This is a genomic window from Spirosoma humi, assembly GCF_054776575.1.
This window is the reverse complement of sequence record NZ_BAAHBR010000008.1, coordinates 574,639-632,309: the sequence shown is the minus strand read 5'-3', so window position 1 is coordinate 632,309 and position 57,671 is coordinate 574,639. Positions and strand designations below refer to the sequence as shown.

The window sequence follows — 57,671 nt, the reverse complement described above, 5'->3', positions numbered from 1 at the left end:
GTGGCTGGCAACATAATCGGCCACACGCTTGTTTGTTTCCAGCGCTTTGATCAATTGCCCTTTTGTATCACGCAGTTCCACCTGTGTGGGGGTCGACACGTTCGAATATTTGTCGATAAAGTATTGGCCGTTGGGCGAAAAATTGACCGTATGCCGACCCGGAATGGTTGTGAGCCGACGTTTATTCTTACCATCGACATCCGTTACAAACAACTGCCGTTCCAGGGGCGATGCTTCCGTCGATGTGAAATAAACTTTTTTGGCTTTTGGGTCAATGTGGTGAACATAGCTGACCTCCCACTTACCACTGGTCACCGCATTGAGCAGTTTCCCTCTATAATCATAGCGGTACAGGTGGGCGTGGCCATCCCGATCCGACACCCAGTAAAACTCCTGAACGCCCGCCGGAAAATAGATCAGGTGATTGATTCCCGCGAAAAAGTCGAACACATCAACCCAGGTCGTCGACTTTTCTTCCAGTATCTGTTTGGCTTCTCCTGTGCGGGCGTTGGCCATAAACAAACGTAAGTGATTCTGCTTGCGGTTCAGGTGCACCAGGGCTAACTGGCCTTCCTGCGAAGTCCAGTAAATCCGTGGAATGTAGCCATCAGCTAAATCTACCTTCATCCATTGCTTTGCCCCGCTTGGATTGGCCTTGTTGGCAATCTCAATGACACCAATACGAACTGTCGGATTTTTGTCACCAACACGCGGGTAGGGTAAGGAATCGAACTTCTCGTCGAAGCCTTTGTAATCCGTCAGTTTATAAATCGGGACCTGGCGTTCGTCAGACTGCCAGAAGGCAATGAACTTACTATCGGGCGACCAGTCCCAGGCCTGCGCCAACCCGAATTCTTCTTCATATGCCCAGCCAAACCGTCCGTTGTAGAAAGCCGCTTTAGCATCGTCGGTAAGTTGAGTTTCTTTTTGCGTGGCGAAATCAAAAACAAACAGGTTGCCGCCCCGCTCGTAGCCGACTTTGCTACCATCCGGAGCGAGTTCTGCCGTCTGGGCATCTTTAGCGACCAGCTTCAGACTCTTATCGGCTACGGAGTAAACGTAGTAATCGGACACGCCTGACCGCCGGTACACAGGCCTGAAATTGGCCTGAAATAAGATGTTTTTCGAGTCCTTCGACCACTGAAAAGAACCGTACAAAAACGGCTTATCGGTGCCCGGAAATTTTAGTTGGCTCCCATCAAAAATGGTTTCCTCTTTCTGGTCTTTCGGGGATAACGTCTTAATGGTGTTCTGGCCATCGATGAACGAGAATTTAGTCCCGCCTTCAATCCAGTTTACGCTGCGCGGCCCTGATGATCCGGCCAGTTGCCCACCAGAAAATACGGCTTGTTGAAGGTTTGTGTAACGCTGTTTAGTCTGTTGCGCAGTTGCCAGATGAGCAAAGAGCAAGGCAACGCTAAACAGCCAGCTAACTTGATTTCGGTTGATCATGAAGTATATATAGAACTTATCAAAGAGTCAAAGCTACTAAAAAAATGAATGTCCGTTTTTTAGTAGCTGATCCCCGATTCTACTCAGGCCGAATTCCTTTTTTAAGTATATTTCCCGGTAAAACCTATTCAGTTTTATTCACCAACCAACTACTTTACCTATGATAAACAGGTACTCTATCGTTGGCCAACGTATTCCGTTTGTATGGATACTCTGGTTAACCATGCTGTTTTGTACAAGCACATTCGCACAAAACGCACGCTTCACGATCAAAGGCCGCGTTACCGACGCAGACAAACTAGCGCTCCCCGGCACCACCGTGGTGATTGTTGGCACGACCCTTGGCACCACAACCGATGCTGATGGTAATTATACGTTCCCCGTAACCCTCAAACCTGGCCCGATAACGCTTGCGTTCACCGCTATCGGCTACGAAACGCTCCGGCAAAACACAACGCTCGGCAATGCGGAGCAGATCACGGTCAATGCTGAACTGGTAGCTGCTACCACCAACCTCGACGAAGTTGTCGTTACGGGTTCTACGCTCTCGGCCCCCAAGCGCGAATTAGGCAACGCGATCAGTACCATCAACGGTTCGGCTTTACAACAGAGCGGCTCGGCCAACCTGATCAATGCGTTACAGGGCAAAGTACCGGGTGCTCAGATCACTCAGAACTCCGGCGACCCGGCGGGTGGCATCAGCATTCGTTTGCGGGGGATCAAGTCGCTGGTCGGTTCATCAGATCCGTTGTACGTTGTGGATGGGGTGATCGTAAGCAATGCCAGCACCAACGTTTCGCAATTGGCGCTTTCCAATGATGTAGGCAATGCCAACGTAGGCCAGAACCGCCTTTCGGATATCAACCCCGACGATATTGCCACGTTAAACGTTATTAATGGCGCTGCCGCAGCCGCTCAGTATGGTTCGCGGGCGGCCAATGGCGTAGTTATTATTACCACCAAGCGCGGGCAGACGGGGAAGGCACAGGTTTCGTTTTCGACGTCCTTCAACATCAATGAATTGCGTAAAAGCGTACCGGTCAATACGTATGGCAAACAGTTTGGCTTTGCGGCCTTGCGGCTGTACCCAATCGGCGGTATTTCGGCAGCTCAGATTGCAGCTAACCCCGGCACAACGACGACCAACATTTACCGCGATGGGGCTTACACACCCCTGGCTACGAATCTGGTTGATGTACAGCGGTACAACTACTTCGACCAGATTTTTCGGACAGGCTATGGCACCGATAATAACCTCTCCGTTTCGGGAGGCCGCGATAATACCCAGTATTATGTATCCTTTGGCTATCTGAAAAACGAGGGGATTATTAAAGGCACTGACTTCACACGCTACAACCTCCGGGCCCGTATCGATCAGCGGCTCGCCAGCTGGGCCAAACTATCAGTGGGGCTGAGCTACATCAACAGCCTCTCCAACGAGAAAGCCAACGGCAATGTGTTCTATAGCCCGATCAATTCGGTGAATATCACGAACAACATTTATGACATCACCAAGCGTGATGCCGCTGGCAACTTACAGGCCGTTGAGCCTTCGCGCGTAAACCCGCTGTCGACAATCGAAGACATGAAGTTTTCGCAGTCAGTGAGCCGCACGATCAACAGCGTCCAGCTGAATCTAACTCCACTGAAAGGTTTGAGCGTCGATTACATTGTGGGGGTTGATGCCTATTCGCAGTTCGGCAAAAATTACATCCGCCCGTATCCCTATCAGGCAGTTGCCCAATTACCCGCAGCCCGCTATCCGTTTGGCTTTGCGGCAACAGCAACCAATCAGTCGCTCCAGTTTAACAATGACCTGAATGCTACTTATGAGCGGCAATTCAACGATAAGTTCAAACTGAATGCCGCCGTCGGGTATAGCTACCAGTACTTTCAGGCTGACTACTCGATCAATAGTGGCCAAAATCTGGCTCCCTTCATCGAGACGGTTAGTGGTGCCAGCAACACAACGTATCAGGTGGCCTACAACCTGGACCGCTTTAGTTTGAGTGGCTTATTTGCGCAGGCGACGTTTGGCTACAAAAACCTGGCCTTCATTACGGGAGCCGTCCGCCGGGATCAGTCGTCGAAATTCTCTCCCACACAAACCAACCAGTACTATCCAAAAGTGAGCGGTTCGTTTATTGTATCGGACCTTGACTTCTGGAAAAACATCTCGGCCAATAACGTATTCAACAGCCTGAAACTACGGGCCAGTTATGGCGAAGCGGGTAACCTGTCGGGTATTGGTTCTTATGCTCGTTTTTATCAGTTCAATCCGGTCGGTTTCCTGGGTAAGAACACCATTGTGCCAGGCACGCAGTTGGCCAACCCTGATGTACAGCCGGAACGGATGAGCGAACTCGAAGGGGGCGCCGATCTGTCGTTCCTGAGTGGTCGGATTGGGTTGGGCATCACCGCTTACCATCAGAAAATCACGAACCTGGTGGTTAACCGGACCCTGGCCCCAACAACGGGCGGAACAAGCATCGTTAACAATGTTGGCGAAATGGAAAACAAAGGGTTTGAAATTGTTCTGGATGCAACGCCCATTAAGACCAATAATCTGAACTGGGACGTCACCTTCATTTACAACCACAACCGGAATAAAGTCCTGAGCCTGGGCGGCCTGCCCATCATCAACCCCGATGCCTCTTCGGCTTCAGGATCACCGGTCAATTTAATCGTTGGCCAGCCGGTGGGCGTTTTCTACGGCAGTGCCTACGCCCGCAATACTGATGGCACTCTCCTGCTTTCGCCTTCGGGCTTTCCGCAGTCCGAACGGGCCAATGGCCAGGGCAATGGTGCCATTGACTACACACCCGCCCGCAACTCCGATGGTTCTGTTGATGTGTCCAAGCCAACAGCCAACGTCATTATTGGCAACCCAAATCCAAAATGGACGGGCTCGTTCAGCACCAATTTATCTTACAAAAAGCTGACATTGCATGTGCTGCTGGACATGGTTCAGGGTGTCAACGTGTTCAACGCCGATAAACGCACGCGTCAGGGCGTAGGTCTGGGCGACTATGCCGAACAGGAACTTCGCGGTTCGCTCCCACGCGGTTACATCTTTGGCATCTACAACACGCAGGAATTTCGGGTCGATCCGGGTTCATACACCAAACTACGTGAGGTATCACTCAGCTATACATTGCCTACGTTTATCAAGAGTATCAGCCGACTCAATCTCGCATTCGTTGGCCGCAACCTGTATTCCTGGGATAAGTACACGGGATTCGATCCGGAAACCAACGCGGGTGGCAACAATGATCTGCTCCGGGGTATCGACTTCGGAAACGTCCCCATTCCACGCACCTATCAACTTAAACTGTCGGCGACATTTTAATCATGAAAAAAACACTGATACCAGCTCTCCTTGCGAGTCTTCTGCTCACGCAGAGCGCCTGCAATAAGGAATATTTGAACCCTAGCTCCATCAGCCAGACGCAGGCCGTTAGCTCGCCGGACGGATTGATGACGCTTTGCAACGGCCTACAGTACCGATACACAACGGGTGGGGCGTTGAGCGTTTTGTATGCCAGCACCGCTGGTGGCGGCTTGACAACCCGGGAAGACTTCGTCTTAAACGTAGGAAATGCCGATGAAGCGAATCTGGCGCTGGGTGCCAGCAACGTTAGTAACATCAACAGTGTGGTCCGTAACCTCTGGACACAAAGCCACCTCGTACGCTCAAACGCCGAACTGATTCTGGCCAATACGGGTGTGGTGGCGGATGCCGGGACGAAAAGCGGCATTGTTGGGTATGCGTCGATCTTCCGGGCCTTATCATTGGGCACACTGGGCTTATTTTTCGAACAGTCACCAGTCACAACGGGAAATAACGTTCCATTTGTGCCCCGGGCGCAGGTCTTCAAAGAAGCGATCACCACACTCGAAGCAGCGGCCACGCAGGTAGCCAGTGCACCCGTATCGACTGACTTTTCGGGAAAAATCGTGACCGGTATTGACATTGCCAACACCATTCAGGCACTGATTGCCCGGTATGCCCTGTTTTCCGGTGATTATGACAAAGCGCTGGCGGCAGCGGCAAAAGTTGATCTGAGTAAAAAATCGGTATTCAACTTTGACGACAATACCCGCAACCCATTGTTCGAATACACCTTTGGCAACCTGAACGTGTTTCAGCCAACCAATGCCAACCTTGGCCTGACGGGTGCCCTAACGCCCGATGCAGCCGACAAACGGATCGGTTTCTTAACGAAGGTAAGTGCTAATCCGGCGGTTGCGCCCGTTATTGCAACGGCATTCTATACCGCCAACAATGCGGCCGTTCCAGTTTATGTGCCCGGTGAAATTTTGCTGATTCAGGCCGAAGCGTATGCACGTAAAGGTGATCTGACGAATGCGGTAGCCTCGCTGAACAAAGTGCTGACGAAAACAGCGGCTCAGGATGCATTCGGATTAGGAGCCGCCTTGCCCGCTTATTCGGGTGCCCAAACGGCCGACGCTATCCTGACGGAGATTTATCGGAATCGCCAGATTGAGTTGGCCTATCAGGGTTTTCGTCTGGAAGACAGCCGCCGGTTTAATCGTCCGGGACCCGGCGCAACCGGTGCGGAACGGAACCGTAATTTCTTTCCGTATCCGCTAACGGAGCGTAATAATAACTCGAATACGCCCGACGATCCGGCAAATTAAAACAAAGTAGAACGCGGATTTTTATGCTTGGTATGGCAGGTCATGATCGATCATACCAAGCATAAAAATCCGCGTTCCGTCATTTATTCTTTATAGCTTAACCGGCATCCCCGTTCGGGTTGATTCATAAATAGCCTGGAAAAGAGCGACTACCCTGCGCCCGTCCTCCCCCGTTACGGATGGCGCCCGACCGGCCCGGATAGCGTCGCAGAACTCAGCGATCTGAATACCGAAATAATGGACGGTTGCATCAATCGTATTGAAGAAGGCGGTATCATCGGCAATGAACTGGGCCAGTAAATTTTCCTCACCCGGCACCGTCCAGAGGTCATTGACAGGTGGATCGGTAATAGTCGACATACCGGCTATAAACAAGGCTCCCCCATCCGTCTGCACACCCACCGATGCGCCGTTTTGCCCATGCACATGGACTTTCCCAAAAATACCCGGCTTCTGCGAATTGCTAACGATGATATTACCCAGGCCGCCATTCTTGAATTTCACAATGGCCAGCGCTGTATCATCCACCTCAATGTAGGGATGGTTCAGGTTACGCCAGACCCCGTATACTTCGTCGATTTCACCCATGTACCAGAGCAGTAAATCCAGTTGGTGGGGCGATTGATTGACCAGAACGCCCCCGCCCTCTTCGGCCCAGGTTCCACGCCAGGCATCACTTTGGTAGTAGGCTTCACTACGCCATCCCAGCATCTGAATCGTTCCAAGCACAGGTGCCCCTATCTTACCGGCATCGATGGCTTGCCGAATGCGTTGACTAGGCTCATAAAACCGGCGTTGACTAATGACGCCTAGCTGACGGTTGTTGCGTTTGGCCGCGTCGATCATGGCATCACAGTCTTCGAGCGTTGATGCCAGTGGCTTCTCGACCAACACGTGCGATCCGGCATTAAGGGCCGCCACAGTGGGTTCGCGGTGAGCCGGGTGCGTTGTGCAAACAAGGCATAGATCGACGTTTTCCCGGTCGATCATGTCATACACGTCGCTATAGGCACGAATACCGTATTGATTGGCGAAGTCTTCCGCCTTCTGATAAGTCCGGCCGTAAACGGCAACGAGTTTGGCATCAGGCGTTTCTAAAACGGCTTTCGCGTGAAGGTGGGCCACTTTACCAGGGCCGAGAATAGCAATGCGTAAGGGATCGGGCATAGTTTTAAAACGTATGCCAATGAAATGCGTTTTCTGAAGGTCTTCTACTCAAAAGAGCAGAAAAGTATATAAAACGGGCTTGTTAGGCTTAGCATTGACGCCTGTTGTTCGCCTGGGTGATTCTGGCCGTGAATGATACGTTGGCAGAACGGCAAACCAGCACCGGAATTATACCGTATGAACCAGTCCGATACGTTTCTTTCTTTACGGTTTCAGGACTACTTTAATCAATCCTTTTTCTTTCGCGTAAAGTCGTTTGAACCAGTCAGCCCCTTCTTCGAGCGGCACTTCGGCACTCAGGATAGCCTCAACATTAATACGACCGGATGAGATCAGGGCGAGCGCCGGTTCGTATTCGCCATTGATGGCGCAGGAACCCTGCAACCGTAATTGCCGGGTTACGACAGCCTGCAATGGAATTTCGACCATTGGCGCCAGATTACCGACCAAAGTAACGGCGGCTCCTTTCCGAACGCAATCGATGGCCGTTTTTACGCTTGACTCAGCCCCTACGACTTCGAAGGAAACATCGGCCCCACGTCCGTACGTAAGATTTTGAACCTGCCTGAGCACATCACCCGGTTGAGCGTTTGTTGCGCCGGCATTGATCGTATGCGTAGCGCCGAGTTTCTGCGCCAGCGCAAGCCGATCGTCATCCAGATCAATGGCAATGATGGTACCACAGCCCGCGAGTTTAAGCGCCTGGATCACGAAAAGTCCGATCATACCCGCCCCAACAACAACGGCCGAATCATTGACCTGAATGGGCGTCAAGCTAACCGCATGAAGCGCTACGGCTACCGGTTCAACGAGCGCGGCCTGGGTAAAGCTGACGTTATCGGGAATGGCATACAGGATATGCTGTGGAACCGTGACAAACTCGGCAAAAGCGCCGTTGCGCTTAAAATCCGGCGTCGATACGCCCACTACTTCGCGGCCATCGCTGAGGTTATACTGTCCCCGCCGGCTATACCAATCATCAAGGGCATACACCGTTGAGTCGAAAGTAACGCGGTCGCCGGTGGCCCAGTGGCGAACATCACTGCCCACTTCGGCAATGATCCCGCTGGCCTCATGTCCCATGACAATGGGCGGAATGCGTCGGCCGCTGCTACCGTCCATGCCATGCACATCGGAGCCGCAAATGCCAACAGCCTTTACCCGCACCAATACTTCATTAGGCCGAACTGTTGGCAACGGTAAATCCTGTAAATCGAACTGATTATATTGAGTAAGAACGAGCGCTTTCATAACGAGGGCGGACAGGACGTCCGCCGGAAAATGACTTTTTGATGATACGGCCAGGATGTCGGAATGCCGCATCACCGCGTTACGGCTTCTGGTAGATTTTAACGAACGCGTCAGCCGGGACTTGTTCGTAATCGTTACTCTGTAGACTTGGATTAATTTCGTAGGTAACAATTTCGTCAACTGAATCCGGCGTTTCCCCAAACAATTTGTTGGCTGAGACGGAGGTATATTTCTTTTTGATGCGAATCAGGCGCAGATCAGGGTCTTTTCCCCAGGCAGGATTGTCGCCCAGTATTAACTGAATTTTTGCCCAATCGTTAAAAAAGTATTCCTGTAGTAAGGGAATAATCCGGTCACGAAACACGTCGCACAGGTCAGCGTGGGTTTCGACACGGGTTAAATAGGCGTGGCCGATTTGATGATCACGATCCAGGAGATACTCAATCCGTTCGTTGATCGTCCGCAGCAACTGACTTAAGTCGACGTCATCAACGACGCCCAAAATAGATGGATCGGGTAACACCTCGCGAAACGAGAACCGGCGTCGCAGGGCAATATCGAGCAAGGCAATTGAGCGGTCGGTGGTATTCATGGTGGCCACCACAAACAAATTCAACGGAACACCAAATCGCTCCTGCGAGTAGGGTAATGTCAACAAAAGTTCGTTTTCCGCACCAAGTCGTTTGTCTGTTTCCAGAAGCGTAATCAACTCCCCGAACACGCTGGCGACGTTAGCGCGGTTGACCTCATCGATCAGCAAATAATAGGCAGGTGCTTTTTTCAGCTTCCGGCTTCGGTTCTCCGGTGAGTCGTGCAGGCAATCGGCCAGTGTACCATACCCTGCCTGCTGAACAGCGGTGACACAGGCTTTGTGGAAAATGCCTTTACGAATCCGATAACTCATTTGCCCGCTGAACACTTCGGGGCGAATACCTTCTACAAACTCTTCGTAACTGTAGGATGGATGGAAGGTAATAAACGAGTTGTTCTCCCGCAGATACGGCTGTAACGCAAATGTTTTTCCGGTACCGGGAGGCCCAAACAGAATCAGATTGTGCGGCTGAGCAGGCTTTCCTGGCTCAACCGCATACTCCGCTTCCGGTTCCTCGACAGTATGGTCATCCAGCAACCGGTCGTTCAGTGTTGGGTCGTCGGCAAGCCGGATCAACTCCGTTAAGAAAGCCTCATCTTCGGCCGCCCGATAGACGTCAGCGTTGTGGCGGGCCGAATGCGGGCCCCGCTTGCTGCTTTCGACCAATTCGAGCAGGCAGTCTTCCCAGCACGTTCGCAGAGCAGGCTGATACAGAAGATGGACGTTGGATTGACCAATGATGACAGCCAGATAATCGGATTTTTCGGTTAGTGGCTCGAAAACGAGTTCTTCTATGCTACTCAGCCGATCCTGACAGGCCTTTTTAACCGTCAGATGATATTCTACTTCAGCCCCGCGTGGCGCCACACGGCGTGGCCGCTGAATACGAAGCGCCTGAAAATAATTGATGTTGGCAATGATGGCCGTTTTTTCCTGTCGCACGGTAAACGTCAGCCGGGCATCGCCGTTGGGCAGGTTAACAATGTCGATCAACTCCTTCAGCAACCCAAAGAACCGCCGGACAGCTTCGGGATGACCAATATCGCGAATGTGTTCGATAAGTGTTTGTTGAGGGGTATCAGCTGGCACAGGAAAGAGGAATTGTCGTTTACGAATTTACGAATTTTGGGCGTTCTACAGCTAATTGACAAGGGCTCTCCCCATACTCATAACTACATTCACACCTAACGGACTGCCAATACTCACCACATCGGCAAAGACTACTCGTGAATAATATAGTCGTGGTTATCTAGTTCGATGAAGGTGTGCAGTTCAAATAACTCACTGATTACAGCAATATTGCCTCGGAATATATCCATCAACTGACGATTCTTAATGTTACCAGTCGTCAACAGTAATAGTCTTGGTGGCTGCCCAAATAACAGATAACTATCCTGAAAGTCAGAGTCTTTGGTAACCACTACACGGCCTTCAGCAGTAGCTATCTGCCGAATAGCTGTATCAGTTGTTCCATCTTTATCCGGCAAATCATCTGTATGAACTACATCATGTCCTTTTTCCCGAAGCACCTCAGCAAGCAGATAAGGTAACTGAGCATCTACCAGATACTTCATACCAGGACACGATGAATACTCTTCACACGCGTCAGTCGACTGGCAAATACCAGGCACGCCCTGATGTCATCTTCTTCGAGCGATGGGTAATCAGACAGTATCTCCTGATGCGTCATTCCAGCCGCCAATAAATCAAGAACTAATTCGACCGGATAGCGCCGATTGCGAATAGTTGGCTTACCATGGCAAATATCCAAATTCAGCGTAATGCGTTGAAGCAGTGAAGTTTCCATATATTATGTTTGCACACTAACGTACTGCAATTTACGCCAAATAACTGCCAATACTCACTACATCGGCGAAGACTCCGGATGCGGTTACCTCGGCACCGGCACCAGGCCCTTTTATCACAAGCGGCCGATCTTTGTAGCGTTCCGTGGTGAAAGAAACAATGTTATCGGCACCGGTTAGCTGATAAAATGGGTGATCCGCGTCGACCGGCCGGAGACCGATTGTGGCTTTGTTGTTCTCGAAACTGGCCACGAAGCGCAGCTTTTCGCCCCGTTCGTACGCTTCACTAAGCAAGTTCTCAAAGTAATCGTTATTGCGTTCCAGTTCGGTAAAGAAAGCCGGAATCGTGGGCGCATCCAGACACGACTGCGGCAGCAAGTTGTTAATCGTTACGTCTTCCGGCTCCAGAGGAAAACCTGCTTCACGCGCCAGAATCAGAATTTTTCGTGCTACGTCCTGACCATTCAAATCATCGCGGGGATCGGGTTCGGTATAACCCTTTTCTTTTGCTTCCCGCACCACATCGGCAAACGAAAGGCCAGGCCGGAAGGTGTTGAAAATAAACGATAACGTACCCGACAGGATCGCTTCGATTTTCAGGAAGCGATCGCCTGAGGTCATCAGCCCCTGTACAGTATTGATGATGGGCAGACCAGCGCCAACGTTCGTTTCATAGAGAAACTTGACGCCCCGGTTCAGGGCTGTGCGCTGCAACCGCCGGTACTCACTGTAAGACCCGGAATTGGCTACTTTATTGGGCGTTACGACCGAGATATTGGCATCCAGTAGGGATTCGTAGAACTGCACAATGTCTTTGTCCGATGTGCAGTCGATGAACACCGAGTTAGGCAGGTTATAATCTTTTATTTTCTCGACAAATGCGGGTAGTGAGGTCGTTACACCATCCGTTAGTAGACGTTCCTGCCAGCCGTCCAGGGCAACGCCTTTCGTATCGAGCACCATCTTTTTGGTATTCGTCATGCCCACCACACAAACCTTCAGCAGCTTCTCTGTGCGTAAATAGTCCGACTGATCGAAAATCTGTTTCAGCAACGTTTTACCAATCAGCCCTGTGCCCACCAGATACAGGTTCAGTACCCTGGCTTCTGACTGGAAGAAGATGTTATGCAGTGAGTTGAGGGCTTTGGAGAGGTTGTTTTTGTTGATTACCACGGAGATGTTGATCTCCGACGAACCCTGCGCGACGGCAACAATATTGACCCCGTTTTTACCCAGCACCGAAAACAGTTTCCCGGCGATACCGGAGCTTTTCTTCATACCCTCACCAACCGTAGCAATGACGGACAAATCGCGTTCGATGGCAATGTTGTCAATATGCCCATGGGCAATCTCGGTGGCAAATTGAGCGTCTAGAATAGCCTTTACGTTTTCAGCTCCGCGCGGGTCGATGGCAAAGCAGATCGAGTGCTCCGACGAGGCCTGCGAGATCAGGATAACGCTGATTTTATGCGCAGCCAGCACCCCAAATAATTTGGCCGATACACCCGCCACGCCAATCATCCCGGAACCCTGCACGTTTACGAGTGCGATGTCATCGATGCTCGAGATACCGGTTATGGTATACTGACGACGTTCTGCCGTACGGCTGACGATCGTGCCCTCGTGCGTTGGATTAAAGGTATTCAGCACCCGAACCGGGATATTTCGGGCAAAAGCCGGTTGCAAACTTGGCGGATAGATGACCTTGGCCCCAAAATGCGAAAGCTCCATCGCTTCGGCGTAGGTAATGGTCGGAATGTTGAACGCATTGGGTACTTTGCGAGGGTCGGCTGTCATCATACCATCCACGTCCGTCCAGATGTCGATGACGGTCGCATTCAGCGCTGCTCCCAGAATGGATGCGGTATAATCGGACCCACCGCGCCCCAGGGTTGTCGTTTCGTTTTTCTCGGTTGAGCCGATAAATCCCGTTACCATTTGCAGGTCAGTAGCCTTGGCAAAATGGTCCTGGATGAGTTGATTGGTAAGCGTATAATTTACCTCAGCCTGGCCAAATTGGGCGTCGGTTCTGATGAGCTGGCGCGCATCACAAAATTGGGCCGGGATACCCCGACTTTTTACACATTCGGTAATGACCGTTGTCGACAGGCGTTCACCGAAACTGGTAATCAAATCGTGCGTACGTAGCGATAGCTCCCGAATGAGCGAGACGCCCCGCAGCAAGTCTTCCAGTTCGTTAATAATGCCCCGAACATGGGCAAATACTTTACTCTGCTCTTTCACCGGAATCAGTGCCTTGACAACCGTAAAGTGTCGATCTTCCATCCGACGCACCAGTTCCATGTAGTCGGTTTTTCCGGTTGTGGCCATGCGGCCTATTTCGATAAGCTGGTTGGTAATGCCGCCCATCGCCGAAAACACGACGGCTATTTGATCACCCTGCTGCCGATGATTTTCAATGATCTGGATAACCTGCTTTATACTTTCTACGGACCCTACCGAGGTACCGCCAAACTTAAGAACCTGCATTACTACGAAAGCGAAAGAGTGAGAGAGCGAACGAGTAGGCCGTCGATCAGACAGCGACCCGATTAGCGCAAGTTAATGATGACGATGTTGATGAGGGCAATTTTGGCAGGCAAAGATAACATGGCAGGCAGATTTTCGAGTGTTTGCCATCCACGAAAGTCATGTTGGGCGGTGTACCGATGGCTAATCATGCCCAAAAACAGCGGATGTGTCATTCAAATCGAACTCCCTTAACAGCAAAGGTGCCCAATGTCCGAGCGCCTTTGCTGTTGGTATAATAAATAAACTCGTTTGCGGCTAAGAGGCCGCACGTATTGAGTCAGGTTCTTTTATAAGAAGCAGGCCAGCGCCGAAGGCCAGTGTATCTTCGGCCAGCGCAACCAGCGGATCGGGCAATTCTTTTTCGTGTGTCAACCAATGACGAAGGTGAAAGAAAGCAAATGAACCCGCCCATGCGCCCAGCGCCCCGGCAAGGCCACCATACTCTGGTAACTGACCATCGGCCTGAGCGAGCGCGGCACCCGATAAAGCGCCCGAGGCAAGGCGCCCCGCCAGTTGCGGCCAGCCCGTCCGATCAGGCGCGTTGGGCAGCTTATCGCCAATCAATTCGCCACCTGCCAGAACGGCCAGTGTTGTCGCGGTCTTCGAAGAGGTCATGAACTGTAATACCGAATCAGACAGCGGCTCCGGCTTCATGTTCGATAATTTATGGCTCACCAGCGCGGGAGCCATCACGCTACGCATTCCAGCAACAACACCAATCTGAAAGGCAGTCAAATAAGCTTGAATCATGGTTGTTTCTCATTGGGTACAGGAAGCAAACAGGAACCGAACTTCTTTGTTTTCGGCAGCCGTTTACGATCCTGCCAGTTCAAATGCCTTACCAACCGTTTACAAAATCACCGTGTTGACCACTCTTATCTTATACCAAGGCGACAGGCTGGGAGTGGACGCGATCCGACCCGGAGCAAATGCATCCAGCCAGTTTCTCCTTTAAAATAAATCCAAATTAGCTATAACACCGTAAGTGTCTCGAACTGTCTGGTCAAATAGCAGTTGTATTGACACACTTAGATTATACTACGTTATGAGCAAGCAACAGAATGAATCGGGCCTGACCATGCTTCCAGGCCAGTTGGAGCCGGTGATGGTCGGCCGTCGGTTATTCCTACGTTATGCGGGCGCTTTTGCGGCAGGGGGAGTTATTCTGGCATCCTGTAAGGAAGGCGAAGAAAATCCAACAACGGTGATGGCACCCGTTGATCTGGGAACGGGCGATGTCGGTATTTTAAACTATGCGTTTGCGCTGGAACAGTTGGAAGCCGCTTTTTATACCCAAGTTATTGCCACCCCTTACAGCGGCATGACGGATGCCGAAAAAGCCGTTCTGACCGACATCCGCGACCACGAAATTATTCACCGGGAGTTCTTTAAGGCAGCCATTCCGGCCGCCAATCGCATTGCTGATCTGGTACCGAATTTCACCAGCATCAATTTTGGTGACCGGGCTAGCGTACTGGGAACGGCCAAAGCGTTTGAAGATCTGGGTGTGTCAGCCTACAACGGGGCAGGGCCCTTAATTTCAGACGTGAATTATCTGGCTCTGGCCGGTAAGATTGTATCGGTAGAAGCGCGTCACGCAGCCGCTATCCGCGATTTGCTGAATCCTAAATCAGCTGATTTCGCTGGCGACGATGTGGTAACGCCAAGCAACGGACTTGATGTGTCGAACTCGCCATCCGTTGTACTGCCTACCGCGCAGAAGTACGTGAAAACACAAATCACGGCCACCAATCTTCCCAAATAAACCTGACCAAACGCCATGAATCTATTTAAGTTAATCTCCGATATCGAAAAGGTTGATCCCGAAATCAGTGAGCGTTACAGCTTTTACTCCCGCCGGAACCTTCTCAAATTTGGGTCTAAACTGGCAGCAGCCGGTATTCCAACGTTAGTGGCAGCCAGTTTGAATAAAGCCCTGGCTCAATCGACAGCCCCTTCGCAGGCAGCAATCGACGTGCTACAGTTTGCCCTTACGCTCGAATACCTTGAGGACGAATTTTACCGCACGGGGCTATCGACGGCGGGCCTGGTTCCGGCCTCTGATCAGACCGTTATCAACCAGATCAGCAAGCATGAAGCAGCACACGTTGCGCTACTGAAAACGGCTTTGGGTGCAGCGGCTCCCGCAAAACCTACGTTTAAATACCCAGCGGGTACATTTGCGACCTACGCTACTTTCCTGGCGACAGCCCGCGTTCTGGAAGACACAGGTGTTCAAGCCTATAAAGGTCAGGCCGGTAACCTGATCAACGATAAAGCCATTTTAAAAACAGCCCTTCAGATTCACTCCGTGGAGGCCCGGCACGCGTCGGAAATTCGCCGGATCCTGTTGATGAAAGGCTGGGTTTCTGACCCAACACAGACGACGTTCACACAGGGGGGTGTTAGTTTGAAGACGCTGCCGAACGTGACGGGCATTACTGACGACAATTTCCGCGGAGCATTCGACGAGCCATTGACCAAAGCACAGGTTCTGGCGGCTGCGGCACCGTTCTTGGGGTAAAACTCATATATAGGGAGGCCGGGAAACCGGCAGGGTGACGGAAGGCATCGGAGATTTTCTCTGGTGCCTTTTTTTGTGCTTCTTTCCCTTCTAGGCTGTTTCTTCAGTTATAAACGGCCTGAAAGAATTCATCTACCTTGTGTTGATCTTCCGGAAAGTTGTATACCTCTATTATTTTACCTTCCTTAATTTTCCAGAGCAAGCACGACATCCCGTTGAAATTAGCTAGTTCAGAGCGTGTCGTCCAGTTCTCATGGCAGTCAATCACATATTGACCATTGACACCCATCACAATAGGACTGGCTTGAAAAGCAGCCTTGCCTAATTGAGAAAAATAAGCCATAACCTCAGCAACGCCTACTTTCACACCACTCAACGGATGTTTGCCTGGGATGATCCACCGAATGTCGGGGGAGAGAATTTCTTTGATTGACACCTGATCATTTGTCGCGTAAGCTTGAAAAAAACGGTTAACAAGGTCAAGGTTGGGATGAGACTGTATCATAAATTTTGTGAGAATATAAACTTGAGGACAAAATTATATAGACCAACTTTGGAGAAATTACGAGAAAAGGACAAACTTTTGTTCATATCGGCCATGTCCAGACAATTTGTAAGCTGCGCTTCCATCACCGATCAGAATTCCGATTCTTTTATCAGCTATCATCAACAACTTGGTTGCTTTTACTCAGATTGGCACCAGCATCCATTAGGCCAACTTGTTTATGCCGAGAATGGCTGTATTCATGTGAATAGTGAAGGCAAACAGATACTTTTACCTGGCTGGTATGGGGCCTGGATTCCACCCGGCACAGACCATGAAATATGGTCTGATAGCCCATTATTACATATGCGAGCCTTATGCTTTCCAATAGCACAAAACGAGGTTTCTCTAGGTCATCAGCTGGCGGTATTTCCCGTTTCTCCATTGCTCAGGGAAATGATTCGATACACAGAAAAATGGACTCAGGACAATCAGGATTCCTCACAGGCCAATACACTGATACAAGCCCTGCAAGATTTGTTGCCAGAAGAAATTGCCAATGCCATTCCCATTTGCCTACCGTCGACGAGTCATACCAAGCTGTCCCAGACACTCAATTATATCCAGCAACACCTACACGAAAAGAGTAGTATTCAGGAGATAGCCAGCCATTTTGGTTTCTCCGTTCGTTCATTGACCCGACTGTTTACAAAACAGATAGGCATCTCTTACTCAAGTTACTGCAAAATAGCCCGGATTATGAAGGCCCTGGAGTTGATCGAGACTGGCATTGATAGTGTTTCGGAGCTAGCCGAGCGTGTGGGTTATGAAAGCCTGTCTACGTTCAGCAACAACTTTCTGGATGTGTGCGGTAACCGTCCGCTACACTTTATTCACCAGAAAAGACGGTAAAACAGCTAACTTTCTGGCCTGACCGACACGAATGAGGTACGCATTATACATTTGTGTAAGTTCCTATACCCTAAAAGTCGTGTTCTGTACGTTGTAAATTCATTCGTGTTGGCGGCAAGCCTTATGAAATTTTTCCGTATTCTCCTGAAAGTCCTGCTGGGGCTTGTTGCGTTTATTCTGCTCTTTCTGGCCGTTAGCCTGGCTCCTGTCGATGAGACGCCTTACCAGCAAATGCCCTATTATACGCAGACTAAAGAGCGACTGGCACAACTACCCAGCCCTTCGGCGGCCAAAGCCCCACTTCGGGCCGGATGGGCAAAAAGTAACATTACGCCCCCCTACTCCACACCGACGGGTGGGTACGGTGCCCGGCGTGGTAAACACTGGCACGTCGTTGCCGATTCTATTTTTGCCCGCGCCATCGTTCTCGACAATGGTGGCACAAAAGTCGCCGTGGTGGGTCTTGACCTGCTGATTACTCCCCCAACGGTGGTTGAAGCCCTTAAAAAACGGCTACCCGAAGTAGAGCTGCGCTGGGAGAATGTTTACATGGGAGCCATTCACTCGCACAATAGCGTGGGCGGTTGGGCACCAGGCATTGTGGGTCAGTTGATTGCTGGTGGCTATGATGAAAAGATCGTGACCCGCGTCACGGAAGGCATCCTGACCGCCATTCGAAATGCGCAGGGTAACATGGCTCCGGTAGAGGTAGGCTTCGGCCAGACCGATGCCAGCGACCACATCTATAACCGCATTGGTTTCTCGGGACCAACCCAACCACTCGACGGTATGATTCGCCTGTTGAAGCTGAAGAAAGCAACCGGTGAATCGGCCCTGCTGTGCACGTTTGCCGGTCACGCAACTTTGTACGAAGACAACATGTGGAATTACCTAAGCCGCGATTATCCGGGTTCACTAGTGGATCGACTTGAAAAGAAATCGGCTGATTTCGCCGTATTCATGGCCGGGGCTGTCGGTAGCACAGGACCACAGGCACGCGGCAAAACCGACTTTCAGGAAATCCGCAATTATGCGGGCGATCTGGCGCTTCGCATTGAACGAACGGTTCCTCAGATTCAAACCAGGCCCGACAGTGCGCTGGCGATTCTTACCCTTCCGCTGGGTTTGCGCGAACCTCATCCACGTGTTATTGGTAACTGGCGGGTACGTCCCTGGCTTTTCTATGCCGTGTATGGCGACTATCCTTCCGATCTGAAAGCCCTGCGTATCGGAAAAACGGTTCTCCTCGGCACGCCCTGCGATTATTCGGGCGAGTTCGTGGCCGACTTTAAACCACTGGCCACTCAAAAAGGGGTTAACTTGATGGTTACCAGCTTCGACGGTGGCTACATTGGCTACGTGACTCCTGATCGTTATTACAACCGGACGACCTACGAAACCCGCGATATGAACTGGTTCGGACCGTATAACGGCGCGTATTTTGAAGAAATGATGATGGGATTGCTGAAAAAGATTTAACCCATATCAGCCGGGCAATTATCTCAAAACTTTACGCATGAAAGTCAGTTGATAGCATACCCGATCACCAACGATTTAGTTGGTATCCGTTTACTCAACAACTGATCTTTTCGTATGCGTACGCTCGTATTTTTCCTGGCGGCCAGCCTGTCTGGCTCCGTCTGTATCGCGCAAAGCGATACAGCCAAAGTAACAAGGCAAACACAACAGGAGCCTGTTGAGAGACAGGTTGCTATTCCAGGCGTTGATACACCTATCTCGGGTGGCGGTATGACGGCCCAGACGCCCATGAACCCCGTTCCGCCTGCCCAGAACAATAAAAAACGAAAAACACAACCGCCCAGTGATCCACGCGCTTTTGGCGTGTCGGTGCCGGTTGGCAAAGCGAAAAGAGATACATTATAGTGGCACGAAACGGTATTCTGACGCTTCATTGGCAGAATACCGTTTCGTACATACTTAGCTTGTTGGTTTGTCCGGTAACGGAGCGGAAGCGTGAAACTCATCGTAAATCCGGTGCATGTAATCATCCAGCAGCGTACGAATGCGGGCCCGGTCATCGGATTGAACAATCAAACCGACGTGATACTCGCGGTTCATGCGCCAGAAAATTTCCGGTTCGGAAAAGACCGATAAATCGGGCCACTGCTGACGGGCCAGTGATATAATGAGACCGGCATGGCTACCACTATCAGCAGGCGGTAAATAATGTTCTTTGCGCGCCATAGCCGTTTCGAGCTTGGCCCATTCGCGCCACAGATTTACGCCGGAAGCGGCCTCAACCATTTCGGCAATGTGCGCTCCACCAACGCGGGATGCCGTTTCCAGAAAATATAATTCGCCATCGTGGTCGCCCCGAATGTATTCAGAGTGCGAGGCACTGTAGCGCATGCCGAAGGCCGACATTACCTGATCGTTGATCTGCCGGAGCGCATCCGCTTCGGGCGTATCGACCTCGAGCGTTCCGGTGCGAAACACACCACCGCCGTGGGCCACTTCCATCGGCGTGGCCAAATACTGGCTTACCCGCGTAAAAACGGCCTTACCATCCACCGACAGGGAATCGACGTGGTAGACGGTTCCAGGCTTGAACTCCTCAATGAGGTACGTATGCCGATTATCGCCCAGCAAATGAATAGCTGACCAGGCCTCATCTAACGAGTGCACTTTACGGATCCCCGTCGCCGATGCTTCCGACCGGGGTTTGATGAGCCAGGGAGCCTCCGTTGTCTGCAGGAAAGCGGTTACCGTTTCGTCCTGAAAGAGGGGACAAAAAGCCGGTACCCGAATACCAGCCGCAAAGGCCCGTGTGCGCATGGCTAGTTTATCACGAAAATAGCGCGCGGTTGTCTGGCCCATGCCATCAATACGAAACGTTTCCCGAATCAGCGCTCCTTTCTCGACATCGAAGTCGTCCAGCGCGACAACCCGGTCAATCCGGCGCGAACGCATGGCGTGTGCCAATCCTACGATCATTTGCTCTAAATCTTCAGGGGCATTGCTGGGCGAGTTCAGGAAGAACATCTCGTCGATGGACTCGCGGGGCCACGATTCATTGGCAAGTTTTTGATCGGTCAGTAAATAAACCGTATTACCCAGCTCTTTGCAGGCCCGCATAAAATCCTGCCCCTTCAGAAAGGTAGCAATACATAGAAAAGACAATTGGCTCATACTTTGGTTGATTCAAGGTTAGTATTAGGCCCATACGAACGAACATATTGTACGGGGCCAGCAGGTTTCGGCCAGGAAGTTACTCGGCCCCAACCAAACTAATGAACTACGTTTGGCCAAAAAAGATACGGCCAAATGACCAAACAACGAACGTTTCTTACCTTTTTTCTACTGTAAGTTGTTGCAAATAGTCGATTAACAGGCGAATGCCAAAGCCCGTTGCGTTTTTCTGCGACCCAAACTCCGTGTCGGCGAAAGCCATTCCTGCAATGTCCAGGTGCGCCCAGGCAGGATGCTTCTCGCTGAAAAACTCCAGAAATTTAGCCGCGCTAATGGAGCCAGCAAGCGGCTTTCCACTGTAATTTTTCACATCGGCCACATCCGATTTTATATCCTCAAGATAGGCATCCCAGACGGGTAAACGCCAGACTTGTTCGCCGGTCCGGTTAGCCGATTCGATAAGTTGCCCGGCCAGCATATCGTTTGGCGTAAACAGACCAGCAGCATGGTAGCCCAAAGCGGCAATAACGCTTCCGGTCAGGGTAGCCAGATCGATCAGAACATCGGGGTGAAAATTACGCACCATGTAACCCAGGCCATCGGCGAGAATAACGCGCCCTTCCGCGTCGGTATCGATGATCTCGATTGTTTTGCCGGAATAAGCCGTAACGACATCGCCAGGTTTGGTGGAGCGGCCATCCGTCGAGTTTTCAGTTGACGGCACAATGCCGATCACGTGAATAGGTAATTTCAGTTTAGCCGCTACTTCTACGGTGCCCAGCACAGCCGCAGCCCCCCCCATATCGCTCTTCATGAGGTGCATATTGGTGGAAGATTTGATGGATATACCCCCCGTATCGAACGTTACCCCTTTGCCAACCAAACCGACTCTACGCGGATTTTCGACGCCTTCGGGTTTGTATTCGGCAATGATCAGTACGGGAGGCACATCGCTCCCCTGACTGACACTTAGCAAGGCGCCTAACTTCTGCCGTTCCAGTTCAGCTTTGTCGAGAACGGTCACGGTGTACTTGTGCTGTTTGCCCGATGCAACAGTCCAGTCAGCCAATGTCTGCGGACTTTTATAGTTAGCGGGCGCATTCATCAAATCCAGCATCTGAAGCTGGGTTTGGGCAATGGCTTCAGCCCGAACCAGCGCATCCTGCGCTACGGCATGCTCCACTTCGTTAACGCAGAGCGTCAGTGTGCCTGCTTCGGAGAAGAAAACCGGCGCGTCCGCTTTATCGGTCTGATAGAGTTTAAGGTCGTACCCTCCCCCCCGAACGCCCAGCACAACCCCTTCGACAAACGCTCCATCGACAGCCGTTAAATCAATGCTTAGTTGCGTGGGCAACTTGCTTTTCTGATCAAAAAAGAACTTTCTGAAAGTACGCAGCCAATCCATTTGCTTTGGATCGGTGCCCAGTCCCAGCAACGTTGTTTTCTGCCCATCGGAGCCATACGTTGCCAGCACTTCTTTGGCTCCGGCGGTAAAATCGCGCTGTAGTACATCGACGGGCAAACCGAGCTGGGGCGCCAGGCTGGCCAGTTGATCGGTCAGTGTATCGGTTTGTTCAAACGGAATGATGAGATCGCCGGTGGTGGGCGATTGCGTACTCAAGGTGATAGTCATAGCTACTGATTAATAAAATAACCACTCCACTGCTTTCGGAAATTCGCGTGCCCAATGGGCTTCCTGATGGGTACCGGTTGGATCGACCGATACGCGAATATCGATAGAATGTCCGCCATAGTTTTGCCGGACCAATGATTCATTGAACCGCTGGATATTGGGAACCATATACTCCGATTCTTTCTCTCCCCCATACGCGTATATTTTCATGGGTACGGGTGCCTTGAAGCGAATAGCATCGAAGTAAATTTTAGGGGAAATCCAGAGCGAAGGTGAGAACACCATTAGCCGCCCAAATACGTCAGGGTGCAACAGCCCCGCATAAATGCTGATCAAGCCGCCTAACGAACTCCCTCCAACACCAGTATGATCGGCATCGGGCAGGGTGCGCAATCGCCTGTCGACGAGGGGTTTCACGGTTCGAAGGATAAAATCCAGGTAATATTGTCCACGGCCTTTCCCAGCCCTTGTCCGGTGAAATGTAAACTCCCGGATGCGCTCGTCATTGCCGTGGTCGATGGATACGAGAATAACTTCGTGGTGATGCCGGGCAGCGAGTATCGCCATTTTCTGATCGACTTCCCAGCTTCCGTAACCAGCACCACCACCAAATAGATTCTGGCCGTCGTGCAGATACAGAACAGGATACGATTTGTTCGACGTCTCATAATCATAGGGTAGCAACACATGCACCCGGCGGGTAGAGCCCAGCTGCGGAGCCTCGAGTGAGTCGCTAAGCAGCTCTATCTTGGGCAGTAGTTCCGGGTTGAAAGGCATGCCGAACCACCGCCAGTGGGGCACATAATCCTGCTTTATCGTTTCGGAAACAGACACTGTCCGATCCGTCACGCTCTCCCCCGAAGGGCCTAACTCGACGTGGTCCCAACCACCCCGCGTGTATTTATACACCAGTTTTTCGGGCAGTTCCAGATCTGCCGGAAACTCATAAACAAACCGGCCCTCACCCGCGGACTGCATGCGAAAAAAAGCCAGGTCGGGGAGCCAGTCACAAAAATTGCCCGACACAAAAACCGGTCGGTCATCGGTAAAGGGTGTTTGCAATTCTAAACGTATTGATGAAGACATACGTAGAGAATCCGATACGGGGGTGAGTTGGTTCAGACTCCGTCAGGAAAGTTAGGCTACCTGAATTGTAGCGGGTTTGCCTTCAGGCCAGCGCCCACTGCTCCGTGAGTCCCTGTGCCAGCATGACCAACTGATTATAGTTGGCAGGTTTGGTCATAAATTGATTGGCGCCCAGCGCCAGGCTACGCTGAAGGTCGTAGCTATCCGACGACGTGGTGAGCATGACAACGGGTAAATGGGCAAATGTAGGTGTATTGCGGAGTTGCGTCAGGGTATCAAACCCATTCTGACGGCGCATATTGATATCGAGCAAAATTAATCGGGGCAACTTCTGGCAGGAAGCCAGCGTTGGCAGCAGCTGATCGCCATCCGCCAGCGCCAATACGCTGACCGGACATTGCGTATCCTCGAAGGCGGATCGAATAAACAACCGATCATCCTCGTCGTCATCAACGACCCAAACGGTTGGTTCATCTAATTTCCCTAGGCCCGTAGGCGAATGAAAAGCCATGACGAATTGGGTTAGATATGAAGTGCGCAAACAGACTGAATTCACCGACTGACTACGGCGTATGGGATAAGCGAAGAAGTGTTACTCCGGCTAGAAAGGGGCATCCGTTGCTTTCCTTGTAGGCATCTCATATCCTTACGTTGGCAGTACGAAAAAACGTTGCAAGCTGGCTGTAAATTAGTCAGAAGAAAGCCCAAAGGTATACGTCTGACCAGCGAATTCCCATCTGTTGATCCGTTAATTAATTGTAATTTAACGATTTTTCTTCAATTTAATCCGGTTTTTATCATACTATCCCTTAACCCATAAGCCACTTATTGTTAAGCGATTACCTCATAATGTAATGAAAGTTAGTATATTTTTTTTATAATTAGTCTAAATACCCATTACATTTGTAGAAACATTCCAAATAAGGTAATTCTGCAATGATAACACCTATTACACTTAATCGTTTTTTATCCGTTGTAACCCTGGCTTTCTGCTTGTCGGCCTGTAGCGATCAAGAGAATCCAACGACCGTTGCTCCTCAACTTCGCAAGACAATAGCGTACTCCAAGCTTACTGATACAACTACGTATGCCAACTTTTTCGTGGATGACGCGGGTGCCAAGACAGTAGATCTTACTACCGGTGCCAATCGATTGCTCATGTTCCGGGCTATCAATACATACAATGGCACCGCTGTTAGCACAGGCGCTACGCTGGATGCCAACGTCCTGAAAAATATGTTCTCAAACACGGGCAGCCCATTTTCGGGTACGGCCAATACAGCGCTGAATACATCGGGGGTTCAACTGCGCAACGTAACCGCTTCTTCTTTGCCAGCAGCTGATGCAGAGAAAGAACGGCAGACCATTGAGGCCAGTTTTCCAAAGATTGCCACCGCCAGCCAGTCGGTATCCGCCGTTGCTTCAGAAGGAAAAGCGGGCAAACTGGGCAATTATCTGGTTGATGAACAAGGCATTGAATACGGACAAATCATTCAGAAAGGCCTGATCGGCGCGTTCCAGGTCGATTACATCGGCAATGTTTTACTGAGCGAAAAGAATCTCGCGCTGGACAATACTACCCTGGTGGCCGGTAAAAATTATACACAACTCGAGCAGAACTGGGATGAGATCTACGGTATCCTGACCGCCAACCCAATCTACGGAGCCAAAGCCACGGCTACCTCATCAGGGGAAAGCTTTATTGGCTCTTACATGTGGGAATACAATAAGGACGACTTCCCCAAAATTTATTCGGCATTATTGAAAGGCCGGGCAGCTATTGTCAACAACGACATGACTGTTCTGAAAGAGCAGGCTGCGTTTGTTCACTTAGCAATGGAAAAAGCCATTGCCAATGCGGCATTGGGTTATCTGGGCAAATGGAAAACAGCCGGTACCAATACAGCAGCTGCGGCCCATGCCATGGGCGAAGGATTGGGCTTTATCTACTCGCTTCGGTATGCTAAACTGAACAAAGCCGATGCGGCCTTCTCTGATTCCGTGCTGGCCGGACTTATCTCGGCTCCCAATGGATTCTGGGGGTTGACCAATGCAAAAATTGATGCGGCTTCGGCGGCTATTCGGGCTAAATTCAACATACCCGGCTAAGCACCAGCATAACCAATCATTTTTTACTCAGTACAGAGCGATACTCACCGTGTCGCTCTATCCTTTTTTTACGTCATGACAAGAAGTAACTGGAAACGAGTTGGGTTTGTGTGTGCGTTCGTAACTGCACTATGGGCTTGTTCGGGTGGGGGTTCGGACAACCCGGCCCCGGTAACGCCAACCACCCCGACCGATCAGGCAGGTAGTGACCGGAAAGCGATGCTGACCAATATTGCCGATAACATTATTCTGCCTAGCTACGCTAATTTCAAAACAAAGTTTGAGTTGATGCTGACCAAGTCGGACGCTTTTTCGGCGAAGCCCGACAAAGCAGCACTCACCGATTTGCGGCAGGCCTGGGCAGATGCGTATACGGAATGGCAAAAAGTTGAACTGTTCGATGTAGGACCGGCAGAACAGACTACGCTTCGCAACTTCTTCAACATTTACCCAACCAGCGTTACGGGCATTGAAGAATACGTGGCCGCCGGTTCGGGTTCTTTCGATGTGCCGGCCTCCTACTCCAAACAGGGGTTTCCGGCGCTGGATTACCTCATCAACGGCCTCGGCACTACCGATGAGGCCATTGTGGCCCGGTACACCACAGCCGCTGATGCCGCCAAGCGGGTCGCCTATCTGAAACGGCTCACGACCCAAATGAACGCGCAATTTACGACCGTATATACCGCCTGGACGACGGGGGGCTATCGGGATACATTCATCAACTGTACAGCGCTGAACGCAGGTTGTTCAACGTCTAAACTGGTGAACGGCTTTGTGCTCAATTACGAACGATACATCCGTTCGGGGAAATTCGGCATTCCAACGGGAGCGATGACCAACGGCGCACCGGCCCCCGACAAACTGGAAGGGTATTACAAGCAAGATTTATCACTTACGCTGGCTAAAGCAGCCCACCAGGCTACGGTTGATTTCTTTAATGGAAAAAGCGTGAAAACGGGCCAGGAAGGACCCAGCCTGAAATCATACCTAACGTCGCTGGGGGCTAAGGATAGCAGCACGGGTACTTCGCTGGTCGACATTATCAACAAACAGTTCGACGCGGTCAATCAGCAGCTCAACACGCTGAAACCCAATTTAGCCGACGAAATTAAAACCAATAATGCGGCTGTCGCGCTGGTGTATACCCAAATGCAGAAAGCGGTACGAATGCTCAAGGTCGATATGACTACGGCGATGAGCATTACCATTACGTATACGGATAACGACGGCGATTAACGGGTTTTGGGTTTACAGCGGTAAACCCAAACCTATCCCTACATGGTAACCTATTTTTGTAAAACAACCTCCTCGGCCCCACTGGCTGTTTTCCGGCTCCTGTTTGGCTTGATGCTCTTTGGGAGCATTATCCGTTTCTGGAGTAAAGGTTGGATTGCCGAATTATACATTCAGCCGCATTACTTTTTCCCCTTTTACGGCTTCGAATTCGTGAAGCCCCTTGGCCCGTACACGTACGGGCTTTTTGCCGTTTGCGGCCTTTCGGCATTGCTGGTAGCTATCGGCTTGTTTTATCGCCTGGCCATCATCAGCCTTTTTCTGAGCTTCACGTACATTGAACTGATCGACAAAAGTACCTACCTGAACCATTACTATTTCACGAGTATGGTTTGTCTGTTGCTCATTTTTCTGCCTGCCCACGCTTATTTTTCGGTCGATGCTTACCGACATCGTAGGCTGGCCGCTGACCGGATACCGGCCTGGTGTCTTGATTCCCTGAAGCTGTTGGTCACCATTCTGTATGTGTACGCGGGTATGGCCAAGCTCAATAGCGACTGGCTGCTGAACGCGCTACCCCTCCGTATCTGGTTACCCGCCCACAACGACGTGCCGGTTATCGGATTTCTATTCAACTACCCCTGGGTACCCGTTGCGTTTAGCTGGTTTGGTTGTTTGTATGATCTAAGTATTCCGTTTCTGCTTTGGCATCGGTCCACACGGCCCTGGGCCTATGTCGCCGTGGTGGTGTTTCATGGGTTAACCGCGTTTCTGTTTCCCATTGGCATGTTTCCATACATTATGATCGTGACAGCGCTACTCTTTTTCTCACCCGGCTTCCACCTGACTATTATTCGGAAGCTAAGCCATTGGTTAGCGGTACCGGCCACTTTTCTATTTATTCACCGAACGTACGTGTATCGGCCTGCCACCGCTACCGCGATTTGTCTGTTCCTGAGCCTTTTCTTTGTCGTTCAGTTACTTTTCCCGTTTCGTTATCTGCTCTATCCTGGCGAATTATTCTGGACCGAACAGGGCTACCGTTTTTCGTGGCGGGTGATGTTGATGGAAAAGGCGGGATATGCGCAGTTTACAGTAGCGGACAACGCCGGGCACCGAACCATTGTGAACAACACGGAATTTCTGACGCCCTTACAGGAAAAAATGATGGCTACCCAACCGGATATGCTGCTGCAATACGCGCATATACTTCGGGATTATTACGCCCGGCACGGATTTCAGCAACCGGCCGTGTACGTCGATTCGTATGTAGCGCTCAACGGCCGGTTGGGGCGCCCCTTGATTGACCCCAAAACGAATCTGGCTATTCAGCAGGACTCCTTTACACATAAAGCGTGGATCACCCCCTTCAATGACAACATTTACGGTTTTTAGCTTTCTCCAGTCAGCATTAACAACTGATTTTTCCCGTAAGATGCGGCTATTTTCGCTGGCCTTTTTTCTGCTTAGTGTCCTCTCAACGGCCAACGTCCTGGCGCAATACCAGCTTTCGGGAAGGGTCCAGTCCCGGCAGGATAGTGTGGCAATCCAAGGTTGCACTATCTATTTGAACAACGGCAACCGCACCGCTCTAACGGATAGCCTTGGCCAATTCAGCTTTTCGAATCTGCCCGATGGCAACTATGTCCTCCATACGAGTTGCCCCGATTTTAAAGCCGCCCGGCAGACTGTACGCATCGCCGGGCAGGATCAGTCCGTTGTGATTCGGGTCGTGAGTCGGCTGGAAACTCTGAATGAAGTAACCGTTACCGATAAGCAATCTGACTTTGGTTTTACGCGGATGCGGGGCGTTGAAAGCATGGGCATTTATGAAGGAAAGAAATCGGAAGTGATCATTCCAGATCAACTGGTGGCGAACCTTTCGACGAACAATGCCCGCCAGATTTATGCCCGTGTAGCGGGCCTGAACATCTGGGAAAACGAAGGTACCGGGCTACAGCTCAGCGTTGGCGGCCGGGGTCTCGACCCGAACCGAAGCTCGAATTTCAATGTACGGCAGAATGGCTACGACATCAGCGCCGATGCCTTAGGCTACCCCGAAAGTTATTACACCCCGCCCATAGAGGCCGTTGGTCGTATCCAGATCGTGCGGGGGGCGGCTTCGCTTCAGTACGGTACGCAGTTTGGCGGGTTGCTCAACTTTGTCATGAAAAAGCCCGTTGCCGACCGAAAACTTGAGCTGATCGCCCGCCAGACCATCGGGTCGTTCAGCTTTTACAATGCCTTTACCAGCGCCAGTGGTACGGTTGGCAAGCTGAGCTATTACACCTTTTTCCAGTACAAAAAAGGCGATGGCTGGCGGCCAAATTCTCATTTCACTAACTACACGGCCTTTGCCGACATCGACTACCGTTTCTCCGAAAAAACGACGCTTGGCCTCGATATTACCCAAATGAGTTACCTGGCCCAGCAACCCGGTGGCCTGACGGACGCCATGTTTCTGGAAAATCCCCGGCAAAGCAACCGGGAACGCAACTGGTTTAAGGTAAACTGGACCATGCCCGCCCTGCATTTCGACCATAAAATCAACGCCAATAATGAAGTCAATTTACGCGTCTTCGGTCTGTATGCATACCGGTATTCGCTGGGGTTCCGTCCTAATCGCGTCGCTAGTGTCGATGACAACAGCGAACGCGACCTGATTAAAGGTGATTTTCAAAACTACGGGGCCGAGGCCCGGTACTTAAAGCGGTATTACGTGGGAAAACAACAGGCCGTTTTGCTGGTGGGCACCCGGTATTACCACGGTTATAACCACAGTATACAAGGCTTGGGCAGTACGGGAAAAGATGCCAACTTTTCGTTTGTCGATTATGAACAGGGCATTGCGTCCGACTACCAGTTTCCGAACCGAAATGTATCGCTCTTCGCCGAAAACATTCTGTATCTGGGCGACAAGCTGTCCATTACACCGGGGATTCGTTTCGAGTACATTCACACCACCGCCAACGGCTTTTACGGCACCATTACGCGCGATCTGGCCGGCAACATCATCGACGCCACCCGCACAAACGAAGCTCGCACCAATGGACGGCACTTCGTCATTGGCGGGCTTGGCATTAGTTATAAGCCAATTGCCCAACTGGATATCTACGGCAACCTGTCGCAGAATTACCGCTCGATTACGTTCAGCGATATGCGGATTGCCAATCCATCCTCGGTGATCGATCCTAATTTGCAGGATGAGAAAGGCTATTCCCTCGACATGGGCATTCGCAGTACACAAACCACGCTGTACAACTTCGACGTAAGTGCCTTCTACCTGAATTATAACAACCGCATTGGCGAAGTGCAATTTTACGACGCCAATGACCGCGTTCTGCGCCGACGGGGCAACATCGGGCAGGCCGTTATTATGGGACTGGAATCTTACGCTGAAGGCGATTTTCTGCGGTTAGCCAATCCCGGCAATCCAACGCTGAGTGGCGTTCTGTTCGCGAACGTCGCCCTGATTCACTCGACTTACAAAGCCAGCGAGATTGCTGGCGTAGTTGGCAACCAGGTTGAGTTTGTCCCCAACGTGAACCTAAAAAGTGGCGTTCGGCTGGGGTACAAAAACCTGAAAGCGTCGTTCCAGTACACCTACCTCTCCGACCAATTTTCTGATGCGACCAATGCCCGTGAAGGGGGCGTTTCGGCGGTTATTGGCCTTATTCCGGCTTACTCGATTATGGATGCCAGCCTGTCGTACCAGTTCAGCCGGTTTCGACTGGAGGGCAGTTTGAACAACCTGGCAAACCGGGCGTACTTCACCCGCCGGGCCACGGGTTATCCGGGGCCCGGCATTCTTCCGTCCGACGGACGAGGTCTGTACGTGACGATTCAGGCGAAGTTGTAAGTGGCACGAGTCGTTGTCCTACAGCCCTTCCAGTGTTCGTACCACAATGGTGGCGTTTCCTTTATCCTTTGTTTGCTCATACGCCAGGAGTACCCCATGTTTCGTAGCGAGCACCGCCGGATAGGTAGCGTTGACCGTTTCGGGAGTAATGTAGGCCGTCGTACTGGCCTTCCCCTGAGCGAAGGTCCGCATACCGATTCGCTGCACAAAGGAACCCATTTCGCCAGAACCATCCGTCGATATGGATTCATCCCAGACCCAGACAAGCTGTTCGCCAGCGGTAGCCACCTGCGGATGTTTCGCCCGGCTGGAGAGCACACTCGATGCCAGCTTGCCGGACCCCAATCGCGCCAGTCGAAGCCCAACAGCCTCTTCTTTTCCCGAGAACCAGGTCATCAACACATCGTTACCCAGTTGCGCCACCACCGGCCCCGCGTGTGGACAGGCATTTACCTGCCAGTGGTCGGCATAGACCACCTGGGGCTTGCTGAACGTTTTGCCGCCATCCGTCGAAACAGCCGTACTGATATCGCGGGACGCGACTTCGCCGGTTTTGGCCGCGGGCAGCAAGTCGCGGTACGTCAGGTGAATGTTTTTCTTTGCATCCACGAACACGTTCGTCCGGCAACACTGACAGGCGTTGTTATCGACCAGCACAGCCGGGCCAAACCCTTTTCCTGTCGTCGTCTGCGCGAACACCACCGGACGTCCTTCGTGACCAGGCAGCTTCTCGTCGAGCCAGACTACGCCGATTTCGCCGTTGGGCAATCGTGTCAGCTCACTGAATGAATGACTGCTACCGGGCGCGGTATGCTGGTGAACAGGTTTTGGGGCAGCCCAGGTTTTGCCGTTATCGGTAGAGAGTGTATAAAGCAGATCGCCCGCGAAACGGGATTCTTTCGTCGGATTGGGCACCTCAAAGACCGCGATGAATGTGCCGTCGGCCTTCACCGCTACTTTGGGCATCCCTTCCGCATGAGCCGACAGATTGGCGGGGGCTTTCACGCGCACTTTCTCGCCAAAGTGTTGCCCATCCGTTGCTACGGCGAAGTAAAACGCGGCTTCTTTTTCGTTGGTTTTCTCCACCCAGCTCAACAGCGGAGACCCACTGGCATCGGTCGTTAAGCGGGGAACAGCGCCCACAAACTGAGGATCAGAAACTGTGCTTTCCCCGACTGGCGTAACCGTCAACGACCAGCCTAAACTGAAAATTAGAAATGAGTAGTTCATCGTTCGGATTAGTTTCCTGAAAAATTATACTGTACCCCGACTACAATGGTGCGCGGGGCAGCCGGGGTATACGTGGTGCGGTCGGTGGCGTTGTTGCCCCTTGTCGCGTTGGTGGCAAAGAGGGCGTTGGTCACGTTGAGGGCATTTGAAAATACCTCAATGCCTTTCCACTGGTAACCCACCCGCACATTGGCAAAGTCGTAGCCATCGTACCAAACCGTGTTGGTCTGATTCTGATACCAGCCCGCTACATGCTGCCACTCTACCGATGTCCGGAAGTTCTTCAGCCAGGATGGATAGTAGCTTATTTCGGTATTCCAGATCGTTCGCGGAGCCGAAGGCATGTCTTTCCCATTCACATTTTGTACGGCATCGGACGACCGCTGACTCAGCGTAAATTCCACAAACTGGTGGACGGCATGCGTCCCGCCAAATCGAAAAAACACTTGCTTCGATGGCCGGTAGGTAATGCCTAACTCAACACCCCGGTGAAGCGTTTTACCGGCCGACTGGTAATCGGTTGAGTTGTCGGGCTGGCGGATGTTGAGAAGCTCGTTTGTGCCATTCATCTGGTAGAGGGCGGCATCTACGTACACTTTATTGTTCAGCAACGAGGCCCAGCCGCCAATCTCCATATTATCGAATTTGGCGGGTTGAAGGTTGTAATAGAATAAGTCGCCGGTAGCCGTTGGTGTTGTCCGCTTCAGGAAAATGGCGGTGAGCGCCGGGGGCGAAAAGCCCTTTGCGTAGTTAGCGTAAAGCCCCCGGCCATTGCCAAGATCAACGGTTGCCCCAATTTTGGGCGTTACCTGACTATAGTCTTTCCCCCCCGAGCTTTTGTCCAGTGCGTTGGTATAATCGAAGGCCATGCGGTCATAACGCAAACCGGCCGACACCCGTAGTTTGGGCAACGGTTCGAACTCATACTGCAGGTAGGCCGCCGTATTATGAATGTCGGCCTGGTAGTTGGCTAGCTGGATATCAGGCCGTTCGGCAATCTGCGTATACCGCTCGACTGATTTTTTATCGGGTCGCAACTGCGCCGTTAAATTCGTCTGGTAAGCCAGATACGTATTGGGCGAGAGATCAAGGGTAGCGCCAGCGATGAGTTTGCTACTCAGAAAGTTCAGCTTCTGCGTATGCTGCGCGATGAAGCCATAACTCTTAAAATCGTTGCTGTTGATCTGCCCCGTAGCCGTGGCGGCACCCGTTGTCCAGCGAATCGAATACGCTGGATTTTGAGCAACCGTATTGTTGCGGACAAAGGCCGTTATGAACGACTGCGAGCCGTTTGCCCAGTCGTGTTCCAGCGTCAGGCGACTACGCAGGGAAACCGTTTTCCGGTACGTAAAATCGGTCGTGCTCACGTATTGCCGGGCGAAAAAAGCGGTACTATCAACGCTGCCGCTGGTTTGCGAATTGTAGTTGTTGTAGGAAAGCGTGCCCGTTAGCCGGGTTCTGGTCGTAAACGCGTATTCGAGCCGGGTAAAATACGAAGACTTGTCATAGTCGGAGCTGGCCAGCCACGCGTTGCGCTGACGCGAAACAAAGCCGCCGATATAGATACCGAACTTTCCCTGGGTAGCGCCCGCGCCCACCTGCACACGTTGGTACCCCCACTGATCGGCCTGAACACCGATCCGGGCCGTGGGTACGGCGGTGGGGCGCTGGGTGATAAAATTCACGGCTCCGCCCACCGCTTCCGGCCCGTAAATAGACGAAACGGGCCCCTTGACCACCTCAATGGAGCTAACCGTAAACTGGTTCATTTCGAGGAGGGCATTGTGGTTAAACACGCCCATCGGCCGAATCGGGACCCCATCTTCCATATACAGGAAGTAGGCGTTGGTTGTCATCGGCTGGCGAATGGCCATCATGTGCTGCTCGTTGTTGAGATTCACCATGAGTACCCCCGGCGTTTTGTTGATGACTTCGTAGATACTCGTAGGCTTGGTCTCGTTGATTAGTTTGGCCGATAATTTGGAAATCGCGATGGGCGTTTCGGTACGCAGAGCGGCTTCGCGATTCGCCGTTACGACAACCGTTTGCAGGTCTTCCACCGCCGGTTCCAAAGCAATACGAATGGGTTGATCGGCCAGCAGGTTAACTTCTTTCTTCCGGTAGCCAACCGCCGAAACAACAACCGTATGGCTGTTATGCGGTAGCGAAAAGTGTCCATTGGCATCCGTGCTGGTGCCTTTACCATCGGAAAAAATCAGCGTTACACCAGGCAACGGCTCTTTGGTTTGAGCGTCGAAAATAAGCCCCTGATTGATCGGCTGCGCCAACGCAGCCAAAGTACTACCAGCCCATAGCCCCAGGGCTACGAGTAATTTAAAGATGTTCATGATGATCGTTTAAGTCGTGAAAATGAGAAGAACCCCCCGACCGCGGAAGCGGCCCGACTTACCCCCTAGGGGGACGAAACAGGCTGGTTAGTGTAGCCCCGTAAGGCGCTGCCTGGTAGGTGAAGACCTGGGCAGGCAACAGCAAAATCAAGGCTGAACGAAACAGGAAAGGCAGATTTGCCTGACAGAACAACTGAAGTACGGGCGTATTCTGTACACGCTCAGTCGTTTCTTTATCCTGTTTATCCTGTCGTGCTTTCAGTTGTTTGGCCAGGTAGCATTGCCCATCGCAGTGAAGCTGGGGCTTATCCCGATTTTCGCAAAGGACACGGGCAATATACGCCTTGTTCAACTGGTAGTGCGCGATGATTCCCCACTGGCTGACGGTCGGCAGTAGTGTGGCCAATAGAAGACAATAGATAACGACCGTACGCATCAGAGAAGTTTTGACAGAATGAACCCGGGTCAACATACAGTACTACCGGACATAGGCTGCTGGACGTTGACGGAAGCGGTCTTTGCACATTTTGGAGCAGAAGCCATACTGCTTTCCTGCGTAGGCCGCCATATCGACTACGCCAGACGACAGCGACATTTTACAAACGGGGTCAACAGTAGACGCTAACGCGAAGGGCTTTTGTATAGCGTTCGGCGTTGGTGAATGAGCCGGTTTTTTACCAGACTTTTTTACGACAGGATCCTGTACAAAGGCAACCGAAAATACGGTCAGCCCTAGACCGCACAGCGCGTAACGAATCGTACGTTTCATGGAGTGTTTCAATCAGTTAATGGATACGACAGCACGACTGGCGCTTAATGTGCCATCGTTGATTTGCTGTAAAACAGGCAATACGTCCGTCCTTCTCAGGCGGAAACGAAAGCCAATCCGTAAAACTGATTAAATCTGGGGCGGGCGAAACAGCCCCGATCGGGGAGCCCCGTAGCGGGGAAACTGATAGACAAAAAATGCAGCCTGCAACAGGACGACCTTAGGCTGGCGAAACAGGAAAGGCAGATTTGCCTGACAGAACAACTGAAGTACGGGCGTATTCTGCACCCGCTCGGTGGTTTCTTTATCCTGTTTATCCTGTCGTGCTTTCAGTTGTTTGGCCAGGTAGCATTGCCCATCGCAGTGAAGCTGGGGCTTATCCCGGTTTTCGCAAAGGACACGGGCAATGTACGCTTTGTTGACATGATAATACGCAATGGTTCCCCACGGACTAACGGTCGGCAGCAGCGTCGCGATAAGGAGGATATAAACCAGAACGTTCTTCATTCGACGCAAAGGTAGGGCAGGATTTCGGTGATCTGCCAGACCGAAGGCAAAAAGTTTGTGGATTGTACGGATACAGGGTATACCAGTCAGTAAACCAGTCTCCTGCACCGTACAACCTGCACACCTCCCGTTGCCTCTACTCCCAAACCGGAAACGGGTCTTCAAAATAACCGCCCGACTCCATGTGCTTCAATTCCAGTTCGGTACAAAGGCAATCTTGTAACTCCTGCGTGATCTGTTCGACTACCAAATCCTGGCCGATAATGACCAATTCATTGTGTCGGTCACCGAAGCGCTTGTGCCAGCGAGATTCTATAGCTTGCTGATTTTCCAGGAAGGAACCATATTGGGTTCGTTGCCTAAATGGCATTGACGCCCACCAAACGCCCGCTGATTCGGCCCGTAAACTGCCCCCTGCCTGACTGAAATTCAGCGCATCGTCGGGTCGTGAGACGAGCCAGAAGAGGCCTTTGCTCCGAATGATCCCCGCCGGGAAGTTTTCGCTTAAATATTGCCAGAAACGAACCGGGTGAAATGGACGACGATCCCGAAAGACGAATGACGAAATTCCGTACTCTTCCGTTTCGGGCGTATGACCCTTTCCGTCTTTATGATTCTGTAACTCTTGGATCCAGCCAGCAGATTGCGAAACTTCATCAAAATCGAACCGATTGGTATTCATCACATCAGCTAAATCGACGTTACTGAAGGTACTTTCAATCAACTTCGCTTTAGGGTTTAGTTTGTGCAGAATAGCTTTCAACTCGCCAACCTCGTGGCGGCTCAGCAGGTCTATTTTATTCAGAATGAGTACATCCGCAAACTCAATTTGATCAATCAATAAGTTAACAATTGTTCGTGTGTCGCTGGCATCTTCGTTCAAATCCCTACCATACACGGTATCTATACTACCAAAATCTCGGGGAAAATTAAACGCATCGACCACCGTGACAAGCGTATCGAGCCGGGCAATCTGCGCTAGATCGAGCCGGCTATCGGCATTCGCTGAACCGTCAGACTGAAAGGTAAACGTTTGCGCTACCGGCAATGGCTCCGAAATACCCGACGATTCGATTAGCAGGTAATCGAACCGCCCCTCTTTAGACAGTTTCTGGACCTCGACAATCAGATCCTCACGCAGGGTACAACAGATACAGCCGTTAGACATTTCCACTAATTTTTCTTCTGTCCGGGAAAGGGCACCTTCCTGCCGCACCAGTTCAGCGTCGACGTTGACTTCGCTCATATCGTTCACGATAACAGCCACTTTCAAGCCCTGTTTATTATGCAGAATATGATTCAGAAGCGTCGTTTTTCCAGCGCCAAAAAAACCGCTCAGGACTGTAACGGGCAAGCGGCCACCGTCAGACAAACGGGTATTAGGAAAGACATGTTGATTTATCATACAGCAAAAGTAGGGGCATTTTTCATTTATGCAACAATGTTGCATAAATGAAAAATGCCCCTACTTTCTAGAGAAACAAAAATCAGTTCACCTCAACTTCGTCGATCAATTGCTGAAGAGCCTGTTGTTGATCGGATGGAAGCGAGTCGAAAGAGTCCCCCAGCGATTTTTTGAGTAGCTGCCATTGCTCAGGTTTCAATAGAATCAGTTCGGTCGTGAACGCCACAATGGGCAGGCTTTCCAAAGGGTCTATTCCACTGACCTGATCGCTTCGGTGAATGAGCAATTGCGGTTTCACGGCGTCGATTAATTGCCGGGACAATTCACTGCGCACATACTGGTCTAAGGTATAGGCTGGAATCCGGCCTTCGGTATCCGTCTTTTTTAAAGTTGTTATGGCTTTATAAGTCATTGTGGTTTGTGCCGATATCGCTCGTTTACACAATGCGAATCGGCTTTTTATCCTCATCGAGCGCCACAAACGTAAACGTCCCGTGAATAGCCTGGTGACGCTCCATCGAATACATTTCCTCAACAAAAATTTCGACCGCAATTCGAATACTGGTGTTCCCGACATGATCGACCCGGCCAACCAGTTCAATGATCGTACCGGCCGGGATCGACTTGGTAAAATTGATTTTGTCGGAAGAAACCGTCACCATCCGTTTACGGGAAAAGCGGGTGGCGGCAATGAAGGCGACTTCGTCCATCAGTTGCAGGGCCGTACCACCGAATAACGTATCGTAGTGATTGGTTGTGCTCGGAAAAACTGCTTTGAAAATTCGTGTTTCAGCGGCCGCAATTCGGTCGTCTATTGATTGGGGCTCATCAATGGCCATTTACTAGTTTGGTTAGCTTTTCCCGATGGGAACGTTGATTGTATTCTGTTCGCAGCGCCAGCAGACAATCGGCACACAGACAACCTTCATACAGCGAACGGATGTAGCGGTGCTGATCGTCGGTCAGGGTAAGCGTCTGGCACTGACATAGGTTAATACTGCCTACGCGGCATTCGAAGTGTCGCTGGCAACGCGGACAGCCGACGTGTTCGTGCTTAGCGGTCGGTGTAAGACTCATCAAAGGGGACCTCCTCTTCGAAGGCGATAAAGTTTACGACCTCTTTCTTCCGGTTCATAATCGGTCGAATAATAAGCTGGCACCAATAGGGCGACTGATCTTTTCGATGATTGAGCACCACATCAGCAACTGATTTTCGTTCCTGAATAGCTTCCCGAATCCGTTGACGAACCCTGGGCGACGTAGACTCACCCTGCAAAAAACTGGGCTTGCGACCTATGGCTTCATGGTGTGCGTAACCCGTCATTTTCTCAAAACCCGAGTTCACATACTGAATTACCTGATCCATATCGGTAACGACAACCGTCCATCTATCGCTTAAAAGATCGTGACGGACGGGGGCCGTCAATACCCAGTCCTGCGCTTTCGCCAGGGATCGCCATCCGGCATCTCCCGCAAATAAAGTCGGGCGCGGTCTGAACTCCCAACCGGCCAGCAGGGGCGTACACAAGGATGGCCGATACTGGGCCGCGAGTTGTTTGTCGTATGGTCCGCAGAAGTTCATAGTGGCGAAAATAAGGTCTTCTGCCGACTAACAGCAGAAGACCTTTATTTATTATACTGACTCCATAACTAATTCGCGGGCGTTTTGGGCAGCTTTCACCATGTTTTTTAACGCTTCAGTCGTTTCCGGCCATCGGCGCGTCTTCAAACCGCAGTCCGGATTCACCCACAAATTACGGGCGGGTAGCACGTTTGTGGCCTTCTGGAGTAACTCAACCATTTCAGTCACGGTCGGTACACGGGGACTATGGATGTCGTATACACCGGGCCCGATTTCATTTGGATAGGCAAACCGGGAAAACGCATTCAGCAACTCCATCTGCGACCGGGAGGTTTCAATCGTGATCACGTCGGCATCCAGATCGGCAATGGCACCGATAATATCGTTGAATTCCGCATAGCACATGTGGGTATGAATCTGGGTAGCATCCTGCGCGCCCGAAGCCGCTACCCGGAACGCCTTAACAGCCCAGCTCAGGTAGGTATCCCAGTTCTCCCGGCGCAAGGGCAATCCTTCTCGCAAAGCTGGTTCGTCGATCTGAATAACACCAATACCGGCTTTCTCCAGGTCAACTACCTCGTCATGAATAGCCAGTGCAATTTGCAGGCAGGTATCCCGCCGGGGCTGATCGTCCCGCACGAATGACCATTGTAAAATGGTGACGGGGCCAGTGAGCATTCCTTTCACCGGTTTGGGCGTTAGCGACTGGGCAAACTCAGCCCAACGCACGGTCATGGGGGCGGGTCGGCGTACGTCACCGTAAATAATGGGAGGCTTCACACAGCGCGACCCGTAACTCTGCACCCAGCCATTCTCACTGAACGCAAAGCCATCGAGCAGTTCGCCAAAGTATTCCACCATGTCGTTGCGCTCGAACTCGCCATGAACCAGTACATCCAGACCAACTTCCTCCTGCCAGCGGATAGCCTGTTCCGTTTCGGTGCGAATAAAATCTTCATACTCGGCGAGTGTTTTCTCACCTTTTTTGAACTTAGCCCGGTTGGCCCGAACGGCGTCCGTCTGCGGAAATGACCCAATGGTTGTGGTCGGAAAGAGGGGCAATTGCAGTCGTTCGTGCTGTACCCGCTGGCGACTGGCGAAAACGCCCTGCCGCTGCGCATCCTGCTCGGTCAGCTGGCTTAACCGGGTTTGCACAGCCGGTCGGTTGATCAAATCCGATTCCCGACGGGCGACCAATGCCTGTTTATTTGCCCTTAGGGCTTCTGTTGCACTGGCATTATCCGGTGACAGAAACAGCGTCGTCAGCGTGGCAACTTCGTCCAGCTTCTGACGGGCAAACGCCAGCCATTGCCTGATGTCGGGCCGGAGTCCCTGCTCACTGGTTTCGGCCTGTAGATCGCAGGGAACGTGCAACAACGAACAGGAGGGCGCAATCAGGATACGCTCCGACCCTAACGCCTGAACAGCCCGCCGAATCGTTGCCAGCGACTGTTCCAGATTATTGATCCAGATGTTTCGCCCATCAACCAAACCCAGCGAGAGGTGGGTTTGCAGATGAACGAAATCGGTTTGCAGAATATCCTCCAGTTGATTCGGGCAGCGTACCAGATCGAGGTGAAGGGCATCGACTGGCAGTTGCGTAGCCAGATTCAGGTTGCTGCCGTAACATTCGAAATAAGAGGCCAGCAAAAATTTCAGCGCCGGAAATTGCTGGCGCAATCGACTGTATGTCGTAGCAAACGCTTCCTGTTGCTGCGCGGTCAGATCCAGCGCCAGGCACGGCTCATCGAATTGAATCCATTCGGCACCCTGCGCCTGCAAACGCGTCAGTATCTGTTCATATACAGGCACCAGGCGATTCAGCAGATCCAGCCGATCGAAGCCGGTTTCCTTTTCCTTACCCAGCAACAGATAAGACACCGGCCCCAGCAAAACGGGTTTTGGCGTTGTGTTCAGCGTTTGTCTGGCCTCGTCAAACTCGGCAAAGACCTTTTCTGAAAGCAGGGCAAACGACTGATCGGCCGAAAACTCCGGCACGATGTAATGATAGTTCGTATCGAACCATTTGGTCATTTCCATCGCTTTTAGATCCAGCCCGTTCTCCTGATACCCCCGCGCCATGGCGAAGTACAGACTTAACTGACGGGCATCAGGTTGGCCCGCACCAGGCTGAGCCGCGTTGACCTGATCGAGCAGCGGGCGAAACCGGTTTGGGATAGCGCCAACGGTCAGGGACATATCCAGTACCTGATCGTAGAACGAGAAGTCGTTGCAGGGAACCAGCGTAATGCCAGCCTGCTGTTGGGTCAGCCAGTTGTCGCGCCGGATTTGCCGGGCGGTTTCCTGAAGCTGCTGATGGGTGATTTTACTGGCCCAGAATTGTTCACAGGCCTTTTTGAGTTCGCGGTGGCTACCGATTCGTGGATAGCCGAGATTGTGTGCGATCATGTTGTTAATTGGGTAAAATGGTTGATCGCGTTCGATGCCGAACTCCATACGCCTACCACTTTCTCAGAAATTTACCAACACGACACACCACCTCCAGCCCCGGGGAGGAGCAGAAGAAAGAGGGGTCAATCTTGATAAACCCAATTGCGTGTGGGCGTAATCAGCAAAGCTAAAGGCAAGTCTCCTGGCTTGTGACGGTATCTGCCGTCCTTCTCATCACATCTGGCCGGTAATCCGGCTAACGTAACAATGGACATCGAGGGCAAACCCTTTTCTAAATGGTCACTGACAGTAGCAACGTCTGCTCGTGATTCTCACACGATTCCTTTTTCATTTCCTGAAACTCTCAGGAAAACCATTAGCTTGTTTGACGGAAAACAAAGAACGTTGGGACAAACTAACCGGATTAGGTTGGCAAAAACAAGAAAACAGTCTCATAAAAGCACCCGCTCGTTTCTGTTGTTGACTCCCTGTTGTATTGAATCGCGTTTACTTCTGCCGAGATGACCGGTGTAGTTTATCTTTTGGGGCTACTGATCCTGACAGGTCTCCCCTGCCCGGATACCGAATACCAAGCGCATACGGATAAGATCGCCCAAACAGCGGGTACTTACACTTCAACGATGAGCACGAACACAAAGCCCCCTGTAATCCGTTCTACCCCTGTGGCACCTGTCCTTGTTTTTCCGTACGACATGGTTGAACGCAAATGGAGCTTTGGTATATCCATGAACGGGCGTGTTTTCATTAATTTTCAAAACATTCTGGATGTACGCCATTCCCGTTTCGAACCGTTGGGAAATGACTCCATTAACCAACCGAATTTTGTTACGGATATTTACGCGCCAACCAACGGGCGAATTAGCAACGGCGGCATTAAATTGTACCTATACTTATGGCTCACGATCATAATCACGACCACACAGGCCATCACCACGGCCCTACCGTATTGACGTCCATAAACCGGGCGCTGATTATCGGGGCCATTCTGAACGCGGTTTACGTCGTTGTGGAGTTCGCTCTCGGATTTTATTACAATTCGCTCGCTCTCGTTGCCGACGCGGGCCACAACCTGAGCGATGTGGCCAGTCTGTTGCTGTCACTGCTTGCCTTTCGGCTGGCACGGGTTCGGCAGACACCGAGTTTTACGTATGGTTTCCGAAAAAGTACGGTACTGGCATCGCTCACGAACGCCGTTATTCTACTGATCACCATCGGGGCCATTTTATGGGAAAGCATCAGTCGGTTCCGGCATCCTGAGCCGGTGGCGGGTGGAGCCGTAGCGTGGGTTGCGGGGCTAGGGATGCTGGTCAATGCCGCATCAGCCATGCTGTTTTTTCGGGATAAAGAGCATGATTTGAATGTAAAAGGGGCTTACCTACACCTGGCAACCGATGCGCTGGTATCGCTGGGTGTTGTGGTTTCCGGTGTCGTTATTAATTATACCGGCTGGACCTGGCTCGATCCGGTTATCGGTATTCTAGTGGCTGCCGTGATTATGGGTTCGACCTGGCGTTTGCTGACAGATAGCCTCCGGCTTTCGATGGATGGCGTCCCTACGGATATTGATCTGCCCACTGTGCTGGCCGACCTACGGGCCGTAGCGGGTGTGCAGGATGTACACCATGTACACGTGTGGGCGATGAGTACCACCGAAAACGCCTTAACGGCTCACCTTGTGCTGCAGCCGGGCCTCTCCGATTCGCAGATTGCCGCCCTCAAACACGATGCCCGCCACCGGCTCGAACATCAGAAAATCAGCCACGCTACCCTCGAAACGGAGATATCGACGAAAGATGACTGTGAAACGGAAACCTGTTAATGCTCCGCTTGCGAACTCGTTTGTAGCATTTCCGTGGGGCGTGAAGACACGCCCCACGGAATAACTCCCTTTTAGTACAGAAGAGATTACAACTCAAAGCCATAATCCCGCTCTACTTTGCACACGCGAACTTTGTAGCTTTCGTACCAGCGTTCACGGCCTATTTGTTGGGCAATCCGGTGATCGAAAACCTGCTTCCACGCCCGGATCGACTCCGGGCTTTCCCAGTAAGATACGGTGATACCAATTTCTGTTCGGGCTGATTCGACACCGAGAAAACCGGGCTGCTCATGAGCCATCTCGACCATCCGCCTGGCCATATCCGCGTATCCCTCCTCGAAATCCGTGCGGATGGAGGTGAAGATGACGGCGTAATAAGGTGTATCTGGTGTTGCAGCAATCATTGGACGAAGATAATTCATTGCTGACACTATTCCTTACATGCAACAATGTTGCATGTAAGGAATAGTGTTTTATCTTTGCGTAAAGATTAATAAGCCATTATGGAAAAGGATCTTCTTGTTGATGTAGTCATCGTAGGTGGTAGTTACGCGGGTCTGAGTGCAGCCATGACATTAGGGCGCTCGTTACGAAAGGTGCTCGTGATCGACGGCGGTAAACCCTGCAATCGGCAGACGCCCCACTCCCATAATTTTCTGACCCGAGATGGAGAGACGCCAGCCAATATTACGGCCATCGCCCGGGAACAGGTAATCCGTTATCCTTCCGTTTCGTTTCTTTCCGATTTGGCTATCAAAGCGTCTGCAGACCCGGATGTCTTCACCGTCGAAACCGCCGGAGGTCAACAAATTAAGGCCCGAAAACTAATTCTGGCAACCGGTGTCGAGGATCTGATGCCACCCATTCCCGGATTTGCCGAATGTTGGGGCCGTTCCGTACTACACTGCCCCTATTGCCACGGCTACGAAGTGGCTGGACAGCGACTGGGCATTCTGGCAGCTGCTGATACAGCCTATGAAATGGTCCGTCTTATTCAACACTGGAGCTCTGATCTTACCTTATTTACCAATGGACCGGCAAACCTCACTCCGGATCAGCGACAGTTCATTGACCAACTCAACGTTCTCATTATTGAGACACCCCTCACCGCTATAGCGCACGAGCAGGGCCAGCTTACAGCGCTTCACGTTGCCAATGGGGCGACCTATGCAGTAGATGCGTTGTATAGTCGGGTTCCGTTTCGACAGCATTCTGACCTGGCCCAACAGCTCGGCTGCACGATGTCCGAGTCGGGTTTAATCAATGCAGCGGAGTTTGGCAAAACCAATGTGCCGGGTGTGTATACAGCGGGGGACAACAGTTCGCCAATGCGTCAGGTAGCCCTGGCGGTTACCAACGGAAGTCTGGCCGGAGTCCTCGTCAATCGGGAATTGATCGAAGAGGATTTATCTACCCGCCCTGTACACGTAGCTGGCTGAGTTTGGCAAGTCGGCCAGCTGACTTTCGTATCGGTTACCGGCGCTTCATCAGGATATAGGCCCCGGCGGTTACCAGGCCACCAAACAAATACCAGCCAACGGTCATGGCAGCCGTGGCTGTAGTACGACTGCTGGGCGCTGTTCCCAAACCCATAGGGCCGGGCAGCGCTACGGCGCCAACACCCGCAGCCAGACCTAAAGCAGCTCCGGTCAGTAAGGCGTCTTTCGGTTTAGCCAACCCGATAAGGCTGTAATAGAGCGCATTGGAGACAATATCCCCGCCCAACGCCCAGTCGTGCAGTTCATCATCGGCGGGTGGCTCCTCACCAACCTTGTTCATTACTTTCTTAATGGCCCGCATTCCCAGAATATCGGCACGGGGCGCTTCAGGAATAAACTGACGGGCCGTTTCGTGGAGAGCCGTTAGCGCACAGGCTCCGGCCAAACCACTGCCCAATGATTGCAGGATTGTTTTGTTTATATCGGTCATAGGTGCTTAACTTGTAAGCTGGTGCAAATGTTAATGACCCTTCAGCCCTGAAGAGACCGACTACCCACACCCTTTGATGTAATACCGCAAAACAATGACATTTTCTTTTCGAAACGATCAGACGGAGGTGGCCATCAACGTCCTGCGTGAGGTCGGCCAATGGCTTGTCGACAATGACCGCGAACTCTGGCGTGTCGACAAACTCACCGCCGATAACCTGCTCGATGCGTATACCACAAACAACCTGTATGTGCTGTATGCCGACCTCAACGAAGGAGCGGGGCCAGAGCCAGCTGCGGTTTTTATTCTACAATGGGAAGATCCTCTTTACTGGCCCGAGGTGCCAGCGAACACGTCGGGCTTTATTCACAAGCTCGCTATCCGACGGTCCTTCAGCGGGCAAAATTTGTTCGCCGAAATCATCAATTTCTGTCGGGCTGCGTGTCTGAAACGGGGTATCCAAACCTTGCAACTTGAAACCGATGCCACGCGGCCCAAGCTGATGCAGTTTTACGAACGGTATGGTTTCCAACCCATCTATCAACGTACTGTTGATGAGTTTGGCCAATCATTTCTGTGCCAATTTTATATCCTGACATTTTGATGGCGCAACGATGCGACCAGGCAGGAGCCTCGCGCCATTAGCCTTCACAAACCTTTTTTTATGCCAATCAGCCGGCCCGCCCGCGACTATCGTTTGATTCATATTTATGCCATCATTTTCATTGATGTCATTGTGGGCTCGGCTGTGGGACCAATATTGCCGGAATTTGTCAAAGGGCTGCACCGGCCGCAGCTTTGGCTGGCGGTGGGCACAGCGCTGTTTCTGGGCATGCAACTGTTCTCGGCCCCGTTACTCGGTAAACTATCCGATGGCTACGGCCGACGACCTATTTTCATCATTTCGGCCATTGGTACCTTTCTTTCCGACTGCCTGCTGCTGCCGGTACGGGTAGGCTACTACTTTGCCAATCGAATAAGCGATGGCACCACCAATGGGATGTACGCCACGGTGCGGTCGGCCATTACCGACATTTCGCCCAAAGAAAGCCTGTTCAAAAACCTGGGTATCGAAGGAGCCATCATTTCCCTTGGCTTTGTAATCGGCCCGGCTGCGTCGGGATTGCTGCTCACTACCTTCGATGTTGTACAGGGCAGCCAGGCCCGAGTCGTGGCGATTATGGCCGTTAGCCTATCCGGCCTAAATATGGTGTTAAGCTGGCTCCTGCGCGAAACCCATCCGAATCCACCGGGGCAGTCCGGCGCTTCGGTAGCGCCGACCGCCCTGAAAACCGAACTCGTTCAGGCACTCAATGTGCACACCCTTTGGGCACGCCTGCTGGCTAAGGATCGACAATACAACGGCCTGAAGAAGCTGGTCATGATGCAGCTGGCACTTACACTCGGCACCGGCTACTATTTCTACTTTGTCACCTTCGTCAGTTTCGGAGCTTTACAAATGGATGCCAAGGGCATCTCCTATTTCTTCATGTATTTCGGCGCGTTGAGCGTTGTCATCAGCTACGTATTTTACACGTATGTCGCCGACCGGATCAACCAGCGACGCGGTATTTTCTGGCTCGCTCTGCTGGGCGTACCTGTGTTGGGGGGCTATGGTCTGGTGGGCGCATCCACCCTGTGGCTCTATATTCTGGTGACTATCGACTGCCTGACGTTCTCCCTTATCCAGGGGTTAATCGAGGGGCTGATGGCACAACTAACGACGGATGAAGACCGGGGCGAAATATTCGGGATCAATCAGGCCCTGCAAGGGCTAGCCAGCTTCGTGACCACGCTCGTATTTGGCAGTCTATCTCTGCTCGATTTACGGCTGCCATTTGGGTGGTTTGCCGTCTGCTTATCGGTGGTGGCGTGGCTGGCCTGGGAGCGGCACCACAGCCCAGATACCCCAATGAAGCCATGAAGGAAATGGTCGGAAATGATCAGCTTATTGAACACGCAGTAGAGCGGCTCCAACCACAGGACGCCCATCAGCCGTAACACCCTGCACAACAACCCGGATCGTTCGAACGACATCCGACAACGGGAACATCAGTTGGCTGCGCCCCTGGCTATCGGTTTGCATCAGGGGTTTCCAGTACAATACATCCCGCCGATCAATGTGTCCCGCCGGTGCTTCGGCTTCATAGCGGGGCACGTAAAACTCCCGCTGGACCGATGGATACCCAATGAGCTGCATGGATCGCATCCCCGGCTTGTCTTCTTTTCTTTCCTGATCGGGTCGGAAGCGTTTCGAGTAAAAGGCAATGACTCCATTACCGCCCCGAACCCCGTAAGCCCCCGCCGTCGTTCCGTTTTTCAGGACCTCAATTCGCTCAATATCGGTGGGATTGAAGTTTAATAGGGCGGTTCCGTCATTATCCTGAATTAACATACCATCCATCAGAAATAACGGCTGCGGATTAATAGCGAGGCTTCCAACACCCCGAATAATTACCTGATATCCACCTACCGGACTTTGATTCACGGTAACACCCGCTACCCGTCCCCGAATCATTTCGTACAGATTTGAGAATCGGGGTGATTTGTCATCGAACAACAGGGTGGCATCGGCATCGCTATGCAGACTCATTCTCCGGACATCGTCCGGACGTTCATTCGGCTTTCTCGCCCGCACAATCACCTCTTTTAGTTGTTTAGCGATTTTGTCGCGGTACAGGTCTGCATCATTTTCCTGACGGGTCCGGGCCGCGTTCAGCTGAGCATGCAGGGCAACCCAATCGGGAAGTGCCTGAATCGTATCGGGTTCCCAGGAAGCGCCTGGCCCTTCCAGGACAAGGTGGGCCTTCGTCGGGTCAATGTCCTTCAATTGCCGATCCGTAATCTGAGTCATTAGGGTGACTGTATCAGCAATGGCAAAACCTGCCAGTCGAAACCGGCCCCGGTCATTGGTACCGGCCGACCGGACAAACGACTGCCCGGATACCGTAGACGCCACAATGACCTGAGCGTCGGCCATCGGTTGATTTTTTGCATTCAGCACGCGGCCCATCAGCGACACGCCACCGAGCAGTTCAGTCTCTGGCGTACCGCTCACCCGTCGCCAGCCCTGGGTCAGCAGCAGGTCATCCAACGCCCGGCGGGTTTCCGGCGAATTCGTCTGAACGTATTGATTGGGTTGTTCTACCCGGCCCCGCAGTTCACCCGTCAGCAGGAGGTGGGTACGAATCGTAGCCGCCGCCGTGTCGGAAGGCACCTGCCCTATATCGGTAATGGATGCCGATAAAGCCGCTACCACGGGCAGACCGTCATCATTTAAGTTGAGGCTCAGAATCGCCTGCTCCCGCGGCTGATAATGGGATTTATTCAGCCCGAGGATTACCCGCACGGAAGGCACTCGTTCGGGAATAAACACCAGTCGTTCGGCCTGCGGACGAGCGGTGGCGTCGTAGAGGGTAATCTGGTTCAGCCCCGCTGGCAGTGCAGCCGTTGGCAGACTTACTCGTGCCACTCCATTTTCGAGGAGAATTTTTCGTTGATCGACCAATCGCCCCTGCTGCTGAACGACTATGTACACTGAATCGCTTACCGCTTTGCTCGTACTGTAAATATTCAGTGCCAGGTGGTTGGTATCCCGAACCGCATCGGCCGACAACATGATACCTTCCTGGTTAGCCAGGGGCAACGGTACCAACTGATGCCGGTCTTTATAAACGACATCGGCATAGTACGTTCGGGCGGCCACGGGTGTCATGATGATACTACCTATACCGACCGCATTGGTCGTAAACGTTGTTATTTCTGCGCCTTCGTCGTTCACAATCCGACCCGACATCAGGAGCCCTCGCCCATCCGGCTGCGTGATTTTAATGCCAAGCCGCGCAGGTAGTCCAACCAGCCAGCGCCCGCCTTCGGGCAACACCTGTACATCCAATGGCTTTCGGACTGTATCGACAGGTTTCGCCATTGCCTCCTGCAGTATGTTATACACCGCAATCGACCGATCAAAAGCAGGCTTACGCTGCCCATCGTCCTCATCCGTATAAGCCCTCAATCGATACGTACCGGAAGCCAGCGAATCGGATAAGCGAAAATTGCCGACAGCGCGTCCATCCTGTACCCGCAGCCACTGGTGCTGTACAAGCGCGCCGGAAGCGGTTAGCAAGTCGGCATGAATGGCGGTCTCACCTAAAGGTCGGCGATTGGTGGCGGCATCCAGCACATAGGCACTAAGCCAGAGCCGGTCGCCGGTCGCGTATAAAGGTTTGTCGGTATGCAGAAACACGACCGGAGCCAGCACCTTGAATCGATCATTGAACGCCATAGCGATTCGATTCATACGGGCATCGGGCGGCATCAGTTTTCCCTGCGTAGCCACCAGCGCACCCGTTGTGGAAGGGTCTGCATCAGCCGGATTTGGCGTCCAGTCGGCTGGTAACATCGTCGACAGGCGATCATCGGCCAGCGAACCCTGTATCTCCGTACCGAAGGGCATCGTCACCGTTCCGTCGACTGTCATTTCCAATTGACTGGTGGGCAGCACGATCTGCGAATACGCGAAGCGGGCATCCAGGTATGGCGAGTATGTCGACGTAGCATTGGTGTAGAAAACCACCAATGGGCGGTTAGACACCAGTCGCCGTTCGGTTGGCAACCGCCCCGGCTGAATCAGTTGGCTAATGCGTAATGGTTTTAGTCGTCCATTTACCGACCCATAAAGCGATGTTCGGTTTTCCGGATTTCGGGCAATCGGCACGACCATATCTTCCTGATAGACCAGAAAACCTTCTTTTTCGTAGGTGCTGTCGATCAGGCTGGCCATCAAATGCCGGGTCGATCCTTTGTAGGCCCGCATCCGGTTGCGTCGAAACCGGTTGGCCTGTCGTTCATCGGGGGCTTTCAATTCCTCGAAACGAGTAGCTCCGGCGTAATAAACCTTCTGCGACGTTCCATCAAAATAGAGCAGGTCGTACCAGAGCCGATAACCCAGGGCCTGGTTTTCAATCACGATAGGTTCGCTGGCTGTCGCTTTCAAATGGCCATCCTCTTCGTGAAAACTCAGAACCTCGGTATTCATGATCTGGCACTGCCCCCCAAAAGGCTCACCAAGCAGTTGGCGCTTAAACTGCTTAAGGTGTTGCTGCCACTTTTTAGGGTTTCCCCGAACCGTCACGGCGGCCAGCGTCTGGTCACTCGGTTTCAATCGAAAGCTAACTTTATTTTCCTGACCGGTATCCAGCCGGAACGTGCGCCGGTGGGGCTGATAGCCGATGAAGGAGGCCACCACCTCAACCGTTCCGAGGGGAACTCCCGACAGCGAATAGTGTCCCTGCTCGTTGGTGACGGTGCCGCGGGTCGTGCCGTTCAGGTAAACATTGGCAAACGGCATGGGTTTGCCGGTCGATGCATCGGTTACGTAACCCGAAAGAACCGTCTTGGTTTGCGCCCATGTGATCGTAGTCAGCCAGGTTAGCAGACAGGTAGTCAACCAAACGATAGAGCGCTGACGATTCATAGAGGCATCCGTTGACAAATCAACCGAAGAAGACAAACGCTACGTAATTTTACTCACACGATCAGGCACTTACCGCTTCCAGCTTCTCGGCCGAGAAAGCCACAGCCCGTTCGGCGAACAGAACTTTCGTAGCGGCCCAGGTGGCCCGGAACAACTCGCTCCGGCGATAGGCTTCCAGTGCATCGGCCGATTCCCACAGGCTATACGTTATCCGGACGTTGGGCTGATTAGGATCACGCAGAAGGTCGAGCTGATGATTACCCGGAAAGGTACGGATACGCTGTTTCGAGCGATCGAAAATGGCATGAAAGTCAGCGAGTTTATCGTCTTGAAACGTCATGCGAACAATACGGATAAGCATAATTTATATGAATTAACCATTTTTTATTATCCATATCTCTGTGTTCTTTGTGCCTCTGTGGTTAACAATACTTTTAGCCGACATATGCTTATTAACCACAGAGGCACAAAGAACACAGAGTTTTGCCGGATGATTATCAGAGCTACCGCTTATAAAGTCATATTTACCGTATAGACGCCGTAATAATCATGAATGAAGACATTTACAATGTACTTAGTCGAAAAATCATTGGAGCCAGCATTGAAGTACACCGCGAACTAGGACCTGGGTTATTGGAAAGTGTATACGAAGAATGTCTAGCCTTTGAATTAAAAAAGCTTGGATTCTATGTCGAACGTCAAGTTGAACTACCAGTCATTTACAAAGGCCATATATTAAATAAAACATTCATCATGGATATTGTAGTTGACGAGTTGGTTGTCATTGAACTGAAAGCTGTTCAGGAAGTGATGCCCATCCATCATACCCAAATGATAACATACTTGCGAATGGCTCAGCTAAAACTAGGACTTCTTATCAATTTCAATGTTGAACTCCTACGAAACGGTATTCACCGAAAAATCAACGGCAACTTAAACCACCAAAATTAAATTAACCAGGGCGGTAAAAGTATGCTAAGAACGTCTTGTCATTCGTAGTAGAAGAACGTACTGCCTGTGTTAAAATAAATAAACCCGTTTATGAATTACCGCACATTTGGCCGCACTGGCTGGAAAATCTCTGAAATTGGCTACGGCATGTGGGGCCTGGCCGGTTGGACTGGCTCCGATAAAGAGGAAGTCTTACGAGCGCTGCAGCGCTCCGTTGATCTGGGCTGCAACTTTTTCGATACGGCCTGGGCGTATGCCGATGGGGTCAGCGAAGAAATACTGGGCCGGTTGCTGAAAAATAATCCCGACAAGCAACTGTATGCCGCAACCAAGATTCCACCAAAAAACCGCCAGTGGCCATCGAAGCCGGAGTCCAGCCTAGCCGATGTTTTTCCAGCTGACTACATTGTTGAATACACTGAGAAAAGCTTGAAAAACCTCGGCGTCGAAACAATTGACCTACAGCAATTTCACGTCTGGGAAGATGCCTGGTCCGATCAGGACGACTGGAAAGAAGCCATTACTAAGCTATCCCAGCAGGGCAAAGTTCGAGCCTGGGGACTATCGGTCAACCGCTGGGAGCCGGACAATAGCTTAAACACGATCCGGACCGGACTCATCGACGCGGTTCAGGTCATTTATAACATCTTCGACCAGAATCCCGAAGATAATCTGTTTCCACTCTGCCGCGAATTGGCTATTGGGGTGATCGCCCGCGTCCCATTCGATGAAGGTACATTGACCGGAACGTTTACCAAGGAAACAACTTTTCCGGCTAACGACTGGCGGTCAACCTACTTCGTTCCCGAAAACCTTAACAGCAGCGTCGATCATGCCGACGCCCTGCGGCCACTTATTCCGGCTGGTATGACCATGCCCGAAATGGCGCTTCGGTTTATCCTGAGTAACCCGGATGTGCATACCACCATTCCCGGTATGCGCCAGATTCGCAACGTGGAAGCCAACATTGCGGCCAGTGATGGGACCGGATTATCGCCCACGCTACTCCGCGAGCTAAAAGGACACCGCTGGGATCGGACACCAACCGAGTGGAGTCAGTAAACGGTACCAGATAGCTGGCCGCTGTCTGTATTCACATTCATATAGACAGCGGCCAGCTATCTGGTACATACCTTTATGAAAATACTCTTAATTGAAGACGAGCCCACCTTGCGAACGGCCATTCAGCAGTACCTGGAAGGCGAAGGCTATAGCGTGACAACGGCGAATACCTACCGGCAGGGTGCCGAAAAAGCTCACGATTACGATTATGACTGTTTGGTCATCGACTTGATGCTTCCCGATGGCAATGGGCTTGATCTCGTCCGTGAAGTAAAAAGCCGCCAGTCGACGGCGGGCATTATTGTCGTGACCGCCAAAGACGCGCTCATGGATAAATTAACGGGTCTCGATGCCGGGGCTGACGATTACCTTACCAAACCGTTTCACCTGCCCGAACTCAACGCCCGGCTTCGGTCGGTGCTGCGTCGTCGGTTATTTGGCGGACAGGCACAGGTAAGCGCGGGCGACCTTAAACTCTGGCCTGATCAACAGCGGGTCAGCGTGCATAATACCGATGTAAAGTTGACGGGAAAAGAATATGAACTGCTTCTTTTTATGGTCACCAATGCAGACCGTCTCCTCTCTAAGTCGGCCATTGCCGAACACGTTTGGGGGGATGCGATGGACATAGCCGACTCGCACGAATTTCTGTATACGCATGTCAAAAACTTACGCCGTAAACTTATAATGGCGGGTTGCCCCGACTACATTCAAACCCGTTACGGCGCTGGTTATCTCTTTTCGACTCGTTTGTCATGAGCCTGCTCAGTCAGACGGCCCGCTACCTGCTGATCACCGCCCTTACCATTGCGCTGGTCGGTGCGGTGGGCTTTTACACGATCATTCACCGGAAAATCCGGCATGAAGTGGACGAGATCCTGACGGCTCAGGTAAGGCAAACGGCCTTACGACTTCGGAAAAATCCCCTCGCCCAACTAACTGACTGGGATAATAATCCCCGTATTGAACAGGTCACGTTCACGAAACAGCCGACGTTTACGGATTTAACGACACTGGATTCCCTGGATACCAATGAACCCATCCCTATCCGGCAACTACAGGAAACTGTTTCTATTAACGGGCAGCTGTATCTGATCACGATTCAACAACCTTACTACGAATTCAACGAACTGGCGCGCGAACTTTCGGTAGGCGTCATTATCGGCTTCCTGATCCTGGTAGCCCTATCCGTAGCCGGTGGCCTGAGTTTATCCCGCCGATTATGGGAACCTTTCTACGCTACCATCGATCAACTCAATAACGTTCGGCTCGATTCGGGTGCGGAGCCCGTGTTTCCGGAAAACCATATCCGTGAGTTCGGTTTACTGAACCGGTCACTGGGCGAGTTGACGCAAAAACTCCGACGCCAGTTTTCGTTACAGAAACAGTTTACCGAAAATGCGTCGCATGAATTACAAACGCCCCTGGCTGTTGCCTCGGCGGAATTGGATTTTCTGATGCAGTCGGACCACCTGACCGAAAACGACTATATTCATTTGCAACGGGCTACGGATGCCCTGGGGCGGCTCAGTCACTTAAATCGGTCGCTGCTGTTGCTGACGCAGGTCGAAAACAACCAGTTCGCCAACGACGAATTAGTAGACATAAGTGAACTGGTCAATCAATACACCGATGAGTACACGCCATTTTTTGAGCATAAAAACATGGCTGTTACCCGGAAAATTGCGTCCGCTGTTTCGCTGAAAATGAATCGACAACTGGCGGTTGTCCTTCTTACGAACCTCCTGAAAAACGCGGCCCGGCACGGAGGTGCTCGGCATGGAGGTGCTGGGCGTGGAGAAGCAGACGGTTACCTCAATATTGAATTAACCACTCGTGCGCTGGTCATTCAGAATACAGGAGAACCACTGCCTTTTGCCGATAACCAGTTATTCAATCGGTTTGTCAAGAACCCCGCCCGCCCCGACTCGACGGGTTTAGGGTTAGCCCTGGTTAAGCAAATTTGTGACCGCTACCACCTACCGCTTGCGTACCGGTACGATACCAGCAAGGCTACGCACGAATTCAAGATAGGTCTCTTGCAGCCAAAAGCGTAACTAGTCAGGAAAAGAGGCAGGATTCATACCGCTTCGTCGTCCCTGATCGCCCTTTCTTCAGATTCTCTTCATAATTCTTCCCGAGACTTGCAGGCAAATCATTCACAACTTCCACCCCAAGTTTTTCTATACGCCATCAGATCAGACGCGGGTAAACATTTTGAAAGTGGGGTATCGCTGCAAGTCGATCAGGCGTTTTACTATACGTATGTCAACGCACCGGTAGTGTCGGCCTTTGCCAGTACATCGAGTAACCTGGGTGCCTATACACAGTTGATCAACGCCCCCTACAATCTGTTCAGTATCGGGACGGATACATATGTCCGGCTCGAATACAAAGACTACGAATTATACCTGGGCTACAACCACACGCTCGCCCGGCGCGACGGACCATCCAGTCCGGGACCACCGGATACGAGTTACCTTCCGCTTGCTCCGCAGGACAAGTTCTCGACTACCGTGGCCTGGGAAAACGAGCACTTTCGGTTTGGTATCGAAACGGCCTATGTGGGTTCGCAATACCTTTATAACAACCAGAAAGTAGCGAACTACTGGTTCTTTGCCGGAGCCGCCGAGTACCACTACAACGATCACTGGCGGCTGGTGCTGAACGCCGAAAACCTCTTCAACATTAAACAGGCCAATTTCGAAACGGTTGTCAGCGGCCCCGTTACGCAGCCCACGTTTCGCCCGGTTTGGGCACCATTGGAAGGCCGTATTGTTAATCTGGCCTTGAAATACACGTTGTGATCTGTGGTGCAGGATGTATACTTCGGGAGTGTCCTCAAAGTATACATTTTACTCGACCATCAACACCGAATGCACAGCCAGTTTGGGTACAGTTACCGTAGCGATTCCGTGGGTGTAGTGAATAGGCAGCAATTTGTTTTCGGGTTGCTGAACGATGCGGGTGGGTTTCCTGGCCGTTCGGAGCCGAACGGTCAGGTTCGTTAGGGATGGCACCTCATCGTAGGTAAACACTTGCGGGTCGGCGTGGCGGCCACCGGTGTTGATCAGGTTCACGGCCAGTTGGTTACCTTGCCGGTTTAAAACAACGTGGACCAGATGCGACCCGTGCACCTCCACCACAGGATTCGGCAGCAGCGGCCGAACCAGTGACGCGATGAAATCACGAAGTTTGGCTGATTGATGTTTTTTGTAGTCCTGGCTCAGATCAGCATATACCGCCGTCAGTTTTCCCCGGTCAAAAGTCGTTTCCGTAGCGATAATGCCCGGTGCCGGATCACCGGGTTCTGAGGAAAGAAACTGGCCAATAGGTTTTGTCGCTGCGCCGACGATACGAACGGACTGGAACGGCCCCGTTAGCACGACGGATGCACCTTGATGAAGCGCCCATTTCGGAGCTGCCGCCTGCTTACCAGTGGCCTCAACGCCCAGCTCAGGCGCAAACGAACGCGTTGTCTGCGCACCGATCAGCACCAAATGGCCACCCTGTCGGGCATAATCCAGCAATTCACGCCGGAACGCCGGACTAAGCGAGTCCTGCTGCGACACGACAATAACCGGGTACTGCCTCATTCGTCCCTGTACGTGTTGCTCGGCCAGTACTTCGACGGGTAACTGGGCATCCAGAAGGGCCGTCAGCACGCCATTGATCCGTTGCGTTTGTCCGTTGCCAAACAGGGATTGATTGAAGGCACTTACGGTTTCATTGGTATACAGAACGGCGATCTGCGGTACGGGAACGCTACCCGTGCAAAACGGTTGCCGGGCCCTGACAAAGCGACTTAATGCGGTCATGGTGGCTAGCTCCCGCAGCGCAATGGCCGCATCCCGACGTTGCTGGTAATAGGCCTGAAACCCGCCCCCAAGCGAAATTATTTCGGCCGCTTCCTGCATCAGGTGAACGGCCGACTTCTGATCGCCCGGCCGTTGCACCGGATTGAATTCATACCAGAAACTCCACGACATCAAATCCCAGGGCTTTCGGTAAAGCTGACCCTGCGCGGCCATGATCCGACCTTCCAGAGCCGCCGAGTTTACACCATTGCTCGGCGTTAAGTCACCCGACAGAAAATCGACGTTCGTCTGGATGGGTTGGGGCATCATGGATGAATACGCCCAGTTCGACGCCATTCGAAACGTTGGCCGATGGCGATGCACAGCGTCGACATAATGCCCCAGGTACTGGGTAAATGACCGACGGGCAAAATCGTTGAATGCTCTATATGCAGCGTCCTTATCTGTAGTCGGCACCGTTTGTATGCCTGTTTCGGCCCGAAATTTCGCCAGGGCGACGGGCGAATAATCGAGCACCGTTGCCCAGCACTCCCCATCGACCCATACGCCATCGGCCCCGGAATCAGCCAGTTCATTGAGTTGCGGAATCAGCAGTGAGTCGACATAAGGGCCGTGTACGGAAGTCTTCAGGGCATTGATGGTGCCATCCGCTTTCTGTGCCGCCCAGTTTGGGTGTTTGGCCAAGGCGGCCTCATCGTATACACCCGAATAATGCAGGTACAGGCCGACGCCATGTTTACGCGTAACAGTCCTATAAAACGCCAGTGGATCATGAACGATGTGCGGAGCCACTGTTGCTGTAGCTACTTTCGACGGATAGCTCGACACGCCCGGATGTCCTTTGCAGTCGACCTGAATAAAATCGGGTTTGACCGCGGTCAGTAGTGAATCAAGCGCTCGCTCCGATAGGTTTCGCCCAATCAGCGAATCAGCGGCAACCGCGTGGAAATCGAAATGAAGACCAAAATACCGTTTTGACGACGGCGAATTTAGCCTCGGCTGGGCAAGTACCTGAAAACTGGAGAGGACGAAAAGTAGTACGAACAGGGCCTTCATTTCCGGTTAATTGGTTGCAACCAGAGGAAGTACAATTGAGCAAAAGATTACTGTTTAGCCTTTTGAAGAACGCCAATAGACATAAGATAAATTTATCTTGAGATGATTTTATCTCAGGCTATCGCTCTCCGTGGTCCGTGTCCTCACGGACTGCTCGTGCGCCAGTTGGATGTGTGGTCCGTGAGGACACGGACCACGGAATACGTCATATATAAATTAATACTCTTGCTCCAGCGGGTGCACCATGAATTCGTCGATGACGACATGGGCGGGCCGACTGACGATAAAGAGCATCGACTCTGCCATGTCTTCGCTTTTGAGCCAGTTTTGCGAGGTCTCGTGGCCGTGGCCTTTTTCGTGGAAATGAGAATCGACCAGACCCGAATAAACACCCGTCACTTTGATACCGAACGACCGAACTTCCTTGCGCAAAGCACCCATAAACGCTTCCTGTGCGTACTTACTGGCCGTGTATAACGAACCACCGGCAAAGGTGCGCTTGGCAACGTCCGAGGCCACCACAACGACATGCCCCGCCCCCTGCGCTTTGAGTGTAGGCAGGGCGGCTTTGGTCAGTACGAACGTCCCTTTCACGTTAGTCGACATGAGTGCATCCCACTCCTCGACCGTGATTTCATCTACATTTTTGAATACGCCGTAGCCTGCGTTGTTGATCACCACGTCGATGCGACCGAACTGATCAAGAGCCGTTTGGACAACGGCCGCCATGTCCGATTCACTGGCTACGTCGCCCGCGACAGCAACAATTTTGCCCCGAACGTGCCCTTCCGTTGCTTCTTTTTGGAGCTGGTTCAGATCGTCGGCGTTACGGGCCGTAACGATTACGTTGGCA

The 57,671-nt window shown here is 51.9% G+C and carries 51 protein-coding genes and 1 riboswitch (2 of these 52 only partly in view); of the genes, 21 read left to right on the top strand and 30 right to left on the bottom strand.

Going from position 1 to position 57,671, the window contains the following annotated elements; all coding sequences use genetic code 11:
- Positions 1-1,452, bottom strand: the 5' portion of a protein-coding gene (locus tag ACYU8Y_RS11335; protein WP_460937186.1) for a S9 family peptidase. It extends 786 nt beyond the left edge of the window; only the first 1,452 of its 2,238 coding nucleotides appear in the window; its start codon is at positions 1,450-1,452; its stop codon lies beyond the left edge, outside the window.
- A gap of 223 nt (positions 1,453-1,675) precedes the next feature.
- On the opposite strand from ACYU8Y_RS11335, the gene ACYU8Y_RS11330 reads away from it, so the two are divergent.
- Positions 1,676-4,801, top strand: coding sequence for a SusC/RagA family TonB-linked outer membrane protein (locus ACYU8Y_RS11330; RefSeq protein ID WP_460937184.1), 3,126 nt, complete (start codon positions 1,676-1,678; stop codon positions 4,799-4,801).
- A gap of 2 nt (positions 4,802-4,803) precedes the next feature.
- On the top strand, positions 4,804-6,114 hold the full coding sequence (locus tag ACYU8Y_RS11325; RefSeq protein ID WP_460937182.1) for a RagB/SusD family nutrient uptake outer membrane protein: 1,311 nt from the start codon (positions 4,804-4,806) through the stop codon (positions 6,112-6,114).
- A gap of 90 nt (positions 6,115-6,204) precedes the next feature.
- Here the strand turns inward: ACYU8Y_RS11325 and ACYU8Y_RS11320 are convergent, their stop codons facing one another.
- From ACYU8Y_RS11320 to ACYU8Y_RS11290, 7 genes are all read right to left on the bottom strand, one after another.
- Positions 6,205-7,281, bottom strand: a complete 1,077-nt coding sequence (locus ACYU8Y_RS11320) for a Gfo/Idh/MocA family protein (RefSeq protein ID WP_460937180.1) — start codon at positions 7,279-7,281, stop codon at positions 6,205-6,207.
- A 204-nt stretch (positions 7,282-7,485) separates the two neighbouring features.
- Positions 7,486-8,532 (bottom strand): galactitol-1-phosphate 5-dehydrogenase, encoded by a 1,047-nt coding sequence (locus tag ACYU8Y_RS11315; RefSeq protein WP_460937178.1) that lies wholly within the window; start codon positions 8,530-8,532, stop codon positions 7,486-7,488.
- Positions 8,533-8,611: 79 nt separating this feature from the next.
- A complete protein-coding gene (locus tag ACYU8Y_RS11310; RefSeq protein ID WP_460937176.1) occupies positions 8,612-10,213 on the bottom strand; it encodes an McrB family protein in 1,602 nt (533 codons plus the stop codon).
- Between the two features lie 131 nt (positions 10,214-10,344).
- Positions 10,345-10,698 carry a DUF5615 family PIN-like protein gene (locus ACYU8Y_RS11305; protein ID WP_460937174.1) on the bottom strand — a complete coding sequence of 118 codons (354 nt, stop codon included), beginning with the start codon at positions 10,696-10,698 and terminating at the stop codon, positions 10,345-10,347.
- Positions 10,695-10,931 carry a DUF433 domain-containing protein gene (locus ACYU8Y_RS11300; RefSeq protein ID WP_460937172.1) on the bottom strand — a complete coding sequence of 79 codons (237 nt, stop codon included), beginning with the start codon at positions 10,929-10,931 and terminating at the stop codon, positions 10,695-10,697. The genes ACYU8Y_RS11305 and ACYU8Y_RS11300 overlap by 4 nt, the downstream gene beginning before the upstream one ends.
- A gap of 31 nt (positions 10,932-10,962) precedes the next feature.
- On the bottom strand, positions 10,963-13,419 hold the full coding sequence (gene thrA / locus ACYU8Y_RS11295; RefSeq protein WP_460937170.1) for a bifunctional aspartate kinase/homoserine dehydrogenase I: 2,457 nt from the start codon (positions 13,417-13,419) through the stop codon (positions 10,963-10,965).
- 297 nt (positions 13,420-13,716) lie between these two features.
- Positions 13,717-14,211, bottom strand: a complete 495-nt coding sequence (locus tag ACYU8Y_RS11290; RefSeq protein WP_460937168.1) for a DUF4126 family protein — start codon at positions 14,209-14,211, stop codon at positions 13,717-13,719.
- A 295-nt stretch (positions 14,212-14,506) separates the two neighbouring features.
- On the opposite strand from ACYU8Y_RS11290, the gene ACYU8Y_RS11285 reads away from it, so the two are divergent.
- Together ACYU8Y_RS11285 and ACYU8Y_RS11280 are read left to right on the top strand one after the other, a co-directional pair.
- The gene (locus ACYU8Y_RS11285; RefSeq protein WP_460937166.1) at positions 14,507-15,226 is read left to right on the top strand and encodes a ferritin-like domain-containing protein; all 720 of its coding nucleotides are present in this window, start codon (positions 14,507-14,509) and stop codon (positions 15,224-15,226) included.
- Positions 15,227-15,241: 15 nt separating this feature from the next.
- Positions 15,242-15,985 (top strand): ferritin-like domain-containing protein, encoded by a 744-nt coding sequence (locus ACYU8Y_RS11280; protein WP_460937164.1) that lies wholly within the window; start codon positions 15,242-15,244, stop codon positions 15,983-15,985.
- 103 nt (positions 15,986-16,088) lie between these two features.
- Here the strand turns inward: ACYU8Y_RS11280 and ACYU8Y_RS11275 are convergent, their stop codons facing one another.
- Positions 16,089-16,490 (bottom strand): nuclear transport factor 2 family protein, encoded by a 402-nt coding sequence (locus ACYU8Y_RS11275; RefSeq protein ID WP_460937162.1) that lies wholly within the window; start codon positions 16,488-16,490, stop codon positions 16,089-16,091.
- A gap of 435 nt (positions 16,491-16,925) precedes the next feature.
- On the opposite strand from ACYU8Y_RS11275, the gene ACYU8Y_RS11270 reads away from it, so the two are divergent.
- The 3 genes from ACYU8Y_RS11270 to ACYU8Y_RS11260 all read left to right on the top strand — a co-directional run bounded on the left by ACYU8Y_RS11270 (position 16,926) and on the right by ACYU8Y_RS11260 (position 19,265).
- Positions 16,926-17,381, top strand: a complete 456-nt coding sequence (locus ACYU8Y_RS11270; RefSeq protein WP_460937160.1) for a helix-turn-helix domain-containing protein — start codon at positions 16,926-16,928, stop codon at positions 17,379-17,381.
- 123 nt (positions 17,382-17,504) lie between these two features.
- Positions 17,505-18,860, top strand: a complete 1,356-nt coding sequence (locus ACYU8Y_RS11265) for a neutral/alkaline non-lysosomal ceramidase N-terminal domain-containing protein (protein ID WP_460937158.1) — start codon at positions 17,505-17,507, stop codon at positions 18,858-18,860.
- A gap of 114 nt (positions 18,861-18,974) precedes the next feature.
- A complete protein-coding gene (locus tag ACYU8Y_RS11260) occupies positions 18,975-19,265 on the top strand; it encodes a hypothetical protein (RefSeq protein ID WP_460937156.1) in 291 nt (96 codons plus the stop codon).
- 54 nt (positions 19,266-19,319) lie between these two features.
- Here the strand turns inward: ACYU8Y_RS11260 and ACYU8Y_RS11255 are convergent, their stop codons facing one another.
- The 4 genes from ACYU8Y_RS11255 to ACYU8Y_RS11240 all read right to left on the bottom strand — a co-directional run bounded on the left by ACYU8Y_RS11255 (position 19,320) and on the right by ACYU8Y_RS11240 (position 23,761).
- Complete coding sequence (locus ACYU8Y_RS11255) at positions 19,320-20,531, bottom strand: ATP-grasp domain-containing protein (protein WP_460937154.1); 1,212 nt, start codon at positions 20,529-20,531, stop codon at positions 19,320-19,322.
- A gap of 157 nt (positions 20,532-20,688) precedes the next feature.
- Positions 20,689-22,164, bottom strand: coding sequence for a leucyl aminopeptidase family protein (locus ACYU8Y_RS11250; RefSeq protein WP_460937152.1), 1,476 nt, complete (start codon positions 22,162-22,164; stop codon positions 20,689-20,691).
- Positions 22,165-22,173: 9 nt separating this feature from the next.
- Entirely contained in the window at positions 22,174-23,250 is a 1,077-nt protein-coding gene (locus ACYU8Y_RS11245) for an alpha/beta hydrolase (protein ID WP_460937150.1), read from the bottom strand.
- 82 nt (positions 23,251-23,332) lie between these two features.
- Complete coding sequence (locus tag ACYU8Y_RS11240; protein WP_460937148.1) at positions 23,333-23,761, bottom strand: response regulator; 429 nt, start codon at positions 23,759-23,761, stop codon at positions 23,333-23,335.
- Between the two features lie 425 nt (positions 23,762-24,186).
- Between ACYU8Y_RS11240 and ACYU8Y_RS11235 the strand changes: the two genes are divergently transcribed.
- The 4 genes from ACYU8Y_RS11235 to ACYU8Y_RS11220 all read left to right on the top strand — a co-directional run bounded on the left by ACYU8Y_RS11235 (position 24,187) and on the right by ACYU8Y_RS11220 (position 30,454).
- Positions 24,187-25,359: a DUF4856 domain-containing protein gene (locus tag ACYU8Y_RS11235; protein ID WP_460937146.1), complete on the top strand. Its 1,173-nt coding sequence runs from the start codon at positions 24,187-24,189 to the stop codon at positions 25,357-25,359.
- A 75-nt stretch (positions 25,360-25,434) separates the two neighbouring features.
- Complete coding sequence (locus ACYU8Y_RS11230) at positions 25,435-26,598, top strand: imelysin family protein (RefSeq protein ID WP_460937144.1); 1,164 nt, start codon at positions 25,435-25,437, stop codon at positions 26,596-26,598.
- 42 nt (positions 26,599-26,640) lie between these two features.
- Positions 26,641-27,990 (top strand): HTTM domain-containing protein, encoded by a 1,350-nt coding sequence (locus ACYU8Y_RS11225; RefSeq protein WP_460937142.1) that lies wholly within the window; start codon positions 26,641-26,643, stop codon positions 27,988-27,990.
- Positions 27,991-28,030: 40 nt separating this feature from the next.
- Positions 28,031-30,454 carry a TonB-dependent receptor domain-containing protein gene (locus tag ACYU8Y_RS11220; RefSeq protein ID WP_460939024.1) on the top strand — a complete coding sequence of 808 codons (2,424 nt, stop codon included), beginning with the start codon at positions 28,031-28,033 and terminating at the stop codon, positions 30,452-30,454.
- Positions 30,455-30,472: 18 nt separating this feature from the next.
- Here the strand turns inward: ACYU8Y_RS11220 and ACYU8Y_RS11215 are convergent, their stop codons facing one another.
- The 11 genes from ACYU8Y_RS11215 to metE all read right to left on the bottom strand — a co-directional run bounded on the left by ACYU8Y_RS11215 (position 30,473) and on the right by metE (position 40,704).
- Positions 30,473-31,684, bottom strand: coding sequence for an exo-alpha-sialidase (locus tag ACYU8Y_RS11215; RefSeq protein ID WP_460937140.1), 1,212 nt, complete (start codon positions 31,682-31,684; stop codon positions 30,473-30,475).
- An 8-nt stretch (positions 31,685-31,692) separates the two neighbouring features.
- Positions 31,693-34,032, bottom strand: coding sequence for a TonB-dependent receptor (locus ACYU8Y_RS11210; RefSeq protein ID WP_460937138.1), 2,340 nt, complete (start codon positions 34,030-34,032; stop codon positions 31,693-31,695).
- A gap of 58 nt (positions 34,033-34,090) precedes the next feature.
- Positions 34,091-34,468 carry a hypothetical protein gene (locus ACYU8Y_RS11205; RefSeq protein ID WP_460937136.1) on the bottom strand — a complete coding sequence of 126 codons (378 nt, stop codon included), beginning with the start codon at positions 34,466-34,468 and terminating at the stop codon, positions 34,091-34,093.
- Between the two features lie 42 nt (positions 34,469-34,510).
- Positions 34,511-34,801 carry a YHS domain-containing protein gene (locus ACYU8Y_RS11200; protein WP_460937135.1) on the bottom strand — a complete coding sequence of 97 codons (291 nt, stop codon included), beginning with the start codon at positions 34,799-34,801 and terminating at the stop codon, positions 34,511-34,513.
- A 129-nt stretch (positions 34,802-34,930) separates the two neighbouring features.
- The gene (locus ACYU8Y_RS11195; protein WP_460937133.1) at positions 34,931-35,308 is read right to left on the bottom strand and encodes a hypothetical protein; all 378 of its coding nucleotides are present in this window, start codon (positions 35,306-35,308) and stop codon (positions 34,931-34,933) included.
- Positions 35,309-35,444: 136 nt separating this feature from the next.
- Complete coding sequence (locus tag ACYU8Y_RS11190) at positions 35,445-36,713, bottom strand: GTP-binding protein (RefSeq protein ID WP_460937131.1); 1,269 nt, start codon at positions 36,711-36,713, stop codon at positions 35,445-35,447.
- 82 nt (positions 36,714-36,795) lie between these two features.
- Complete coding sequence (locus ACYU8Y_RS11185) at positions 36,796-37,125, bottom strand: hypothetical protein (RefSeq protein WP_460937128.1); 330 nt, start codon at positions 37,123-37,125, stop codon at positions 36,796-36,798.
- Positions 37,126-37,150: 25 nt separating this feature from the next.
- Complete coding sequence (locus ACYU8Y_RS11180; RefSeq protein WP_460937126.1) at positions 37,151-37,552, bottom strand: acyl-CoA thioesterase; 402 nt, start codon at positions 37,550-37,552, stop codon at positions 37,151-37,153.
- Positions 37,542-37,790 (bottom strand): cysteine-rich CWC family protein, encoded by a 249-nt coding sequence (locus ACYU8Y_RS11175; RefSeq protein WP_460937124.1) that lies wholly within the window; start codon positions 37,788-37,790, stop codon positions 37,542-37,544. Before ACYU8Y_RS11175 ends, ACYU8Y_RS11180 begins: the two co-directional genes overlap by 11 nt.
- Positions 37,768-38,295, bottom strand: coding sequence for a PAS domain-containing protein (locus tag ACYU8Y_RS11170; protein ID WP_460937122.1), 528 nt, complete (start codon positions 38,293-38,295; stop codon positions 37,768-37,770). The genes ACYU8Y_RS11175 and ACYU8Y_RS11170 overlap by 23 nt, the downstream gene beginning before the upstream one ends.
- Positions 38,296-38,346: 51 nt before the next feature.
- Complete coding sequence (gene metE / locus ACYU8Y_RS11165; protein WP_460937120.1) at positions 38,347-40,704, bottom strand: 5-methyltetrahydropteroyltriglutamate--homocysteine S-methyltransferase; 2,358 nt, start codon at positions 40,702-40,704, stop codon at positions 38,347-38,349.
- A 157-nt stretch (positions 40,705-40,861) separates the two neighbouring features.
- A riboswitch (cobalamin riboswitch) is annotated at positions 40,862-41,079 on the bottom strand.
- A 290-nt stretch (positions 41,080-41,369) separates the two neighbouring features.
- Here metE and ACYU8Y_RS11160 point away from each other — a divergent pair.
- Positions 41,370-41,657 carry a hypothetical protein gene (locus tag ACYU8Y_RS11160; RefSeq protein ID WP_460937118.1) on the top strand — a complete coding sequence of 96 codons (288 nt, stop codon included), beginning with the start codon at positions 41,370-41,372 and terminating at the stop codon, positions 41,655-41,657.
- Positions 41,600-42,526, top strand: coding sequence for a cation diffusion facilitator family transporter (locus tag ACYU8Y_RS11155; protein ID WP_460937116.1), 927 nt, complete (start codon positions 41,600-41,602; stop codon positions 42,524-42,526). Before ACYU8Y_RS11160 ends, ACYU8Y_RS11155 begins: the two co-directional genes overlap by 58 nt.
- Positions 42,527-42,612: 86 nt before the next feature.
- On the opposite strand, the gene ACYU8Y_RS11150 is transcribed toward ACYU8Y_RS11155, so the two are convergent.
- Positions 42,613-42,930 (bottom strand): antibiotic biosynthesis monooxygenase family protein, encoded by a 318-nt coding sequence (locus tag ACYU8Y_RS11150; RefSeq protein WP_460937115.1) that lies wholly within the window; start codon positions 42,928-42,930, stop codon positions 42,613-42,615.
- 99 nt (positions 42,931-43,029) lie between these two features.
- Between ACYU8Y_RS11150 and ACYU8Y_RS11145 the strand changes: the two genes are divergently transcribed.
- Positions 43,030-43,965: an NAD(P)/FAD-dependent oxidoreductase gene (locus ACYU8Y_RS11145; RefSeq protein WP_460937113.1), complete on the top strand. Its 936-nt coding sequence runs from the start codon at positions 43,030-43,032 to the stop codon at positions 43,963-43,965.
- Between the two features lie 34 nt (positions 43,966-43,999).
- Here the strand turns inward: ACYU8Y_RS11145 and ACYU8Y_RS11140 are convergent, their stop codons facing one another.
- The gene (locus ACYU8Y_RS11140; RefSeq protein WP_460937111.1) at positions 44,000-44,455 is read right to left on the bottom strand and encodes a hypothetical protein; all 456 of its coding nucleotides are present in this window, start codon (positions 44,453-44,455) and stop codon (positions 44,000-44,002) included.
- A gap of 94 nt (positions 44,456-44,549) precedes the next feature.
- Here ACYU8Y_RS11140 and ACYU8Y_RS11135 point away from each other — a divergent pair, with 94 nt between their 5' ends.
- On the top strand, positions 44,550-45,059 hold the full coding sequence (locus ACYU8Y_RS11135) for a GNAT family N-acetyltransferase (RefSeq protein WP_460937109.1): 510 nt from the start codon (positions 44,550-44,552) through the stop codon (positions 45,057-45,059).
- A 60-nt stretch (positions 45,060-45,119) separates the two neighbouring features.
- Positions 45,120-46,379 (top strand): MFS transporter, encoded by a 1,260-nt coding sequence (locus ACYU8Y_RS11130; RefSeq protein WP_460937107.1) that lies wholly within the window; start codon positions 45,120-45,122, stop codon positions 46,377-46,379.
- A 24-nt stretch (positions 46,380-46,403) separates the two neighbouring features.
- Here the strand turns inward: ACYU8Y_RS11130 and ACYU8Y_RS11125 are convergent, their stop codons facing one another.
- Together ACYU8Y_RS11125 and ACYU8Y_RS11120 are read right to left on the bottom strand one after the other, a co-directional pair.
- Positions 46,404-49,931 carry a carboxypeptidase-like regulatory domain-containing protein gene (locus ACYU8Y_RS11125; protein ID WP_460937105.1) on the bottom strand — a complete coding sequence of 1,176 codons (3,528 nt, stop codon included), beginning with the start codon at positions 49,929-49,931 and terminating at the stop codon, positions 46,404-46,406.
- A gap of 61 nt (positions 49,932-49,992) precedes the next feature.
- Entirely contained in the window at positions 49,993-50,292 is a 300-nt protein-coding gene (locus tag ACYU8Y_RS11120) for a putative quinol monooxygenase (protein WP_460937103.1), read from the bottom strand.
- A 188-nt stretch (positions 50,293-50,480) separates the two neighbouring features.
- Between ACYU8Y_RS11120 and ACYU8Y_RS11115 the strand changes: the two genes are divergently transcribed.
- The 5 genes from ACYU8Y_RS11115 to ACYU8Y_RS11095 all read left to right on the top strand — a co-directional run bounded on the left by ACYU8Y_RS11115 (position 50,481) and on the right by ACYU8Y_RS11095 (position 54,751).
- Positions 50,481-50,882, top strand: a complete 402-nt coding sequence (locus ACYU8Y_RS11115) for a GxxExxY protein (RefSeq protein ID WP_460937102.1) — start codon at positions 50,481-50,483, stop codon at positions 50,880-50,882.
- Between the two features lie 90 nt (positions 50,883-50,972).
- Positions 50,973-51,944, top strand: coding sequence for an aldo/keto reductase (locus tag ACYU8Y_RS11110; protein WP_460937100.1), 972 nt, complete (start codon positions 50,973-50,975; stop codon positions 51,942-51,944).
- 75 nt (positions 51,945-52,019) lie between these two features.
- Positions 52,020-52,703: a response regulator transcription factor gene (locus ACYU8Y_RS11105; protein WP_460937098.1), complete on the top strand. Its 684-nt coding sequence runs from the start codon at positions 52,020-52,022 to the stop codon at positions 52,701-52,703.
- Entirely contained in the window at positions 52,700-54,001 is a 1,302-nt protein-coding gene (porY, locus tag ACYU8Y_RS11100; RefSeq protein ID WP_460937096.1) for a PorY family sensor histidine kinase, read from the top strand. The genes ACYU8Y_RS11105 and porY overlap by 4 nt, the downstream gene beginning before the upstream one ends.
- Before the next feature lie 87 nt (positions 54,002-54,088).
- Entirely contained in the window at positions 54,089-54,751 is a 663-nt protein-coding gene (locus ACYU8Y_RS11095; RefSeq protein ID WP_460937094.1) for a hypothetical protein, read from the top strand.
- A 48-nt stretch (positions 54,752-54,799) separates the two neighbouring features.
- Here the strand turns inward: ACYU8Y_RS11095 and ACYU8Y_RS11090 are convergent, their stop codons facing one another.
- Positions 54,800-56,818: a hypothetical protein gene (locus tag ACYU8Y_RS11090; RefSeq protein WP_460937092.1), complete on the bottom strand. Its 2,019-nt coding sequence runs from the start codon at positions 56,816-56,818 to the stop codon at positions 54,800-54,802.
- A 216-nt stretch (positions 56,819-57,034) separates the two neighbouring features.
- A protein-coding gene (locus ACYU8Y_RS11085) for an SDR family oxidoreductase (protein WP_460937090.1) crosses the window boundary here: on the bottom strand, positions 57,035-57,671 show its 3' portion. The gene runs 86 nt beyond the window's last position; 637 of the gene's 723 nt are visible here — the last part of the coding sequence; the start codon falls outside the window, past its right edge; the stop codon is at positions 57,035-57,037.

Bases quoted from the DNA above. Each gene is read 5' to 3' on its own strand.
- metE (WP_460937120.1), bottom strand. From the start codon at position 40,704: ATGATCGCACACAATCTCGGCTATCCACGAATCGGTAGCCACCGCGAA.
- ACYU8Y_RS11175 (WP_460937124.1), bottom strand. From the start codon at position 37,790: ATGAGTCTTACACCGACCGCTAAGCACGAACACGTCGGCTGTCCGCGT.
- ACYU8Y_RS11300 (WP_460937172.1), bottom strand. From the start codon at position 10,931: ATGGAAACTTCACTGCTTCAACGCATTACGCTGAATTTGGATATTTGC.
- ACYU8Y_RS11320 (WP_460937180.1), bottom strand. From the start codon at position 7,281: ATGCCCGATCCCTTACGCATTGCTATTCTCGGCCCTGGTAAAGTGGCC.
- ACYU8Y_RS11210 (WP_460937138.1), bottom strand. From the start codon at position 34,032: ATGAACATCTTTAAATTACTCGTAGCCCTGGGGCTATGGGCTGGTAGT.
- ACYU8Y_RS11110 (WP_460937100.1), top strand. From the start codon at position 50,973: ATGAATTACCGCACATTTGGCCGCACTGGCTGGAAAATCTCTGAAATT.
- ACYU8Y_RS11170 (WP_460937122.1), bottom strand. From the start codon at position 38,295: ATGAACTTCTGCGGACCATACGACAAACAACTCGCGGCCCAGTATCGG.
- ACYU8Y_RS11105 (WP_460937098.1), top strand. From the start codon at position 52,020: ATGAAAATACTCTTAATTGAAGACGAGCCCACCTTGCGAACGGCCATT.
- ACYU8Y_RS11325 (WP_460937182.1), top strand. From the start codon at position 4,804: ATGAAAAAAACACTGATACCAGCTCTCCTTGCGAGTCTTCTGCTCACG.
- ACYU8Y_RS11235 (WP_460937146.1), top strand. From the start codon at position 24,187: ATGATAACACCTATTACACTTAATCGTTTTTTATCCGTTGTAACCCTG.
- ACYU8Y_RS11270 (WP_460937160.1), top strand. From the start codon at position 16,926: ATGATTCGATACACAGAAAAATGGACTCAGGACAATCAGGATTCCTCA.
- ACYU8Y_RS11215 (WP_460937140.1), bottom strand. From the start codon at position 31,684: ATGAACTACTCATTTCTAATTTTCAGTTTAGGCTGGTCGTTGACGGTT.
- ACYU8Y_RS11280 (WP_460937164.1), top strand. From the start codon at position 15,242: ATGAATCTATTTAAGTTAATCTCCGATATCGAAAAGGTTGATCCCGAA.
- ACYU8Y_RS11220 (WP_460939024.1), top strand. From the start codon at position 28,031: ATGCGGCTATTTTCGCTGGCCTTTTTTCTGCTTAGTGTCCTCTCAACG.
- ACYU8Y_RS11255 (WP_460937154.1), bottom strand. From the start codon at position 20,531: ATGAGCCAATTGTCTTTTCTATGTATTGCTACCTTTCTGAAGGGGCAG.
- ACYU8Y_RS11205 (WP_460937136.1), bottom strand. From the start codon at position 34,468: ATGCGTACGGTCGTTATCTATTGTCTTCTATTGGCCACACTACTGCCG.
- ACYU8Y_RS11155 (WP_460937116.1), top strand. From the start codon at position 41,600: ATGGCTCACGATCATAATCACGACCACACAGGCCATCACCACGGCCCT.
- ACYU8Y_RS11225 (WP_460937142.1), top strand. From the start codon at position 26,641: ATGGTAACCTATTTTTGTAAAACAACCTCCTCGGCCCCACTGGCTGTT.
- ACYU8Y_RS11180 (WP_460937126.1), bottom strand. From the start codon at position 37,552: ATGGCCATTGATGAGCCCCAATCAATAGACGACCGAATTGCGGCCGCT.
- ACYU8Y_RS11250 (WP_460937152.1), bottom strand. From the start codon at position 22,164: ATGACTATCACCTTGAGTACGCAATCGCCCACCACCGGCGATCTCATC.
- ACYU8Y_RS11200 (WP_460937135.1), bottom strand. From the start codon at position 34,801: ATGAAACGTACGATTCGTTACGCGCTGTGCGGTCTAGGGCTGACCGTA.
- ACYU8Y_RS11285 (WP_460937166.1), top strand. From the start codon at position 14,507: ATGAGCAAGCAACAGAATGAATCGGGCCTGACCATGCTTCCAGGCCAG.
- ACYU8Y_RS11125 (WP_460937105.1), bottom strand. From the start codon at position 49,931: ATGAATCGTCAGCGCTCTATCGTTTGGTTGACTACCTGTCTGCTAACC.
- ACYU8Y_RS11135 (WP_460937109.1), top strand. From the start codon at position 44,550: ATGACATTTTCTTTTCGAAACGATCAGACGGAGGTGGCCATCAACGTC.
- ACYU8Y_RS11290 (WP_460937168.1), bottom strand. From the start codon at position 14,211: ATGATTCAAGCTTATTTGACTGCCTTTCAGATTGGTGTTGTTGCTGGA.
- ACYU8Y_RS11120 (WP_460937103.1), bottom strand. From the start codon at position 50,292: ATGCTTATCCGTATTGTTCGCATGACGTTTCAAGACGATAAACTCGCT.
- ACYU8Y_RS11090 (WP_460937092.1), bottom strand. From the start codon at position 56,818: ATGAAGGCCCTGTTCGTACTACTTTTCGTCCTCTCCAGTTTTCAGGTA.
- ACYU8Y_RS11260 (WP_460937156.1), top strand. From the start codon at position 18,975: ATGCGTACGCTCGTATTTTTCCTGGCGGCCAGCCTGTCTGGCTCCGTC.
- ACYU8Y_RS11245 (WP_460937150.1), bottom strand. From the start codon at position 23,250: ATGTCTTCATCAATACGTTTAGAATTGCAAACACCCTTTACCGATGAC.
- ACYU8Y_RS11305 (WP_460937174.1), bottom strand. From the start codon at position 10,698: ATGAAGTATCTGGTAGATGCTCAGTTACCTTATCTGCTTGCTGAGGTG.
- porY (WP_460937096.1), top strand. From the start codon at position 52,700: ATGAGCCTGCTCAGTCAGACGGCCCGCTACCTGCTGATCACCGCCCTT.
- ACYU8Y_RS11150 (WP_460937115.1), bottom strand. From the start codon at position 42,930: ATGATTGCTGCAACACCAGATACACCTTATTACGCCGTCATCTTCACC.
- ACYU8Y_RS11115 (WP_460937102.1), top strand. From the start codon at position 50,481: ATGAATGAAGACATTTACAATGTACTTAGTCGAAAAATCATTGGAGCC.
- ACYU8Y_RS11190 (WP_460937131.1), bottom strand. From the start codon at position 36,713: ATGATAAATCAACATGTCTTTCCTAATACCCGTTTGTCTGACGGTGGC.
- ACYU8Y_RS11330 (WP_460937184.1), top strand. From the start codon at position 1,676: ATGCTGTTTTGTACAAGCACATTCGCACAAAACGCACGCTTCACGATC.
- ACYU8Y_RS11130 (WP_460937107.1), top strand. From the start codon at position 45,120: ATGCCAATCAGCCGGCCCGCCCGCGACTATCGTTTGATTCATATTTAT.
- ACYU8Y_RS11265 (WP_460937158.1), top strand. From the start codon at position 17,505: ATGAAATTTTTCCGTATTCTCCTGAAAGTCCTGCTGGGGCTTGTTGCG.
- ACYU8Y_RS11145 (WP_460937113.1), top strand. From the start codon at position 43,030: ATGGAAAAGGATCTTCTTGTTGATGTAGTCATCGTAGGTGGTAGTTAC.
- ACYU8Y_RS11195 (WP_460937133.1), bottom strand. From the start codon at position 35,308: ATGAAGAACGTTCTGGTTTATATCCTCCTTATCGCGACGCTGCTGCCG.
- ACYU8Y_RS11315 (WP_460937178.1), bottom strand. From the start codon at position 8,532: ATGAAAGCGCTCGTTCTTACTCAATATAATCAGTTCGATTTACAGGAT.
- ACYU8Y_RS11230 (WP_460937144.1), top strand. From the start codon at position 25,435: ATGACAAGAAGTAACTGGAAACGAGTTGGGTTTGTGTGTGCGTTCGTA.
- ACYU8Y_RS11275 (WP_460937162.1), bottom strand. From the start codon at position 16,490: ATGATACAGTCTCATCCCAACCTTGACCTTGTTAACCGTTTTTTTCAA.
- ACYU8Y_RS11240 (WP_460937148.1), bottom strand. From the start codon at position 23,761: ATGGCTTTTCATTCGCCTACGGGCCTAGGGAAATTAGATGAACCAACC.
- ACYU8Y_RS11185 (WP_460937128.1), bottom strand. From the start codon at position 37,125: ATGACTTATAAAGCCATAACAACTTTAAAAAAGACGGATACCGAAGGC.
- ACYU8Y_RS11140 (WP_460937111.1), bottom strand. From the start codon at position 44,455: ATGACCGATATAAACAAAACAATCCTGCAATCATTGGGCAGTGGTTTG.
- thrA (WP_460937170.1), bottom strand. From the start codon at position 13,419: ATGCAGGTTCTTAAGTTTGGCGGTACCTCGGTAGGGTCCGTAGAAAGT.